Source organism: Komarekiella delphini-convector SJRDD-AB1 (assembly GCF_014831675.1).
GTDB lineage: Bacteria > Cyanobacteriota > Cyanobacteriia > Cyanobacteriales > Nostocaceae > Komarekiella.
On sequence record NZ_VJXY01000012.1, the window covers coordinates 115344 to 171039 of the forward strand.

A 55696-nucleotide genomic window follows, 5' to 3' on the forward strand; every position below is an offset into this window, starting at 1 on the left:
CTTAGTGCTAAGGATTTTCATGGATTTATATGATCCAATACTCAGTCTGTAAACTGAAGATAGTAGGAATAGAAAGAGTCAAAATATAGACAAATCAAAAAATTTTAAACACTATAGTTAAAATTTTAATGGTTAGTATTTTTAAAAACAGCTAATAATTAAAGTACTTTTTTATACTTAAAGTTTTTTGGAAATTTAGACTTTTTGCAAGAAAATATATAAAGATAGATTAAAGTTTTAGTAAAGAATATTCAAAACTATTAACCAAAAGGTGAGTTTTTTGTCATAAGAAGTATATGTTGACTGTAAGCTATGTACTTTTTTCTGAATGCATGTTAGGATTAATCCTAAAATTAACTTTTGTAAAAAAATAAAAATAAAAATACCAAATTAGCTACATTTCGGATGATAATTTTTTTGTAATACAATTTACATTGTGATTACAAAGTAAAAGTAATTGTAATAAAATCAAAAATTTTAGCCCCATTATAAATGGAGTAAAAAGGCATATTGAAAAGCATGTATAAGTTTAGAAAATAAAATTCAATTAATAGTGCGTTCTGAGTAGAGCGAAAAACCTTATCTCTATTTATCTAAATTGATTGAGATGCTTTGGAGTGCTTTTACTCCTTTCGGCATGAAAATTTTTGACTTTTTAGACATCCTTTAATTCAGATCAATTTTGCTTTGCAACAATATGTCATGCCATCTAACCAAGAAGAACAAAACTCCTTTGATTTACAACAGTACTTACTAATTTTAAAAAAGCGTTGGTTAGTAATAGCAGCTGTAACAGGTTGTGTATTCGGACTATCAGCTTTGGCTGCATTCAGACAAAAACCCATTTATGAAGCGGAAGGCAAACTAGTTTTCAATAAGACTGATCGCGTCTCATCGCTGACAAGTCCGATAGAACAACTTGGAGAGTTAAACAGTTTAACTGAACTGGGCAATCCACTAGATACAGAGGCAGAGATAATTCGCTCTAACCCCGTAGTTGCAAAAACCATTGCCAACCTCAACCTGAGAGATCAACAAGGTAAACCCCTAGAAATAGATCAGTTTCTCAAAAAACTTAAAGTTAAGAGTATCCGGGGTACGGATATTTTGGCCATTTCCTACAACAGTAGTAATCCACAAGAAGCCGCAGCCGTTGTAAATTCGTTGATGAGATACTACCTAGAGAATAATATTCACATCAATCAAGTAGAAGCGACGGCAGCAAAGAACTTTTTGAGCAAGCAATTGCCAGAAGTTGAAGTCAGGGTAGTAAGAGCAGAGACAGCTTTACGTCGGTTTAAAGAAGAAAACAGAGTAGTTGCTTTGGAGCAAGAAGCGGCCACAGGCGTGGAAAAACTCGGTGATTTATCAGAGCAAATTACCCAAGCTCAGGCAAATTTAGTAGATGTTGAGACTCGCTTAAAACTTCTGCAACGTCAGCTGAAATTGAATTCGCAGCAGGCTATAGATATAGGCAACTTAAGTCAATCAAGAGGTGTGCAGCAGGTGCTAACAGAATACCAGCAGGTACAGAATGAGTTAGCTGTGGCACAGACTCGTTATACCAACCAACATCCGACGATCGCTAATTTGACAACCAAACGAGCAGCCCTCAGAAAGCAGCTAGGCATACGAGTTTCTCAAAATCTGGATGAAAAGCTATCTGTATCAGAACAGAGTTTACAGATAGGAGGACTCAAACAGAACCTCGTTGCACAGTTAGTGCAATCGAATGTCGAAAGATCAGCTTTAGCTAATCGAGTTATGCTCTTAAAGAATGCCTACGCATCCTCCCAAAAACGGTTGAGTGTCTTACCCCAACTGCAACAAAAGCAGCAACAGCTAGAGCGACAGGTGCAAGTAGCGCAATCAACTTATGAAGAACTACTGAAGCGATTGCAAGAAGTAGAGGTAGTAAATCAGGATGTTGGTAATGCCAGAGTAGTTTCTGCTGCTTCACTTCCCAATAAGGATATTTCTCCCCGCATTTACCTGAAGTTAGCAGTCGGTGGATTGTTAGGAATAATGTTGGGAGTGGGAACGGCTCTTTTGTTGGAAGCTTTGGATAAATCTCTAAATACTGTCAAGCAAGCTAAGCACTTACTAGGCTATCGTTTGCTAGGTACAATTCCTCACTTAAGTCAAACTAGTAGTCTACCAATTCCAAATTGCTGGGTAAGGGTTGGGGAAAGGTTAAAGGGGAAAGGGCAACACCTTTTTCCTTTACCCCTTTACCCCGCCAAGTTCCCTTGGCAAACTACTAAGGGGGGTAGTGGGGAAGGCTTAGCGCCATTACCTGTAAGAGATAATCCTAAATCGGCAATAAGTTCAGCCTTTGAAATGCTTCAGATGAACTTGAATTTCACCCTCTTTGATAAACCGCTGCAAGTGGTTGCTGTGGTTAGTTCAACTCCAGGCGAGGGTAGGTCATTTGTTGCAGCTAATTTAGCGATCGCCAAAGCACACATGGGGCGTCGAGTCCTGTTGATGGATGCAGATATGCGTCACTCTTGTCAACAGGAGATTTGGAATTTACCCAACTCCAGCGGACTAAGTGACGTTTTAGTAGGTAAAGGAGATTTTTCCCATACTGTTCAACAAGTACTAGTTAATTTGGATGTTCTAACTGTGGGAACAATTCCATCTCACCCAGCTGCATTGCTTGACTCGCAACGCATGGCTTTATTAATCCAAGAGGCTGCTAAAAAATACGATTTTGTAATTATCGACACTCCAGCTTTAAGTTTATTTGCTGATGCTTTAATGTTAAGTCAGCTGGCAGATGGGATATTACTGGTTGTGCGTCCTGGTCTATTTAACTCTGCTACAGCTACCGCCACCAAGACATTACTAGAGCAATCTACTCAACATGTATTGGGAATGGTAATTAATGGAGTTACGTTTAGTACTCAATATCCTGATTACTATGCAGATAAACACTATGGAGTAAAAGAAACAGCTAAAGAGGCTGAACTCTGCAACATGCGTTTTTCCAAATCCTCTTCAGACAGCACTGTGAGCACTGAATTATGACACTCAAGTCTGTACAAAATTCTCAACCGCTTAGTCTACGCCGCAATTTCTATTGGACATTTGCGGGAAATATGATTTACGCAGGTTGTCAATGGGGAATGTTGGTGGTGCTTGCCAAATTAGGAACTCCAGAGATGGTAGGACGGTTTACGTTGGGGTTAGCAGTTACCGCACCGATTATCCTATTTTCAAATCTCAATTTACGGGCAGTTCAAGCAACGGATGCTAAACAGCAATATCGTTTTGGAGACTACTTATTATTGAGATTGATAACAATTGTACTAGCTGTTGTAGTTATTGTCGGGCTAACTTTTGTGGGGGGTTATCGTGGGGAAACAGCCTTAGTAATTTTGGTGATCGGACTAGCAAAGGGTATTGAATCTATTAGTGATGTTTTTTATGGTTTATTACAGCAGCGCGAGCGCATGGATAGAATTGCCAAGTCCATGATTTTTAAAGGTTTGTTGTCATTGATTGCTTTGGGAGGTGCAGTTTTTATCACAAAAAGTGTTGCATGGGGAACAGTCGGTTTAGCATTTGTATGGTTATTTATTTTGATTGTTTATGATATTCCCATTAGTGTTAAATTGATTGGTGTTAATAGTTTACAAGCTTGTTTGACTCTAGTTAGAGAATTTTTCAAAATGCCAATTGGGCGATCGCCTCGGCAAATTGATACTAAAACCCTCAAAGAATTGCTATGGCTGACGCTACCTCTGGGTTTTGTCATGATGCTAATTTCGCTCCAAACTAATATTCCTCGTTATTTTATCGAGCGCTTCTTAGGAGAACGGGAGTTAGGAATTTTTGCAGCGATAGCTTATTTACAATTAGTAGGAATAACTGTCGTATTGGCACTAGGACAATCAGCAACTCCCCGATTAGCAAAGTATTATGCATCAGGCGATCGCTCTTTATTTAAAAATCTGCTACTCAAACTCATTGGTGTAGGAGTGATACTTGGCGCTGTAGGTGTACTGTTAGCTTTGGTTGTCGGTCAAGAGATTCTTACTATTCTATATAAACCTGAATATGCTCGGTACTCCAGCCTGTTTGTTGGGGTGATGATTGCAGCTGGAATTGGATATATAGGAAGCTACTTAAACTTTGGAATTACTGCAACTAGGGCATTTGAGCGTTTTACCATCCCTTATCTGCTACTAACACTACTCACAGTTGCAACATCATGGTTACTTATCCCAAATTTTGGTTTAGTTGGTGCTGTATGGACTTTGTGCATTATTAGCATCGCAGGCTGTTTAACATCAACTTTTATCTTAATAAAAATACGATAATTTCGGTTAAACTATACATAAAAAATTTTCAATCATCACATATTTGCTGTTGAACTTAATAAGTAAAGTCAGGAAAAACAATGCCTAAATGTTCAGAATGTCGAATGTTAACTATCAATAAGTGTTCAGCTTATGCCAAAGCTCAGGAAATTTTGGGAAGAGAGCTTCCCCCACCCCCCGTGGGAGCGTGCGAAGTTCCTATTGTAGAAAATTACCTACAATTAATTAAAGAAGGAATGACAGTTTTAGAAATTGGCTGTGGAACTTGGGATTTAATCAAAAATCACTGTGAACGTATCGGAGCGCGTTATGAGGGAATCGATACAGAGACAGAATATTTTGGCAAAAAGACAATAGCTACTCGTTTAGAAAATTTAGCAGATTTGTCCTTTCCAGATGAATCGTTTGATGTCGTAATTGGCAATCAAACAATGGAACACTGGGCAGAAAATGGCTGTTCACTTGAATGGGGGCTTTATCAGTGTTTTCGAGTTTGTAAGCCAGGTGGACGAGTTTTAATGAATGTTCCAATTCATTTTCATGGAACACGTACATTTATGCTTGGGGAAATTGATATTATCAAACAATTATTTGCCTCATTTTCAGGGAAAGTATTGTTTGAAAAATGGGGACATCCGTCCGAGCCTTTGCCTGAGTTATTTTCCTATCCTGGTTACTGGATATTACACAATTGCCCAGCTTATGTATTAGATATTCAAGCTTTTAAAGATAGACCTTTGCCAGAAGATTTTAACAATAGTCGTGCAACTTCTGGACGACTTGCTCAAATACAAAACTATCCTCTTTCGTACAACATATACCGGATTTTGCGAAAGACTGGCTTATTCTCAAACGTTTAAATTTTTTAATGCATAAATAATTAGGTGAAACTCAAATGACTGTTAAGCGCATCCTCCATGTTGTTGGTTGCATGGATCGAGGAGGAATTGAAACGTGGTTAATGCATGTTTTGCGAAACTGCGATCGCCAACGTTTTCAAATGGATTTTTTAGTTGAAACTACAAAAAAAAGTGCATACGACGATGAGATCCTAGCTTATGGGAGTAAAATTATTCCCTGCCTACATCCATCTAAACCATTGCAGTACACTTATAACTTTAAGCGACTGTATCGTGAACATGGGCCTTACGATATTATTCACAGTCATATTCACAACTATAGTGGTTATGTCCTGCGATTAGCCAAACAAGTTGGTATTCCGATCCGCATTGCCCATAGTCACAACGACACTTCAGCAATTGACGCAAAAGCCAGATTATCTCGGCGTTTATATTTAGGTTTGACAAACCATTGGATAAAACAATATGCAACTGCGGGATTAGCTTGTTCGAGTGCTGCTGCTGCTGCACTTTATGGCTCAAAATGGAAAGAAGATTGTCGCTGGCAGCTGCTTTATTACGGGATTGATCTTTCTGTTTTTGACTTTGAAAATGAGCCAAATGTCAGGCGATCGCAGTTTAACATCCCAACAGATGCTTTAGTAATTGGTCATGTTGGTAGATTCGATCCACAAAAAAATCACGATTTTCTGATCGACATTGCAGCTGAAGTTATTAAACGCGAACCCAAAGCATATTTTTTGCTAATTGGAGATGGGCCCCTGCGTTCTAATGTGGAGAAAAAAGTACAGCAATTAGGATTAAGTCAGCAAATTATTTTTGCAGGGTTGCGTTCAGATGTGCCGCAGCTAATGAAAACTGTAATTGATGTATTTCTTCTACCATCACTTCATGAAGGCTTACCTTTAGTATTACTTGAAGCACAGTCAGCAGGACTTCCCTGTATTTTTTCTGATACAGTTACCGAGGAAGCAAACATAGTCAAGACTTTAATGCAGAGAGTTTCTTTATCTCAATCTGCTGATAAATGGGCTGAGATAATCCTTACCGCTAACCATACAAAGCCAAAAATTACTCCAAAAGAATCTTTAGCTTTAGTCAAACAAAGTACTTTTAATATTTACATAAGTGTTCAAGAATTACAACATTTATATACTCTCAGCTCTCCTAGTCAGAAAGTAGCAAAAGTATAAGTTAAGTAGTAAAAATTAGCATCATCAATTTATTTTGCAGAACTTGAATACATCTTCAAATATTAGCCAAAAGAAAATTAAACAACCGAACAACGTTACAGTCATATCAACTTTGTCGGTGAAAAATACCCGATGGCAATTTATTGCCCTGTGCTCATATTTGCTATCTCAAATTTTTACAATTCCGATTTTAGCTATTGGTTCTTGGGCAACTTGGCTTACTCTTCCAGATTTAGCAACAGTTTTGCTTGTTTTGACATTTATACTAAATTATCAGCACAAAAAATTAGCAGCAGTATCTAGTGCAAATAAAAAAATATTTGTCGTACTAATACTTGTATTGTTATGCTGCATAATGTCATATTTAATTTATTTTAGCAATTTGATAGATCTAAATGCTAACGGTGTCAGACTTGGCATTTATCAAATTTATCGCTTAATTGAATTCTTATGCGTATTTGCGGTAACAGCACAGATTCCTTTAACTCCCAAAAGAATCGATGTTTTAAAGCAAATTACTAACTTTGTCTTAATATTTGTTTGCTTATCAATTATATTGACCTTTTTTGCGATCGTTCCTCTAGGTGCGCTGACAGCACATTTACCCCAAGGTAAGGATATTGCTGGTGCTTGGAGCGAGTATGCACGGCTAGGAAAAATTGGCGGAAGAGGCTGGGGAACTATTAGTTACAATCACGGTTGTGTAGCAGCGCATGTAACTATGATTACGGCTTTAAGAATACATTTAGGACTTGGTAAACAAGTAACAATTGACTTATTACTATTATTTTTATCACTAATTGCTTGTTTTATTACTGAATCACGTACAGGATTTTTAGGAATACTGCTTTTTGTAATAGTATACATGTTAACAAAGCCAAGGAATATAGTAAGAGCTATTACTTTAGCCGCTTTATTATTCGCTATTATTGCTTTGACAAGTTTAAGTAATTTAGATTCAGTGAATTTAGTTTCAGTTCAAGGATCAGTATTAGAACGACAAACAACTTTATTGGATGCAGGTAACGCCGAAAACTTGAGCGGTAGAGATAATATTTGGGAAGAAAAAATCAAATTTTTAAATCAAGAACCTTGGCGATGGATAGTTGGTACAGGTTTCGGTTCAGCCTGGGATCATGGTGTAGATAGTGGCAGTGCTCATCTACTTTTTCTCCATATAATTTTAGAAAATGGCATTGTAGGATTGTTAATTTTTGCTGTTTTGTCTTACAAAATGCTCTATTTATTGTATCAAAATGAATTATATATAAAACCTATATTTTGGGTAACAATAACCTTTTTAATTACCTCATTTACTCAAGAAATATTTTATCCAATCCCGGCAATGGGAAGCTTTATTGGTTTTTATTTATGCTCTGTTGCCATAGCACTTCGCAAAGATATCAAAGTAATTAAGTAAATTAAGACATATATAAAATTATTTGGAAAACTTAAAGTATGAAAATCATCAATAATAAAAAGACCAATTTATTTTTAATATTTATCAGTACTTTACTGGTTGCGATCGCCTGCTTCTATTTTGTTCAAAGCAAGAATGACATACAAGATATTGGTTACACATCCAATAGTAATAATATTTTATCAAACAGCAAACCATTTTTCCCATTTGGTTTATATTATGTTGATTACAATGTTCCCAAAAATATTAAAGCTAAATTAAAAATAAAAGCTTTAAATGATATGGCTCATGCTGGATTCAATATAATTCACACATCTAATAGTGAAAAACTAGATGATGATAGAATCATGTTAGACCAAGCTAAAAAACTAGGAGTTCATGTCATCATAGAGGGGCCTGCTGAAATTGAGGTAATGAACGCATTCAAAACTAAATCTGCACTGCTTGGTTGGAATATTGCTGATGATGCTAATTCCAGATATAAACGTGATACAGTATTAAATAGACATAATCAAGTCAAAAAAATTAATCCTAATTACTTGACATACATTAGTATGTTTTCTTTAAAGCCAGAAGTAATTATGCGTTTCTTACATACTTCTGACTTAATAGGTTTTCAAAGTTATCCTATTTCTGATAGACCTTTGGATTCAACTTTTGATGATATGAAATTTCTTGTTAATATTTCAAAAAAATATAATGCTGCTCCAGCTATAGCTAATTTACAAACTTTTAAATGGAATGAGCCTGATAGTATTGGCAATCCACAGCGAAAACCAAGATTTAGCGAAATTCGTAATATGACCTATCAAGCACTGCTGGGTGGCGTTAAAGGAATTATTTACTTCAGCTACCTTTATGAAAATTGGTATTTGCCAGAACACCAAGAATTATGGAAAGGTTTGAAATCTTTGGTTCCTGAAATCAATGTTATTAGCCCAATATTACTGAATGGAAGTTTAAATAATATTGATGCAGGATTAAAAAATATATTAGCTGGAATTTGGATAAATCAAAACCAAACTTTAGCCGTTATTATTAACACTTCTTATACTAATACAACAGAGATTGCAATTAAAGTTCCTGCAAATCTCAAGCAAGCAAAATCTATATTTGCAAATCGTGCTTCAGGTTTGGCTATTAGAGGTAATAAGCTTTCTGGCTTAATTAAACCTCTAGATGTTCATGTCTACAGTTTAAGCTAGGAGGTTATTAATGAACGTTGTTGTATCAATTGACCATCGTTATTTTGGTACACCTGATGGTGCTGTTTGGACTTCAACAAATTGTGGATATCCATTCTGGTTGCGTTACTTAGAAGTATTCGATAGTGTACGTATTGTGGCACGAGTACGTTTAGTTACCTCAGTACCAGACCATTGGCAACGTGTTGACGGTGAAAACGTTTCGGTTGCAGCTGTTCCTTTCTACGTTGGCCCAGTACAGTATTTGCTAAAAGCTGCACAAGTCCAACAGGCTGTTAAGAATGCTGTTAATTTAACTGATGCTGTTATTTTAAGAGTTCCCTCAAACGTAGCTAACTGTATTTATGATTGGGTGCGTCATACTAATCAGCCTTATGCTTTAGAAGTAGTAGGTGATCCTTATAATTTCTTTGCACCTGGTTCAGTTAAACATCCTTTACGTCCCTTTTTTCGTAGTTGGTTTACACATAAGTTAAAAAATAAGTGTATCGAAGCTGCTGCCGTTTCTTATGTTACGAAACAAGCTCTGCAACAACGGTATCCTTCCAGTCAACAAGCTTACTCAACTTATTATTCAGATGTTGAATTATCTGATGAAGCTTTTGTCACTACTCCTCGTTCAATTACTCCCAAATCAGACAAACTAACCTTAATTACTGTTGGAACTCTTGAGAACTTTTGCAAAGCTATTGATGTATTAATAGATGCTGTTTCTATGTGTATTCAAGAGGGGTTAAACCTGGAGTTAGTTATTGTTGGAGATGGTGAGTATAGACCAGATTTAGAAGCTCAAGCTAGAAAACTAGGAATTCAAGAGCGTGTGTTTTTCCGAGGTCAATTACCATCTGGTAAAGCTGTATTAGAACAGTTAGATATGGCGGATATGTTTGTACTGCCTTCCCGTCAAGAGAGTTTACCCAGAGCTTTAATTGAAGCTATGGCACGAGGATTGCCTTGTATTGGTTCTAACATAGGAGGCATTCCTGAATTACTATTAGCTGAAGACTTAGTGATTCCAGGCGATACAGTTGGATTAGCAACCAAAATTCAGGAAGTTTTTGCCGAACCTGAGAGGATTCTACGAATGTCAACTCGGAATCTGAAAGTAGCAAAAGAGTATAATGAAAAACTACTTAAACAACGTAGACTAGAATTTTATAAATATATAAAAGAAGTAACGGAAATTAGCTTCAAAAATCAAAATTAAAAGTTTTTTAGACAAAAGTCTCCAGTTAAGACTAGCTCAATAAAGTTTGCGTTTCATGAAAATATTTTACATAATTACCCGTGCTGTGAGTGGCGGTGCTCAAACTAACGTCTTAGAACTTATTCGCGGTTTTCGAGATAAATTTGAGATTATACTATGCACAGGAGAAGAAGGATTTCTGACTGAATCAGCATTAAAATTGGGAGCTAAAGTACATGTATTACCTAACTTAATGCGTTCTGTCAATTTATTCCAAGATATTCAAGCAGTAGGAAGTATTTTAAGTCTAATTCGTCAATATAAACCAGATTTGCTTCATGCCCATTCATCAAAGGCTGGGATATTAGGACGACTTGCAGCCAAGTTGGCTGGTGTACCTGCTGTTTTTACGGATCATGGTTGGGCTTTTGCTGCCAAACTTCCTTGGTACTGGAAGCTTTTAGCGATTCCCAGCGAGCAACTTGCGGCTCATTGGTGTTCAAAGATTATCACAGTATCTAAATATGATTTGTCCTTAGCTATTCAGTATCGTATTGCTTCCCAAAATAAACTAGTTAAAATCTACCTTGGTCTTCCTGATACTATTTATCGTGCCGCTCCTGGCAAAACAGATGTGGTGAAAATTGTCATGGTAGCTCGCTTTTCGCCGCAAAAAGACCAAAGCCTGCTTTTAAATGCGCTAGCTGGTATTGATAAACCTTTCGAATTACTTTTTGTCGGTGATGGTTCTACGCGGAAGCAAGTAGAGTCTTTAGTCCAAAACTTAGGCTTGAAAAAACAAGTTAAGTTTTTGGGTTCTCGTTCCGATGTAGAACAAATTCTTCAAGACACACACATTTTTGTTTTATCAACAAACTGGGAATCATTTGGATTGGTTTCAGTTGAAGCAATGCGTGCTGGATTACCAGTTGTAGTTACTGACGTTGGAGGGGTTAGCGAAGTCGTTGTAGAGGGAGAAACTGGTTTTCTAGTTCCCAAAGCAGATGTAGTAGCTATGCAAGAAAGGTTGACTCAACTAATAGCTGATGCTGATTTAAGAATTCGCATGGGAGAGGCTGGACGCAGACGCTATGAAACACACTTTACTGTTGAACGAATGCTAAATGAAACTTTGGAAGTGTACATGGAATGTAGGGTAAAGCCTAAATAGTAGTTCATCAACCCATAAGTGACAGGTGTAGGTTGGGAAAAAGGCACGTAATAAGTCTAATGAGTACATGGGTAGGGACACGGCAATGCTGTGTCCCTAAAAGTAATTGCAACTTACACCTATTGAAACGATTCTTAGCTCAACCTATTTTTTCTTATTCTTATGACTCTGCCGTCCTGCGTTGGCATGTTGCTCTGGTGTACCGCCACGGGTACTTTTTTCTTCACTATCGGCATCATCATTATCCTCACTTCGATGACCAGTGTGGGAACTTTTGCCACCCTCGCGGCCGATTTCAGCCATATGCTCTCTATCCTGACTTACGGCTTCACCACCCTTTTGCCCAGCTTCACGAGCTTCCTCAGATGTAAACTCGTGGGCAGTGCCTTTTTCATGAGCAGCCTGTCCGCCTTTGCTAGCAATTTCGCGCTGCTTGTCTTCATCCATAGAAGCAAAGCCACGTTTGCTTGTATCGGCCATGATATTACTCCTTGTAATTAACTTAAGCTTTTACTTTTTTAAGCAGTAAAAACTTTTGTTGGTTTTCCATTTCATCAATTCATGAATTTCTTCAAGTTAGCTACCCAATTAACTGTATTCATGGCCCTTTAGAGAGAATAATTCTATGCTGTTACTCTACTTAAGAGATACAACTCAAGTTGAATGGGTAGAGAGACGTTTATAGACTTCCAAAATATCTTTGATATTAAGGCGTTGGGTTTTCTATGGCTTTACTTTTGACACCTAATAAAGTTATGGTAATAGAACTTACGCACTGAAGACTGAAACCTAGATCCCCCCTAGCCCACGCCAGTCGCTCATGGGGAGCCACCCCCTTGCGGAGGTTCCCGACGCTCGTTCGCGCAGCGTGTCGCAGACAAGACTCGCTCTAAGCGAAGCCATGCCGAAGGCTTTACGCTGCGCTATCCGTTGTGGGGAGTGGCGCGGAAACCCCCTTGGCGCAGCCTCAAAGTAGAGAAGACCGCGCTGGCTCCCCTTCAAAAGGGGGGAATTTATAAAGCCCCCTTTTTAAGGAAGTTGGGGGATCTGAGTGCGTAAGTTCTGGGTAAAACCTAACTAGTAACTGATATTAGAAAGAGCGCTATTCTTCTCCTGCTTATTTCCCGAAAAGGCCAAGAATAGCGCAACATGTTGAAAATTTTAGGCAGAATTAGTTACTAGTATTAATGAGATTCAGCGGCCACGTGAATCAAGCTCTGATGAAGATTGCAGATCGTTAATAGTAATGCTGCAATCTTTAGTAACATGAGTTACTTTCTTGGTATCGCTAATCTTTCGAGTAGAAAGTCCCGAACTGAGCATAAATTCTGATAATGATAATATATGCAACATTCAATAATTCGTAAAATCAACACTTATTACCTCAGTTGAGTGCGCTAGAAAACGTGATGCTGCCGATGGTTTATGCAGATATCCATACTACTGAACAACGCGATCGCACCATATCAGTTTTAAAGCGAGTCGGATTAAAAAACAGGTTACTTACTACTAGCCGATGAACCCACGCACCTATTAACAGGCGCGAATCTTGTTTTTCATAGGGATGCGATCGCATTAATTTGTCAAAAGTAACTCCCATATCTGCAATCAGCAAAGCCTAAATCTGCTTATGGAAACCAGCTTCTTCCATCGTTGTAAAAATGAAGCCGTCCAAAGCCAAGAAATTGACCGTGAGATTTTTCACCTACCGGGAACGCCGTGACGCCCAATAAATAAACACCAGAAAAGCTGGGATTCTTCAACGGGCGCAGGGCAATTGTAATTGTATTTCCTGGAGTCACAGGCGGATTAAAGTTTACAGAAATAGTACGTGTTTCACGTTCTCTTGTCACCGAGCCTAGTGTTAGTTGCGTTCCTTTGCGATCGCCTGTTTCCACAAATGCGCGGGTATCATCGAGATCATAACGGATATTTTCTACTCCCTCTCGTTGGGTAATTGTTACCCTCTGGAGGGGTTCGCCAGCATTCTCCGGCACGTTGATTGTAAAATAGTAAGTCCCTCCCCAGACATTTACACCTTTATATGTAGTCACTACATTAACAAGGTTCGGCGGTTGAACAAAGTAGACTGTGCCATCTCTAAGCTGCACTGCTTGAGTAACCTGAGTTACAACTGCCCCAATACTTAGCGCTAACGAGAGTGTTGTCCCAAATGTTGTAACACGCATGGTCGGAATTTAAATAAACGAAAGGGGGAAGGGGGAAATCTTTTATAAAATATAAAAAAATCTACTCATTCTAATTCTAGTTCTTTAGGAATCAATGACTTTGGAATTAGAGAAGCTTGTTGTTCTCGATTTGAAGGTTTTGTATACCACCAAGCCCAAGCAATTAAAACTGCTTGCAAGGGAAGTCTGATTACATGAACCCAAGGTGAATTTGGTATATGATCAACCTTAATAAGATTAACTGCCATGTTGATATTAGCAGGGTAAACAGCAACAAAAAGAGCAATCAGTCCCCAAGCAGCCGCTTGACTTACAGGCGGTACTAATAATCCAATACCACCTAAGATTTCGTAAAAGCCACTGAGATATACTAATTCTAAAGGATAGGGAAGTTGCGGAGGCACGATTCTGACATACTGGTCTGGTACGATAAAGTGTGTCACTCCAACTACAATAATCGATACCGCAAGGATAACACGTAACAGTTCCTTATATTTACCCATGAGTTTCGCCTGATTCTATACTTGTCTAGTTTGATTGACTAATGTCAGTCTGACTTCGACTACTAAAAAAATTATCAAAGTCAAAAATTCAATTTTTCAAACTTTTATTCTCTGTGATTCTGTCTTAGAAAGTGCATGAACTGAGATCTTGCGCTTTTTCCCGCAACCGCATCAGAATTCATTTTGAGGCTAATAGGTAAAGTCTTCTAAAAAAGACTGAGTAACGGTTTTAGTCAACACAAGCGTTGACTTTAGCTATTAACCAAGAAATTTATTTCTTGGTAGGAGATGGGGCAGATATAAAATTTAACAGTTAACAGTAAACATAATTAGGTTTAGGGTAAACCGCTAAGGGGGCAATCACTTCCAACAAAAAACTAATAACCCAAAGCCGATTAGCCGCAGGCGCTATCTGGCGGATTTAAATCCCCCAACTGTTTACTGTTTACTGCTTACTGTTTACTGATTTAAGGTGATTTTAATTCATACTTTCACTCAACAACGCTTTTACTTTAGTGGGTCGTGTCCCCAATTTTTTAAGGAGTAGCGCCAGCGTGTATGTTCAATATCGCCTGATGGCTGCTGTGCTGTGTGGCGATGAACATAACTAATAACTTTCTTCATGTGCGATAGGTCATTTTCGGTATAGTCATCCTTTTGCAACAACTGAATAATATACCGCCCGGACTTGTGACCGATAGACTCGTCGTCTCCATCTTTTTGTCCCACTGTTTTAGAATCATCTGTATTTAACCAGGAGTCTAATTCTTGATGAGTCATATTGACGACTTTGTAAAATTCGGTAATCACTGATTTAACATCGTTGCTCATAACTGAGTGTTATTCCTCTATTTTCCTAAGAGCATCAGGTTTGTGAGCGGCTTGATTTCCTGTGTTATCACTTTCGACTAAATATTCTGGGTTATCTTCCGACGCTGCAACGTGGTGTCCTTTAACATCTGTGGGGGACGTAAGCTTTTTTACGATTTTGCCGATTGTCTTGCCTTGTGCTGTGTTCCATTCAACCTTGTCGCCTTTTTTGAATTGCTCTGTCACGATTATTTCCTAATTTGATGTTGTATATCTTTTCAAGTCACCAAAACAGTTCTGTTAGGGTAGCCAGTGATGAGTACCGAGTCCTGAGTAAGAAGCACTTAACTTACTTAGTACTCAGCATTAATGAAATTATGGTTGCAGTTTTAAAAATAGCCATCGTTCTGGTGATAGAGAAAACACTGTTTATTGGCTGATAAATTCTAGCCTTGAGGAAGTCTGCTAGCGGTCGCTATCAAAGTACAGTGATTTGCATATAAGTACAGGATAAGTTTTTTTGCTAAAAGACTTGACTTAGAGCACACTCTAAGTTTTATGGTGGTTTGCATATGGAAACAGAACTTACCATTCAACAAGTTGCGACGCTAACTGGGCTAAGTGTACATACTCTGCGCTATTACGAGCGCAATGGACTACTTGCTCCAGTTAACCGAGCAGCGAACGGGCATCGTCGTTATTCAGCAATGGATATTGCCCGAATTAAGTTTTTGACGCGACTACGGACGACTGGAATGCCAATTCGTCAAATGCAAAAATTTGCTGATTTATATCGCCAAAAGCCTGAAGCGATCGCAGAACGTCGATTAATTCTCGAAGCTCATGAGCGTGAGGTTACACAACGTATCTGTGAACTAAATCATAACTTAGAGATGATTCAAAAGAAAATTCAGCACTACAAGGAGTTAGAAGCAAACCATCAACTAGATGATGCCTGCATTGGCGATTTATCTGAAGCGCAACTTTCCTTAGAAATGGCTACAACGCCCAATTCATTAGAACTTCGACAAGTACCGACAGACAATCATATTCACGTTCATTATACAAATCGCAATTTTGGAGAGAAAATCTATGAAAACTAGAAAACTTGGCAATCAAGGATTAACAGTTTCCGAACTGGGATTAGGATGTATGGGGATGTCTGAGTTCTATGGCGCAAGTGATGAAGTTGAGTCAATCGCTACTATTCACCGTGCTTTAGAACTGGGCGTTACTCTACTGGATACTGCTGATATGTATGGAATAGGTGCAAATGAGCAGTTAGTTGGTAAAGCAATTAAAAATAGACGCGATCGCGTTATTCTAGCAACTAAATTCGGCATTCAGCGTAGCGAAGATAACAGCTTTCGAGGTGTCAACGGTAGCCCAGAATATGTTCGCCAAGCGTGTGACGCCTCTTTGCAAAGGCTTGATGTTGACTACATTGACCTTTATTATCAACACCGTGTCGATCAGCAAGTCCCAATTGAGGAAACAGTAGGCGCAATGGCGGATCTAGTTAAGCAAGGTAAAGTCCGCTACCTGGGACTTTCGGAGGCTGCGCCTGCAACGATTCAACGTGCTCATGCTGTCTACCCAATTACAGCTTTACAATCTGAGTATTCGCTTTGGCAACGTGAGCCAGAAGACGAAATTTTGTCTACTATTCGTAGCTTAAGTATTGGTTTTGTGCCCTACAGTCCACTTGGTAGAGGGTTTCTTTCTGGACAAATTACCAGTCCAGATGACTTTGCATCTGACGACTTTCGCAGAAACTTGCCTAGATTCAAAGGCGAAAACTTCTACAAGAATCTTCAGCTAGTTGAGCGTGTGAAAGAAATTGCCAAGGAAAAGGGAGTAACGCCAGGACAACTAGCTCTCGCCTGGTTACTAGTTCAAGGAGATGATATCGTACCTATTCCCGGAACGAAACGCCGTGCTTACCTTGAGGAGAATGTTGCAGCAGTTGACATTACATTCACTCCAGCAGAACTTGCCCGGATTGATGAAGTATCACCCAAGAGTGTGGCAGCAGGCGATCGCTACGCTGATATGAGCACCGTCAACCGTTAAAATCTATCTGCTAAGGTGTTAATAGTCAAGAATTTTCATCAGTGGTTGTGCGTAGGCGTTGGCGTAGCCTCTCGTAGAGAAGCCCGTCGTAGACATCGCTGATGAATCAAAAACAGATGAAGATATTTCGACTCCCTTACTTAAAACGCTTAGCTGGAGCAATTTTCCTAAGTGTGTCAGTTTTGCTCTTACTGTGGTTGAGTTCACCACTGCTACCAACCCTAGCAAAACCGGAAACTCAAGTTTTTGAGCAAGTTTGGCAAACAGTAAATGACAACTTTTACGACCCCAAGTTGAATGGAGTAGACTGGAAAGCTATCCGCGAAAAGTATAAACCTCAAGCAGAACAAGCCAAGTCTAAAGAAGAGTTTGCAACTGTGATCAATCAGATGCTCTCGCAATTGCGGACTTCTCACACTCGCTTTTATACTCAGGATGAACCAGCCTACTATCAACTTTTAGGGATTTTTCTGCCCAACAATCCAGAGTTACAGAAGCAGTTAAAAAAGTTTTTTCCTCAAGGCAAGATTGAATATAGTGGCATTGGCATATTCACCAAAAACATCAATGGCAAGACCTTTATCAGTGCCATTTTAGATGGAAGTCCAGCAGCTACAGCTGGTTTAAAGGTGGGCGACCAACTTCTGAGTGTAGATGGTAAACCTTATCAGCCGATACAATCTTTTGTCGGTAAAGCGGATCAAAAAGTCAAGCTGTTGATTCAGCGCACGCCCAATGCTAGTAATCAGCAAGAAATTGCGATCGCTCCAAAGATACTCGACGCCACTACAATGTTTCTGGATGCTCAAGAAGCCAGTACCCAAATAATTGAACAAGAAGGCAAGAAAATAGGCTATGTTCATATCTGGTCTTATGCAGGCGAGCAATACCAGCAGCAACTTGAGACAAACTTAATCTATGGTCGTCTCAAAAACGCGGACGGGTTAGTTTTAGATTTGAGAGAGGGATGGGGTGGTGCGTCTCCTAGTTATCTCAATATCTATACTGCTGAAGGCCCAAGCTTGACTAGTATTCGACGCAATGGCAGGCAAAATACCTATAACTATCAATGGAAAAAGCCAGTGGTTATGGTAGTGAATGAGGGTAGCCGGAGTGGTAAGGAAATACTAGCGTTTGGCTTTCAGCAAAATAAAATTGGGCCAGTAATTGGCTCTAAAACTCCGGGAGCAGTCGTTGCTGGCAGTCCTTTTCTAATGCGAGATGGCAGCGTGCTTTACCTAGCAGTTGCAGACGTGTTTCTTAACGGCAACCAAAGACTTGAGGGTAAGGGCATCACACCGGATATTAGCGTTCCATTCTCCTTAGAATATGCAGGTGGGGTAGACCCTCAAAAACAGCAGGCTGTAGAGACTGTGTTAAAGGCACTCTAGCTGTAGAGTTACGTAAATTTTACTGGATTATTTTACCAGGCGATCGCTAGCTTCTGATTGCAACAAAGAACCGCGACAACGTTTACGCCACGAAAAATCAAAGCTAATTACCAATCTTGACTAGAGCTTTAACTTGATTCGGCTCTTTGTAACATTATTTCATAAAAGCTTAATTAAAATTCAAGTAATTTAAGTGTGATAGCTAACACTACCTGATTTTTGCTTAAACTAATGAGCTTTTGGTTTTATCTATTTGTTGGAAGTGCAGTTGTTTCTTCCGTTCTATCTTTCAGGTGTAGTAGTCGGCAGGACAAACTGCGACGACGCAACTTAAATCGTTCAGCAAGTTGTGGATTGACTGGTTATGAAGTTGCAACGCTGATCTTAAGAGAGAATAATCTGGGTGCGATATCTGTACAAAATGATCAAACCTCCCAAAAAGCTGCTTTCAGACCAAAAGAGGGAAAGCGAGGAACCATACGTCTTCCCCCAGATATTTTTGCAGATTCCTCTCTACGTGCTATAGCAATCAGCGCTCATGAGTGCGGTCATGCCTTGCAGTATTATTTTGGCCGCTCTTACTTTTCTATTTCTAAGCTGACATTTTTTTTATTTTGGAGTTTCATCGGCAGCGGATTTTTTCTTTTGAATTTCAGCTTTATTTTTTTAAGTTTCATGGGAAGTGAATTTTTTCTTATTCCCTTTTTGATTGTCCTTTTGGCAGCTATTCCTGGAATATGTTATGTAATGGGTACTCTCCAGTCCGAATCTGATGCCACTCATCGCGGTATTACGATGTTAGAGCTAAAAAAGCTAATAGACTATCACGAAACTAGTTTTGTAAAACAGTGGCTAGAAGCTTCTTTTCTCAACTACGTGTCTAATTCCTGGTTATTTGCTACTGTTTGGAGCTTTGCAATGGCTGGTATTATTATGTGTCATAGTCGGTCATCTTGAATTGGATAGGATTTACGCCACAACTCTCTGAAATTCTTATTCCTAAGCGAATCGGCAAACAAGATTGCATTTTGAAAAGGAGATAGGAGTTAGGAGATAGGAGATGGGAGTTAGGAGATAGGAGTCATAGATCACATTAATTATTCTCTCCCCTTGCTTCCCCTGCTTCCCCTGCTCCTCCACTTCCCCGCTCTCTACCTTCCTGAACTACGTACCAGTTGCCCTTCCTTGTAAGCTTGCCGCAAGGCAATTGCCTCTGCCACAATGTGCTGAGCGCTAAATCCTTCTTCATCCATCATTTTTTGCAAGGTAATGCCAGTAGATTCTGAAGCTTCGTGAATCGGCGGAATTTGACAATACCTTCCACCATTCTTGAGCCGCCGCCAGATACTAGGTTTTTCAGGTCTTGGTTCTTTAGAAGTACGTTGTTTTTTAGTGAGAGAACGTACAGCTTCTTGAGTAATTGCACTTAAATCAAGTAGTCTATCTATTACTTGTTGATACTTCTTACTATTCTCTGCCAACTGATATATAGTTCTAGGCTCGATTTGTGCTAAATCTTGGGGCAAGAATTTACCAAATACTGCTGCAATTTTGAGATAGCGTTTTTCTTCACCTTTCCAACCCTGATCAAGCAGTAACTTTTTGTACTCTTTTGAAGAGAGCTGTTGTTGCTGTTCTGCTAACCAAAAGGCATGATGCAATATTGTTTTAGTAACTTCAGCAAGGGTTTGAAAAGAAAAATTTTCGGTACTAAAGCTTTTGCTCGTATTAGCTTTTTCTTCAACGAATTGCTCAAAATTGGGTCTGTTAACTTGGGCTGCAACTACACCCTGTGCGTGTGTCATCATAGTATTAGATCTCATCTAGGGTATTTCTAAAAGGCGATGTTTAACGACAAGCTGCTCCCGAAGTTTTGATAATCACAAGCAAACTCGCAGATAACTCCGGGTATCTACGTACTTCGTTGGCAGAAGTTTGAAAATTGGATTTTGTTCGGATCTCTTGCCCGATAAAAGGCGATCGCTAAAATTAAATCATTTCACTAGAACAATTGTACTACTATAAATAGCAGAAAAAACCCTAAACATACCCAAATTTTTGGGAAAATGATGAAAGCTTTATACAAAAGAGCTTTTACTCATTAGTTCTTAAGAGGCTGCGAGTAAAGTTTTAATATATCGCCGCACCAGATATCGCTGCTGATCTGGGTGAAACTGTTCAGGATTAATAACAAACCCTGTCCCAATACCATCGACAAGTGCTATCAGGGCATTTGCTTCAAGCGTTAAGTCAATATCTTCTCGAATTAGCTTTGCTGTTTGCAAATCAGTCAACTCTTGGCAAATGGACTGATGCAGTGATTCATAGCGTTTTCGATGTTCCTGAATTAGCTTTTCACGCCCAATTGCATACCCTAAAAAAGCAATCCAAATCTGCCAACCTTGTCCGCCACTGAGTTCAAAAGGCAGCACTGCGAAAATCATTTGCTCAAACCGCTCAATTCCGTGCAATCCTTCTGTACAAGTTTTGATGTCCCTAAATAGGTTTTCAAACACTCGCTCTAGCACAAAAAGCGTTAGTTCGTCTTTATCTCGAAAATAGTGGGTAAGAACACCTGTAGTACAGCCAAGTTCTTGAGCGATCGCCCGCATACTAGCGCGATCAAGTCCTTCGCGAATAATCACGCGCCATGTTGCTTCAGTCACTTCGAGACGGCGATCACTGTAACCCATTGTTTTGCTAGCGTTCCAATTAAATCTGTTGACATCCTATCACAACAGTTGTTATCTTAATTTGCATAACAACTGTTGTCATCTAAACACACTGTCACGAGCATGAGAGGAAAAGTAAATTGAAATGCTTGAACTCTACTACTTTCCGGGTTCACTCTGCTCTCAAAAGGTAAAGCTAGTTTTGGCAGAGAAAAATCTTAAATGGAGCGATCGCCTGATTAACCTTCTGACCTTTGAAAACTTGCAGCCTAACTACATTTATCTCAACCCTAAAGGTGTTGTTCCAACTCTAGTTCATAATGGCAAAGTCATTTGTGACTCAGCCACGATTATTCGTTATTTAGATGAACAATTTCCGAATCCGAGCTTAATTCCGAATGAATTAGTTTTGCAAAAAAGAATGGATGCATGGGTTGATCTCCAGAATCGTTTTCCTATGCGAGAATTGATGTACGGCAATTACAAAGGAATTGATGGCATCGTGTTGCGACGCTCAGTTCAAATTAAAGAAAAGCTTATTCCTCAACTCATGCAAGCAAATCCTAAATTGAAAGAAAGATATGCTGCTAAGTTGGAGGATGTGAAACATTGGAACCAAACAATTCGTGATTTCAAGAAAATTGCTGATATCAATGCACAAATTGGGCCGTTGTTAGAGCAACTAGAACATCAATTGAGTCAAACTAAATGGTTGTGCGGTGAAACCTATTCCCTAGCTGATGTCGTATGGACAGCTGTTCTCAATCGCTTAAATGAATTGAATTTTAGCTATTTATGGAAAGACAACAAAAAATCTGAAGTTGCAAGATATTTTCAATGTCTAAAAGAACGCCCTAGCTTTCAGGCAGCAATTCAGCAGGACAAGATGCCATTGTTCACGATTACAGTTGGGTTAAGACGAATTTTTCTAGGTTTTTAGACAGATCCCTGACTTTTCTGAAAAGTCGGGGATTTGTCTACCATTTAAACTGAAAGAGTTCCGATTTAGCTCAATTTCAGCACAGACAATCTATGGCATTTGTGATCCCAACCAAGTATGACTTCTTACCTCGCTTTTACCGACTAGCAAGCGTCAGTGTGCTTTCTAACATGATGATTCCTTTAGCGGGTCTGGTTGACATTGCCTTCTTGGGACATTTAGCAGACATCCGTCACTTGGCTGGAGTCATCTTAGCAACCATTCTTTTCGATTATCTTTATCGTGTGTTGAAATTTCTGCGCTCAAGTACTAATGCGATCGCTGCACAAGCTGCGGGACTTGATGATCCCAAAGGCGTTTTACTAGCAGGACTGCGAAGTAGTTTGATTGCTTTAGGAATCGGTTTACTGATCCTGCTGCTACAATACCCCCTGCAAAAAGTTGGATTTACAATTTTGAGCGGTTCCCCAGAGATTGAAGCCTCTGGGGTTAATTATTTCAGTGCCCGGATTTGGGGCGCTCCTGCAGTTTTGCTTAACTTTGTTCTGATTGGTTGGTTTCTGGGGAGGGAAATGAACGGCGTGGTGCTGTTGATGTCTATTGTTGGCAATGCTTCTAATGTGGCACTGGATTATCTGATGATTGTCAGGTTAGGTTGGGAAAGTCTGGGAGCTGGACTAGCAACAGCGGTGAGTCAGTATTTAGCGCTAGTGATTGGTTTGGTTTGGGTCTGCTTCAGTATCCCGTGGCAAGTGTTACCAGCCGCGATGCAAGAGGTTTTTGATTGGACAGCCCTTAAAGATACTATTGCGCTCAAAAGTAACATTCTAATTAGATTTTTAGCCTTAATTTCCACCTACGCTATCTTCACAAATCTGAGTGCAGCAATGGGAACAACTGTCTTGGCAGAAAACGGTCTACTTCTCCAGATTGCTCTGCTAAGTCAATTCACGGTTCAAGGCGTAGGAATGACGACCCAAACGCTGACTGGAAACTTCAAGGGCAAAGGAGCTACAGAACAGATGAATCCACTGCTCACTGTTTCTATACTGACTAGTTTATTAATTGCACTGGCGATCGCAACAATTTCTGTTCTGTTCCCAGACAAGTTGTTTAGGCTGTTAACTAATCACGCAGAGATTAATAATCATATTAATAACTACACAATTTGGTTATTACCTCTGTTAGGATTTACTGCCATTGCTTTCATGCTGGAAGGCTATTTCATTGGTTTAAAAGAGAGTGCAAAACTACGTGATGCCGTCCTACTCGCTTTTGGCTTGGGTTTTACCCCTCTAGCTTTCACAGCAAGATATCTCCACAATAACCATCTGCTGTGGATGGCTCTTGTATCGTACATGGCAACTATTATCATCGTACTTGGGTTACAGCTACCCCAGACGTTTAGCAGCCAAAACTTGCTCAACCAAGAAGTGTTTCCCACCTCTTGAGGTGACTTCAACTCACAGCGCTTGTTTTCCCTTTCCTGCTGATAATGACAACTTGTTCACCCGATTGGGTGAATGCGATGTCAGTAGATGGAATATACCCTGAAAGAAGAAGCTAGTTTAATCCGTTTAGTGGTTATTCCCACAGAATAAAAACTGCCAAACTGTCTATTGTGGCTTCAAACCAGACAAAAGTAGCCTGTGTATCAAAGGGTCAAAGAGTGGATGAAACCTTAAAATCACTGCATACATCAAATTGTCAGCAAGATTCTATTAACCTGCTTTCAAGAGTTGCTGTAAATTTACCAGGAATGATTTTCCAAGTCCTGCAACGGCGGGATGGTTCTCCTTTTGTCCTTTACGTGAGTTCTGGCTGTCAAGATTTGTTTGAATTAGAACCAGAAGTTATCCAAGTAGACTTTCAGGGATTACTCAAGCTAATTCATCCGCAGGATATAAAAATATTAACAGAATCTATAAGTGCTTCTGTTAATATTTTTTCACCTTGGCGTTGGGAAGGTCGTATTATTACGCCAAGTGGCATGAAGTGGATTCAATGTACTTGCCAACCTCAAAGACAAGCTAACGGCGATTGTCTTTGGGATGGCTTGGTCATGGATATTACAGACCAAAAACAAGCAGAAGAAAAATTGCGAGAGAGTGAAGCTCGCTATAAAGCAATTTTAGATGCTATCCCTGATTTAATATTTCGCATCAGCCGCGATGGCAAGTATCTAGACTTGAAAAGCGAGGGAGCAAATATAACTCTTTCTAAAGAAGAAATAGTTGGTAAAAATTTGTGGGAGTTATTACCAAGGGATGTGGCGGCGATTACCCAAGAAGCGATCGCTAAAACTTTGGATTCTGGAACCTTGCAAACTTATGAATATCAGCTACCTACGCCTTTAGGAGTGCGAGACTATGAAGCGCGATTGGTAGTAAGCGCTCCAGATGAAGTATTAGCAATTGTCCGAGATATTACACAACGCAAGCAGGTGGAAGCGCAATTACACCTCTCGGCACAGCGCGATCGCTTGTTAACAGAAAGTCTAGCGCGAATTCGGTCTTCGTTGAAATTAGACCAAATTCTCCAAACCACCGTGACTGAAGTCAGGCAATTTCTACAAGCAGATCGGGTGTTTATTGGTATAAATAATGCCAAGCTAAAAGGTAGAACTATTGCCGAGTCAGTAGATCCAAACTATCCATCAGTCTCAGGTTGGTCTACAAATGATGAAGCTTATCTGCAAGAATTGCAGAATTTATTAAAGACGAATCTTGTACGTGTTATTGAAGATATTAGGCAAACAACAATATCTCCAAAAGTAAAAGCACACTTTCAGAAATTTAAAACTAGGGCTAGCTTAACTGTACCAATTATGCTAGGTGACAAATTATTTGGGGCGTTGATTGCTAACCAATGCTCTGGGCCACGTAATTGGCAACCAATGGAAATTGATTTGCTACAGCAAATGTCAGAACAGGTAGCGATCGCGATTCAGCAAAGCCTGATCCACCAAGAACTAGCAGAACTCAATACTAATTTAGAACACCAGGTGCAAGAACGCACAGCACAGTTGCAGCAGAAAATGCAAGAAATCGAAGAATTGCATCGGGTAAAAGATGTTGTTTTACACACGGTTGCCCACGATTTACGAACTTCAGTCATGGGTAACTTAATGGTGTTACAGAATTTGCTCAAACGGGGACTGGGGAATGGGGACTGGGGACTGGGGAACTCGGGGCCCCCTCTGGGGATAAGGGGCAATGGGGACTGGGTACTGGGGAAAGAATCTGCTCAATCCTTAATCCCTGTATCTTCTTCTATCATCGAGCGGATGATTCAAGGCAATGACCGCCAACTAAAGATGATTGACTCATTATTGGAAATACATTCCTGTGAAAAAGAAGGCATTTCTATCAAGCGCGAACCTGTGCAATTTAGCACGCTCATGGAAGGAGTGATCGCTGATTTAGAACCAATATTGAGACAAAATCAAGCGACTCTGAAGAACTTGATTCCTAAAGATTTACCGTTAGTAATGGCGGATGCAAATCGGTTGCAAAAAGTTTTGGCAAGTTTGTTGACTCATAGCTTGCAACACAATCCACCAGGATTAAATTTTACGATGAAAGCTACTTTTGAAGCAGGAATTATTCGCACTCAGATTCAACATAACGGTATGGCGATGAGTAAACTAGAGTGCGATCGCCTTTTTGATTTGTATGTACGCGATCCTCAAGATTGTTGTTCTACAAGCATTGGCTTAAAAATGTATCTTTGTCGAAAAGTTATTAAGGCGCATGGTGGTGAAATCGGCGTCACTACTAACCACAAACGCGGGTTAGCTTTTTGGTTCACATTACCAGTCAACTAAAGAAAGCGTTACAACTCAACGATAAAACTATCTCGCTGGTGAAAGTCAGCCTCCGTTCCTCGATGAGTCAGCGCCCAGTAAGTCACCTCATTATTTCTGTGTTTGATGACACTGGTGATAGCTATTTCCCAGACTTGTGCCGAGACAATTTTACCCAAATCGACATCTAGAGCAACTGCTAAATCGTCGGCTTGATTCTGCACGCTAAACGGAAGCGTTACAAAAGCTGTTTCCTCTTGCATCCCTTGACGATACCCATCGAAACGATAGACATTCCAGTGTCCGGCGGGAGAGAGGTTGAATTCCCAATACTGTTGAGAATCTTTTATAGCTAGGAAAAATTCAAAGCATGTATCTTTCCACAGTTCGTGCTTTCGGACTGGTTTATCTGAAGCTGGGGCGATGATAACTTCCTGGAGTTCGTCGAAAAGTGTGTAGCGGATGGCTAGTTGATTAGCGCGTCGAGTAATACTGCCTGTAATTTTCAAATCAGACAGCGGTTTATTAGAGGGGAAAGGTTTCAGAGAGAATATTTGATCGTTCATTTCATATCCTGAATAATATTACGAATCTGTGTTTCTTGGGATTCGATACTTTCAGTGAGCTTAAACTGAACGAGTGCCCTTGCAAGGTTGTGTTCTGAGTGCTTGACTTTGAAGTAGACATTTCCTGCTAAATAGTCAGCAAAAAATCTCAGTCCTAACTCAAAGGCGATTAGACGAATTGCATCGTACATGTATGTATAGTCATTCTCCGTCAGAAACGCCTTGGCTACGGGAAGATAACCCTGGAGGATTCCCTGACATAATTCGGTGTCGAAATAAACACTTTCCCATTGCTCGGTTTCTTCTCCTGCGGGATTACAGCCCGATCGCAGACAATCACCAATGTCGTAATGTACCAGACCAGGCTTAACAGTGTCGAGATCTACAACGCTCACAGCTTGCTGAGTAGCAGTATCAAACATGACATTGTTAATTTTGGGATCGCCGTGCATCAGGCGTAGCGGCAGGTTGCCTGTGTCTTTGGCATTTTCTAGGATATGTGCAAAGGTCTGGCGATCGCGAACAAACTGCAAACAATAATTTACTTCCGAAGATAGATGCGGGCTGGTTTTAGCCAAAACTTCCTCGTAGTGCTGGAGGTAAAGCGGCGTAATATGAAAACCTTCGAGAGTGTCAGCGAGTTTTTCTGGTGGTAGGTCGCTAATCAAATTGTGAAACATCCCCAGAGCATAGCCGATTTCTGTAGCGTGTGAGCGATCGCGCATAGTGTCGAAAGACTGCGAGCCTTTAATAAAGCTAATTGCTCGCCAGAACGACCCGTCAGCATCCCTCCAATGGTCTTGAGCATCCTTAGTCAACAAGACGCGAGGTACTTCCCAGCGCCGATTGAGAGAAGAATTTTGTAACCTCTGATAGACATGCTCAGTAAAAATACGCATGTTTTGCATTACAAGCTGAGGTTGACGAAATACTTTTGTATTAATGCGTTGTAAGATAAAATGCTGTTCTTCAACAAAATCTAGGGTAACTAGAAATGTGTCATTTATATTACCATTTCCAAATGCTTGAACGCCTGTAACCTTCCCCAGTTGTGCAAATTGGTCAGCAGCAATAGTAACCAGATTCTCTGTGCCTTGTATTTTAATATTTTCTGTCATATTCGTGTACCTACACTACTCCCCACGTGATTGCACAAAGGCAATAGGGGATATCGTAGCGTAAGTATTGCGATCTTCGATTGGGTGCAATGAGGTTTTAGATAGATTGGCTTATGACCGAGTATTAACTATTACTTGCTTGTCTATCTTCTTCCGGCAGTGCAGCTAGCTTTTGGGCAGCATCATGAGAATTATATGGAGACCAGACATGGTAGGTTGCTCCAGATTGTAGTAGAGATGCTTCTTCATCTGCCAGTTCTTGAATTAAAAACTGCATTATCTGTAATTTTTCAGCACGCGACAGATTTCGCAAGGTTGGTAACAATTCCGCTACGCTCATATTCAGCATAGAAAGAATAAAAACTATTTTAGCTTGACACAGAAATTATGAGCGATCGCACCAACCATATCACTCAACTCGCACCCTCTGGAAAAATCCGACTCAAGTCCAACAAAGCATCTTCAAATCCAGGAATAGTCACTGTTTGATTAGGTAAAGAAATCTGTTTGTTGAGATAGTCAAATTTACTTAGAGCATTTTGATACGGTTGACTGTAACGCTCTAGTTGGTGAGCATTTAAATTTACAATCCAATAATCAGAAATTCCGGCTTCTGCGTATAGTTCTAGCTTTTTTGTTTGGTCGTATATCAATGTAAAATCTGAAATTTCCACAACGAGCAAAATATCTTCGGGGTAGGGATGATGAGCGAGATAATCCTCATCTCTTCCTCGCGCGATGACGACATCTGGCTCAGGCTCACTATGATTAAGAAGGGTGATAGGATCTTGCCCACGGATGACTGCGCGATCGCCCAAAAGCCGATCCAATTGGCGATAAAGTCGGGTTGTACAGAATGTATGAGGTGTTACCTTTACTGCCTTTTGAATCAGTTTTCCCCTAATTAATTCAATGCGATCGCCCTCTTTCAAAAATCCAAGTTCAATCAGACGATGATAATCATCTATTGTGAATCGCTTTGGTGTCACAACATTCATAGGACATCTATTCAAATACGTCTGTTTTCACTTTAGCTCCCCAGCAAAGATTAAACCGATTGCGGCAACGCCTCAAACTGCTGCCAACAGAGGTACAATGCACGCGGTACGTGAAAGCAGCCTTTCCATTTACCACCTTTGAGGTTTAACAACACTTCTCCACGGCGATTCAGGTAGCCAAACCACTCACCATACTCTGAATCGGCAAAGTGTGACCAGGCGTAATCATGCATTTTTTTATACCATTCCCAACACACTTCACGCCCTGTCAGCCGATAACCCATTGCCAGAGCAACCAAAGACTCTAAGTGTACCCACCACAGCTTTTGATCCCATTCCAATTGCTGTGGAGGATGACCATCTGCATCCATAAAGTAATATAATCCGCCGTACTCACTGTCCCAGGCAAAATTTAGAATATTTAGCACCACATCAACAGCTTGGTTGATAGTTTTTGTATCGTTTTTCCGGTGAGCGATATCCATGATAAACCACATCGCCTCAATGCCGTGACCAGGGTTAATTAACCGTCCCTCAAAACAATCAATGTGGGAACCATCAGGAGCAACGTTTTCGTACATCAACCCCCGTTCTTGGTCTAGAAAATCGGTCATCACTTCCTGAACAGTTGCCGCCAAAACGCTTTCAAGAGTTTCACTAGGTAGCAACCATTCCATTTCTAGAGTCAGGTTGGCTAAAATCATCGGCACTGCCAGCGCTTTCATCGGGCGTGTGCCAGGATAAGTTTTAGTATATTTGCCCTTTGGGTTATCTTGGCGGCGCAAAACGTTTTCGTAAGCTTGCATCGCTACATTCTTTGCCCAATCTTCACCAGAAGCAAGAGCGTATTGACTAAATGCCATTGCTGCAAAGCAATCAGAAAAGATATTGTAAGGCTGAACCAGTGGCTTACCTTCACGGGTTAGGGCAAAGTACCAATTGCCTTCAGTATCTCTACCGTGTTGAGCAAGAAAATCAGCACCGTTGCTAGCAATTTTGAGCCAAGTTTCACGTTTTTCTAGCTGGTTGCAAAGCATAGAAAAAGTCCACACTTGGCGGTTTTGTAACCAGATAAACTTATCTGTATCATAAACCTTGCCTTTGCGATCGAGGCAGGTAAAATAGCCGCCTTGCTGCCAGTCGAGCGAGTGTTTTTCCCAAAATGGAAGTACATCCTTTAGGAGCGCGTTTTTATAAAGTTCAGTAAGCGCTTTAAAATCGTGCTCCATAAATATTCCTCCGCTATCAATGATTAGTCAATCTCCTTAAATTTATAGCTTCTTAATAACTTCGTAATAATTTTTTTGGAATCTGATTACTGATTACTGTTGACTGTTGACTGATTACTGTTGACTGTTGACTGATTACTGTTGACTGTTACTAGCAGAGGGTTGCCTCTTTTTGCAATACAACCTGATGTTCTTTGCGCCAAGCGTGTGGAGGTAAACCGTGATGTTGGCGAAACTGGCGGGAGAAATGACACACATTTTGATAGCCTAATGCTTTAGCAATTTGCTCGATTGTCTGGTTGTTGTTTTGGAGTAAGTAACGAGCACCTGCCATGCGACGTTTGACAATCCAGCTGTTTACAGTTTCTCCTGTCTGCCTTGCTACTCGGTTAGTTAAGTAAGCAGATGAGTAACCAACTGCCTCAGCCACATCACACAAAGTGATTCCTTGGTGATAGTTCGCTTCGATGAAATCGAAAACTTCTTTTAATTGAGGATCGCAAGGGAAAATTGAGTCGGGAGGAGCAACATCTGAAGTCTGAGGTGCAGCTGTTGGCTTTGGAGTATTTAGAAATTGAGTAGTCCACCAGTATTGGAGAGTAGCTTGCTTTCGCAGCCGTGTGGCGATCGCTCTGAGCAATTCGTCTAGTGTAGATGGTTTGGTAAGATAGTCATCTGCTCCTAACTCCATAGCTTTGCGAACATCTGCTCTAGTGTCACTGCCAGTAAGAAAAATGAAGGGGATGATTGCTGTCAGAGGATCTTCACGCAGCGTAGTTAGAACGCTGTAACCATCCATATCGGGCATCATAATATCGCAAATCACTAAGTCGGGTAAATGCTCTCGTGCTTGCTGGATGCCAATAAGGCCGTTTTGAGCGCTGATTGTATTAAAACCTTCAGCCTTAAGACCCTTTAAGAAAAGATTGCGGGTAACGGTATCATCTTCAATTACAAGAATTTTTTTGGACGATTCGTACATAATTTTTTCTCACTAGAACTTTTGGCTGGAAATACTTACCAAACTCTGTGCTGGGTATTAATTAGGGAACAGATAAATTTCTACTTTTTAAGAGTTATGAATACGAAGATAAACACAGTTAATAGCTAACAAGTCAACCTACATAACTCGGAATTGATATTTTATTTTAATAGTGGCAGCATAACAGTGAAAGTAGTGCCTACACCAACTTCACTTTCCATAGCAATTTGACCGCCATGTAAATCTATAAGGGTTTTGACAATCGATAGCCCCAGTCCAGTCCCAGGTATATGATCAATATTGCTACCCCGATAAAATGGCTCAAATAGTTGTTGTTGATCTGCTAATGAAATACCGATCCCCCTATCTTTTACCTGAAAAATTACTTTCCCATTTTCACTACAAAGTTCTAAATCAATTACACTATGAGATTGCGAATATTTGATTGCATTGTCAAGCAAGTTCTTAAGAACAGACTCTAGTAGTTTCTTATCTACATAGGCTGTTAAACAGTCTACTTGACTAATAAAATTGATTGGGTTTTGACTACTGTTCATCTGCATTTGTGCTACTAAATCATTGCAGAACTGAACTATCTCGACTGGTTTTGGCTGGAAGTTTATTTTTGCTGCTTCTGCTTTCGCGAAAAATAAAATGTCATCCAACATTTGGCTTAACTGTTCAACAGCTGTTTGAATGTGATCAAATAATGGTTGTATCTCCTCCTGTGTCCATTCATCCATATGTCGCTTTAGTAAGCTATTAGAAAATGAAACAGTATTCAGTGGGGTGCGAAATTGATGGCAGACCATAGAAAGAAAGCGTGCTCTTAGTTCGCTAAGTTGTTTTGCTTGTTCTAAAGCCTGGTTAAGTTCTGATTCTGCATATTTGTAATCGGTAATATCAATACCTGCAATTAGTTCGACTGGGTTTCCCCCAAAATCCAGCACTCCATCCAACATCGCAACTGTGCAAGCTAGCCAGCGCTCCGTGCCGTTTTTTGTCAGAATATTCATTTCTTGATATTCAAAGTTAGTCGCTTCACCCTGATTTCGTACATGTCTACGTTTTTTACTTTTGATCAATCGGCGAAGATCAAAACCATTTAGTAGTTCTTTTCTTGTATAGCCAGTTAATAGCTCCACAGCAGGATTTACGTAGCAAAGCCGCATACCTTGAATCAGAAAAGTGCTAGCGTCTGTCGTCTCTGCCAAAGTTTGAAATCTAGCTGCGTTCAGCCGCAATGCTTCTTCTGTCTTTTTGGATTCAGTAATGTCCCAAATGCTCCAGACTCTACCAATAATTTTTTCATCAAGTAACTGAGGCTTAGAGTAGTGTGCAAAAACTCTGCCATCTTTCAACTCCAGAATGTCGTAGCTCTCGAAGTCAGATTGACTGGAAACTTCCCAAATCATTCGACTAAAGGTTTCTGGGTCTTTAAGTTGGCTCTCAAAAAAGGCTTTACATCGAGGACATTTTTTGGATAACATCAGGGACTCTGGAATCTGCCACATATCCACAAATCTCTGATTAAAGCTTAGAATATCTCCTTCAAAGTTAACCGCAACAATAGCGTTGGCAGTAGATTCAAGGGTAGAACGAATTATAGATAAAGATGTTTCAAGTTCTCCTTCTTTAGCCTTGAGTTTAGAAACTTCCTGTTGTAAATGGCTTTTAGCATCCCTTAATTCATCGACCCACCTTTGCATACTCATTTCTACAACTTCATCACTTTTGTCACGAGCAAAGACACAGCTCAACTCTTTGCCTTGGTATTCTACACGGGTCATGGATATTTCCACCAAGAATATCCCACCTCCTTTTTTGCGATAGCGAGACTTAAAAGTAAGGTAATTTTGTGATTTGCTCTCTGACCAGTTATGCAAAGAAAAATCTACATCTATATCATGCAGCGTCATGGTAAGTAATTCCTCACGGGAATACTCAGTTATCCGGCAAGCCGCATCGTTAACGTAGACAAACTGCGCGTTTTCTCCCACACAAAAAGCAGCATCTACAGCTTGATTTATTAATAAATGAGCAAATTTCAACTCTACTTCTGGCTGTAGTGCCGATTGAGAGTTGGATCGAGCTAACGTATAGTCGTTAAAATTCATATCCCATTCCTACTCAGTCCTTATAATAAAGTCCACACCATAGCTACGAATGAACTTATAATCACAACTTATCTAAAACCCTTAATGTACATCAAAATGCTAAAAATCGAAATTTACTAGCATATCCCAGGATTTTTATATAAATTGTGTTAATAAATCTTATTATACATAAAAGAATGCATAATTTGACCCAAATTTCCTTAAATAACTAAAACAATTGGAATGTGTTGTTGATTTAAATAATTTATTACGAATAAAGGAAAATCGAGGGGTAAAGTAACAAGATTAGTCTAAAATCTGGCTTGGATTTAGACTGAAAAACGTTTAATTTATAGGTAAGTGAGATATTCAAAATTGAACTGTATCTACATCAATTACCTTTGGTATGTAGTTACTTAATGGTTTACTTAAGATGTATTTGCCCAATAATTACTTATGTTTTAAATAGGCAAATTCTTTCACAAGTTTAATGTTCATTAAATAACTCTTGCACGGATTTAACTATAAAATAATATACTCAGTCATCTGCCATAAGAAATAGTTTGCTTAAGTAATATACAGTGGGTACAAGTACTTAAACGTCGCTCTAAAGAAATAGAAAATATTAAGAAAGGATGTATTTACTAGCACAAAAAATCTAAATCAAGAAGTATTTGATGACAATAACAAAGACTGCCAATAGATTCTAGTCCTGGTCATATTTTAATTTAGGCAATTTTTGTTGGTAAGTTAGAACTACAAACTTATCAGTTTGACTTTTTGGAATAACAAAAATTAGCTACTATTATCTATAAATAGGCCAAAACACATTTGATTTCTATCTAAACAGCACTGCTCAAGCACGGTGCTATAGAAACCATGCTTTATTCTTGACATTTATAAATTAATATTTAATGTAAGTATAGTGACACAGCTTACTAGCGATCGCAAGGTATCCTGAAAGTAGTTAAGTAAAAATTGTGGTTATCGCAACAACAACAAAATTGACATCCCCATCAAAAGATTTTTCATTGCAAATATGGTTGCATGTCTGACCAATGATCATTAGGTATCAATTTTCCCAAGTGGCTGAGTAAAAATCTGGGCTAATGCAACAACAGCAACAAAATTTACATCTATATCAAAGGATTGTTCATTGTAAATGAGCCTTCACTTCATTAGCGATCGCGAGAGAACTATCTCTTAAACAGGCTCAGTGAGCAATGTAGCCGTCACAACAATAGCAACAAAATTGGCATCCATATCAAAGGATTTTTCATTGTTAACAAGTCTTAATCTCTTATATGCTTGCTCTTAGAAGCACAGCCTTGATTGTCTTGCTTTTTTCAGTAAAGTTTTTCAAAAATATTCTCCAAAGCATTAACCATCAAGCAATTAACTGCCTCTACTATCAGCCGAGCTTGATCATAATTGTAAAAAACAACAGAGTTGTTTGTATTAATCATTATCAAGTACTTAAGTGTAACTAAAGAGACTAAAGCTAAGTTTACGGAAATTACGTAAAAAAATGAGCAAAAATTATACTGGTTCAAAATCTTCTCTAATCACCACAGAGCCATACAAAGAATTGCCACCCAACAGCTATGTAGAATCTGCATCAAACGGTTCCCATCAGCAAGATGAATTAGAGAGCAATAAAGGAATTCAGCCCTTTTTACCGAACGGAACAGCCCCTACGCTCTCAGTTGCCGATGCGATCGCTCAGATGTTGGCAAATTTGGGAGTAGGTTACGCTTTTGGCGTTGCTGGGGGTGCGATGGCGAGCCTTTGGGGTGCGCTGTCAAATAGCAGCATAGAAGTGTTGAACTTCCGTCATGAAGCAGGAGCAGCCTTTGCAGCCACCGAGGCGTACTTTGCTAGCGATCGCCCCACTGTAGTATTTACCACAGCTGGGCCCGGGATCACCAACGCGCTGACTGGATTATTTGCGGCTCGTGGTGAAGGTGCAAAAGTGATTTTGCTTTCGGCTTGCACCTCATCACCACAACGTGGACGCTGGGCAATTCAGGAAACCAGCACCTACACATTGCCCAGTGGGGGAATTTTTACCCCAGGAGCACTGTTTAACTATGCAATCACCATTGAATCGGCTGCTCAACTACCCCAGATTTTTCGCAAACTTGCTCTGGCTTTAGCGCAGCCAGGTGGATTTGTGGCTCATTTAAGCATTCCCACCAGTGTGCAGACAAGTTTAGTTGAGGATATATCCTTACCTCAACTAGATATTTCGCCTTTTGCGATAACTGCTCCCAAACAAGCGATCGCTAAATCCGCAGAATTATTATCTGCCGGCCCCTTCGCTATTTGGGTCGGCTTTGGTGCGCGTGATGCAGCAGACGAAATCCGCCAACTCGCCGAGAAAACAGGCGCAGCAGTCATGTGCTCACCTCGTGGTAAAGGCATATTTCCTGAAGATCATCCCCAGTTTGTCGGTGTCACAGGTTTAGGCGGTCATGCCTCCGTCTTGACTTATATGGAACAGCAACCTCCACTACGCACACTCGTATTAGGAACCCGCCTTGGTGAACCGACTTCCTTCTGGAGTTCAGCAATGGTTCCGACTGGAGGCTTTGTACATGTAGACATTGACCCAGAAGTTCCAGGAGTCGCTTATCCTCACGTTGAAACCTTCGGGGTTCGGTCTGATATCAAGACCTACTTACAAGAACTGTTGCAACTGTTGCCAGATGCTCTTGCTCGTTCCACACCTTTGTTGCTACCTTGTCCAGAGCGTGAAGCAATAAAACAGGATATAGACTATCCGGTGCGACCAGAAGCATTGATGTCAGCAATTCAAAAGATCATTGTTGAGGGTAGCGACGCCGTAGTAATGGCAGAGTGCGGTAACTCGTTTACTTGGTCAACTCATCTACTGCAATTTGCCCAAGCCAATCGTTACCGAGTTAGTACAGGCGTCGGAGCAATGGGTCACGCTGTCACAGGAGTTTTAGGTGCAGCCCAAGCACGGAGTGGTAAAGCTGTAGCTATTGTGGGTGATGGGGCAATGTTGATGAATAACGAAATCAGCACAGCCGTAAAATACAAAATTCCTGCTATCTGGATTGTACTCAACGATGCCCGTTACAACATGTGTCATCAAGGGATGAAAGTGTTGGGATTAAAGGGTGCAGATGCAACCATGCCACCAACAAATTTTGCCATGATTGCTCGTGGTATGGGAGCAGAAGCAATGGTCGTCGTTAGAGAGTCAGATATCGAAGAAGCACTGGAAAAAGCGATCGCCTCAAACGTTCCCTTCTTAATCGATGTAGTAATTGACCCCGATCGCCCAGCACCCTCTGGTGGACGTAATAAGAGTTTGGCAGCACAAGGAGTCAAATCAAGTCAGGCTAAAAATTCCGCTAAACCAGTTTCATTTCCAGCAGTTTGACTTGAAAAAATTGCAACTTACTAGCATTTTTCTCTACTCCTCTCTGCGCCTCTGCGCCTCTGCGTGAGAAAAAATCAAGAATGAAGTATGAAATTAGAAGCAGCAAACTTCTCATCCCAGCCAACTACATTACAAAAGATGAGATCCTACTTTAATTTGTGAGTCTTATTTTTTCATACTTCATCCTTAAATAATCATTACTTACTCTAACCAACCAAAAATTAATCAATATTGAGAAACCAAAATGCTGCTATTTGAAACCGTTAGAGAAATGGGTCATGAACAAGTTCTCTTCTGTCATGGTAAAAATCCCGACATCAAAGCAATCATTGCCATACATAATACGAACTTAGGCCCAGCAATGGGAGCAACAAGACTCTTTCCTTATATCAACGAAGAAGCTGCATTAAAAGACGCTCTCCGTCTCAGTCGTGGCATGACTTACAAAGCCGCTTGTGCTAATATTCCGGCTGGTGGAGGTAAAGCAGTCATCATTGCTAATCCTGAAAATAAAACAGATGAAATGTTAAGAGCTTACGGACGTTTTGTTGATAGCCTCAACGGACGTTTTATCACAGGACAAGATGTTAATATTACTCCCCAAGACGTGCGGACAATCAGCAAAGAAACTAAGCATGTAGTTGGAGTCTCAGAAAAGTCTGGTGGCCCTGCTCCCATCACATCTTTAGGAGTTTTTCTAGGAATTAAAGCTGCTGTAGAGTTTCGTTGGCAGAGCAAAAGACTTGATGGCATGAAAGTTGCGGTTCAAGGTTTAGGAAATGTCGGTAAAAATCTCTGCCGACACTTGCATGAACATGACATTAAACTTTTTGTTAGCGATGTAGACCCAGCAAAAACAGAAGAAGTCAGACAACTTTTTGGCGCAACCGTTGTCGAACCAGACGAAATTTACTCTCTTGACGTAGATATCTTTGCTCCTTGTGCTTTAGGAGGAATTATTAATAGTCATACAATTCCTCTGTTGCAAGCTCCGATTATTGCTGGCGCTGCTAATAATCAGTTAGGCAATGAACAAATACATAGTCAAATGCTGGCAGAAAAAGACATTCTTTATAGCCCTGATTATGTAATCAATGCTGGTGGGCTAATCAATGTTTATAACGAAATGATTGGCTACGACGAAGAAAAAGCCTTTAAGCAAGTGCATAACATTTATGACACGCTACTAGCCATTTTTGATATTGCTAAACAGCAAGGAATGCATACCAACGATGCTGCTAAACGATTAGCAGAAGACCGGATCATGAACGGTAAACGCAGCCAGTCTAAAGCGATCGCAGCTTAATTGTTAATTTTCAGTAGTTAGCTATTAGCTACTAATTTAAGGAGTGACCAGTGGAAAAAAATACGTTTGCAACATCAGCTTATATTGCTACTTCTCCAGAGAGCGCCTTTGACTACCTTTGCAGTTTAAAAAACTTGGACGAATGGACTCTTTATAGCCGGATGAAAGAGCAGATTGACGAAGATACCTGGCTTGGATCTGCATCTGGCTATCACAAAAATCTCTACTATCACGTTAAAAAACTAGAGAATCCGCTTTTCTACGGCATTGAATGGCACTGCGGGTTAGAGTATGAGAAATATTTTCAGGTTTATCCTGTTTTGCTGTTTCCTCCTGACTACATCGAGCCAGGAACAGACGAAAAAGGCGTGTACTTTCACTGGTTGAGCTTTGTCGATCCAAAACGGCAAACTCAGATGATTATGCAGGGAATTCATACAGTACACACTTCTGAGTGTCGTTCTCTCAAAGGTAATTTGGAACGTAAGGCTGGTCATACCGCAGCAGCAAAAGGGCGCTACTTTATTGATACTGATACCATCTATGTTGATGCCCCAATTGAAATTGGAATTGAATACTTAAAAGACTTACGAAATATAGATGAGTGGGCACATTTACTACAACCAAATGGCGATATTACTTCTGAATCAGGTGAATTTAAGGATGAATACGACCAGAAGGTAAAAGTTTCTGTGCGGTTACATTCTCTGAGTAAATATTATTTGCTTGAGCAAGAACACTTTTATCCAGACTACGAATATTATCAGCGCTCTGTAGCGTTACTTATTCCAACCGCCTATGCTTTCGCTGACCCAGAGGCTTCTGGTTTTATCCTGCACCGGATCACATTCTGGAAAACAGGTGAAGCTTTTACTCACGGCAAACTCCAGATTGAGGACTTTGGCGCTGAGAGCATGAATATTAAACGTCTTGTTGAAGGCAAAGCTGGCAATCTTCAGTCGTTTGATCGGGGGATGAGCTACATACCAAAAACGGGCTATTAGATCCCCGACTTCTTAAAAAAGTCGGGGATCTAATAGCTGCCAGGAGACAAAATATGAAATTTAAGCTACTTACTGTTACTTTCCTCGCTTTTTGTGTTGCCGCTGTTTCTGAAACGAAAGCTGCACAAGCCGCATCCTTTTCTGTAATTGCTGATGGTCTAGAGAATGCCGGAGGGTTAAGCTTTAGTTCTGATGGTAGTCTCTATGTTACAGAGGCAGGAATAGGAGGAAATGGGGCTTGCGTTCCGCCACCAAGTGGTCAAGGCGATTCTTTATGCTATGGCACAAGTGGTGCAGTTACGAAAGTTGAGAATGGTAAAACCAAGCGTGTACTTACAGGACTCCCTTCTTTAGCGTTACCAGATGGTACTGGAGCAGCTGGGCCTCGTGATATCCAATTTGATGCCACAGGCAAACCTTATGTTTTAGTTGGGTATGGTGCTAATCCGACCTTTCGCGATCGCAATCTCGGTAAAACTGACCTCGGAAAAATCATCACTCCTGACTTCAAAACCAATTCTTGGACAAGTGTTGCCGATCTAGCTAACTATGAACTCGCTAACAACCCTGATGGGAGTGATTTAAGTAGTAATCCTTTGGGTTTTGTAATCGATGGCAACAAACTTGTTGCGGCTGATGCAGGTGCAAACGACTTACTCAGCGTGAAAACTGATGGCAGTAATTTGCAGGCTTTAGCGGCGTTTCCCCCAGAGATATTAACTAATCCAGTGTTCCCACCTGCCGATACCCCATCCAATGAACCGGCACAAGTGCCATCTGGTAGTGAAACGCCGCCATCGCTTCCTATTCAATCAGTACCCTCAAGTGTAGCCAAAGGCCCCGATGGCGCTTATTATATCAGCCAATTTACTGGTTTTCCCTTTCCAGAAGGTGGCGCAAAAATCTATCGTGTTGATGCTGATGGCACGACAGTTTATGCAGATGGTTTGACTCAACTAACAGACTTGACATTTGATACTGCGGGCAATTTGTATGCTTTGCAGTACGCCAATGAGTCAGCTTGGAAGGGTAATTTAGATGGTTCGGTGATCAAAATAGCTGCTGATGGAACTCGTACAACCATCCTCAGTGGCAATGGATTAGAGTCACCTAGCGCCTTGACAATTGGCCCTGATGGTGAAATTTACGTCACAAATCGAGGCGATCGTCCTGACAGTGGGCAAGTTCTCAAAATTGAAAATATAGAGTCTGTCCCTGAACCTAGTTCGACTTTAGGCATATTAACAGGCGCTTTGGGTCTTGGTTGGTTGCATAAGAAAAGAGCTACTAAAGCTTTAACGCTCAAGTAAAAGACCTGCATCTGCTACGAACTAGAATTCACTGTCTTTAAAACTATAAAAGTTTCCACAAATCACTAATTTCTTAATCTCAAAAGGTATGAAACTCAAGTCATTTGCTCTTACATCCGTTACATTCTGTTTTACTGCAATTTGTGGAACATCAGCCGCACAAGCTGCAAGCCTAACGACTGTTCTCGATGGGGTCAGCAATATCCGGGGTATTAGCTTTGGCCCTGATGGAAGTCTCTATGCAACAGAGCCAGGTATTGGAGGAAACGGGAATTGCCAGCCATCTCCGAGTGCAATATTTCAACCTCTGTGTGCAGGCAATACTGGTTCACTCGTTAAACTCTCACCAAATGGTACAAAAACGCGTCTACTTAATAACTTTGTGTCTCTAGCAGAACAACCCAGCGGCAACCAAGGGGCCGGTATTCAAGACTTGCAATTCGACTCTAAAGGGAATGCTTATCTGCTAACTGGGTTTGCTGGTTATCCAGGAAACCGCGATAAAGAAACACTTGCTCTTGGCTCTAAATACCCTATCCCAGAAACACAACTTAAGGTCTTCCCACCATCCACACCCGATAAAGTTTTGAATGCCCCGGAGTTAGGAAAACTGTACAAAGTTGACTTGAACACTGGATCTCTCAACAGTATTTTCGACTTTGGCAAGTATGAAATTATCAATAATCCAGATGGCCAGGATGTAGTTAGTAATCCCTTCGATATGGCTATTAATGGCGATACTGCTTATGTAGTTGATGGGGGTGGAAACGCTGCTTACAAAATTAAACTTGATGGCAGTGATGCCCAAGCGATCGCAATTCCTAAGAACGTCCTTAGTGCCTCACTGTTGCCATCTGCACCACCAGGGCAAGAGTTACCTCCAGAGCTAGTAGAGGCACTTCCAGGGCTAGTAGAACAGCTTCCTGGAGGAAAAATAGCGGTTCAATCAGTACCTACAGGTGGCGCAATTGGTCCCGATGGAGCTTTATACGTTGGTGAATATACGGGTTTTCCTTATCCAGAAGATCAATCACGGATTTTCCGCATCGGCGACGATGGAAAGCCAGAGGTTTTTCTAGATGGGTTTACACACATTACTGACCTCACCTTTGATGATGAAGGTAATTTGTTAGTCCTACAATTCAGCGATAACTCTCAGTTAGAAGGTGATTTACGGTTCCTTCCTGGTTCTCTCATCAAAGTTGCTCCTGATGGCACTCGCACAACAGTTGTTGCAGCTGGTGAAGGGCTAGAGTCGGCTGCTGGAATTGATATTGGGCCTGACGGCAAAATTTATATCAGCAAACGCGGTGTTGGCCCAGAACTAGGGTCAGTTGTTCGGGTGGATAGCAGCGAACCTGTTCCTGAACCTGCTTCTATCTTGGGCGTCGTAACAGCTGCCGGTTTAGGCGCGGCTGCCAAGATGAAGCGCAAGCGCAAAGAATCAGCTAAGGCAGAGATAGCCTAACACCACTTTAAATTTTGGCTTTTAGTAAGGGTTTAAACCCTTACTAAAAATCCATTTAACCTAAACAAGCAGGACATAAAAAGTATGGGATTAGTTGCAAAAAAATTGTAGGTTGGGTTGACGTAAGGAAACCCAACATTGATAAGGGTATTGGGTTGAGCAAGGCGAAACCCCACCTAAATCTGACTTTGCCAGGTAAAAGTTAAAAAATAAACTGCTGTCTCACATAGAAAGTTGCATTTCAAAAATGAAGCAGCAGCCTGAATTCTCAAATTCCCAAACTGGGTCTGGGGACAAAATTAGTCTAGGAAGAGTATAGCTCATACAACTAGGACTTCAAACTCATGGAATTAGTCAAAAATTTGTCAATCGGCGTTCTTGGTGCCGGATTTATGGTGTTAGGAACAGCTGCCCAAGCTTTGTCTGTAACCTTAACCTACGAGCGCTCTATCGGTAGCCCTGGTTTTGGGCCTGGTCAACTCTTTGTTCCTCAAGGCATAGAAGTGGATGACGCTGGGAATACTTTAATCAGTAACGGTCGCGGTCTGAATCCAGACGGCAGTTTTAACCCAAACATTGGTAACAAGGTCGAGGTATTTAACCCCAAGGGAAAATATATCGGAGCAATTGGTAAGGGTGGCAAAGGGCCTGGCGAATTTGACGAGCCAGCAGCTCTAGGAATCTCTCCGCAAACTAAGAATTTGTATGTAGGAGATGTTTTTAATAATCGCGTTAATGTCTTCGATCCCAAAGGTAAATTTGTTAAATCATTTGGCTCATTTGGTGGTCTTAAAGAGGGTAGAGCCTTCTTTGGGCCATCTGGTGTGACATTTGATAAAACAGGCAATGTGTATGTGGGTGATTTTAGCGGCGACAAAATCAATAAATACACTCCAGACGGTGAGCTGATTAGTTCAATTGGTACTACTGGTACTGAACCTGGACAGTTCCAAGGGCCAGCAGGTATCAGAATCTCTCCAGTTAGTGGAAACTTCTTTGTGAGTGACCAGTTTAACAACCGCGTTCAGGTACTCAGTCCAGAAGGTAAATCTATCTTAACATTTGGTAAACAAGGTAATGGAAATGGAGAATTTAATCAGCCAATTGGTTTAGAAGTAGATGAGTTTGAGAATATTTATGTGGCTGATTCTATTAATAGCCGCGTTCAAGTATTCGATAAAAACGGTAAATTCTTGACTGCATTTGGTAAACCTTCTGGAGCAACACCTCCTCAATTAGGTGAGCCACCCTTTGGCGACCCCCTCGACTTGACACCAGGTACATTTAACTGGACTGGTGGCACCACCTACAAAGATGGCAAGTTGTATGTAGGCGATTTCTTCCAAGGTCGCGTTCAAGTATTAAGCGTAGAGGGCGCAGCCCCAGTGCCAGAACCAGCTTCAACTTTAGGTTTTGTATTATTTGGAGTTGGGACTACTGCTGTGAAAATGCGAAAAAATAGACAGAAAAAGACAGCTATTAGTTTAGAGAAAGAACTAGCAAAAACTGCTGTATAACTACTTTACTAGTCTCTTTTTGAGAGTAGAGCAAACCTCAAACTTTATTTAAACCAATGTAAGGAGTTCGTATTAAGACAACATTAGTCTTTGATGCGATCGCCTTACACATTCCTTATCTAGCATTATGTTTTGACACTATTGAGGACAGGGAAAATGCCTTTGAAATCCTCTTATTCAGATAAGCTTAAACAAACTTACCAAAACTTGATTGCCTTACTGAGCGATCGCCTATCATTATTAGCAACATCAGAACTTCCTTGTTTTGAAGAACAACTTGCTGATGTGGCTCAAGAACTTGCTCAAGCTGGCATTCCTGAGTCTGTTTGGGTAAGTCTAGTGAATGGTTGTTATGCCACACTTACCCCTGCAACATCAATAAATCATATCAAATCCCGACAAGTTACCATCATCGGCGGACATGGCCGGATGGGAAGATTATTTAGAGAGCAACTTTCGGCGGTAGGTCATAACGTCAGTGTTCTTGAACAAGAGGATTGGGATTATGCAGATCAATTATTAAATCAAGCAGAACTAGTATTAGTTAGCGTTCCAATTGAACAAACAGTTGATGTTATCAAACGTGCAGCTAAATATCTATCCCCAACTACAGCTTTATGCGACATCACAAGTATCAAGACTCAGCCAACTCAAGCAATGCTCGAACACCATTCGGGGTCTGTAATGGGATTACATCCTATGTTTGGACCAAATATAAAATCGTTTTTAGGACAGAAAGTAGTAGTATGTCCAGGTCGAAACGATGATTCATTTCAATGGCTCTTAGACTTCATTAAAAGTCAAGGTGGAGAGTTAATTGTTTGCACACCTGAAGAACATGACCAAATGATGGTAATTATTCAAGCAACGCAACACTTCTGTAGATTTAGTCTTGGCGTATTCTTAACACAAGCAAAAATTGATATAGACCGCAGTTTAACAATGTCTACACCCAGTTATCGGCAAGAAATTGACATTCTTAAACGTTTGTTTTCTCAAAACCCTCACTTATGTGTTGACATCATGCTAGCTACAGAAGAAAGATGTCAAGCAATTAGCTCTTTAGCTAATACTTACAGCCGCCTAGCAAGACTAGTAGCAAGTAAAGATAGAGCCGCCCTAATTCAAGAGTTTGAAGGGACTCAAAGCTCTTTCCCTCAGTTTCAAACTATGCCTGAAGATACTACTTATAACGCTCTGCTCCCTATATGATAAATGGCAGGGTAGTTACCATGAAAATACATTCCCTGCTAAAAGCTGTTAACAAGAAACGCCTCTACGAAAGTAATTTAATTATTGCAATAAAACCTCAGCATTTGAGTAGTAAAAACTATGCTGATTGACATATTTCATGATACTGTTTGCCCTTGGTGCAGAATCGGTAAAAAGCATCTTTTTGATGCACTGGCACAATGGCAAGAAAAAGCGGTGACTATCCGCTGGCATCCTTTTCTTCTTGATAATACCGTTCCGCCTTCTGGGTACGAATTTCGGAGCTTTATGCAAGAAAGAAAAGGTATTGGAGCGGCAGAACTACAGTATCTATTTGATTCCACGCGACGCGCAGGTGAGGCAGCAGGAGTCAAGCTAAATTTTGACAAAATTCGTTTGGCTGTCAATACTAAGCTCTCCCACAGACTAATTAATCTAGCACCAGCAAATAGAAAAAATGATGTTGTAGAAGCAATTTATAAAGCTTATTTTGAAGATGGTTTAAACATTGGAGATATTAACATTCTTACTGCTATAGGTACAGCTTATCAAATGGAACCTACCGAATTACGGTTGCAATTGAGTGACAATACTCTGGTTGATATTGTGGCTGAATCACAGTTTGCTCGGTCGATAGGTATTACCAGCGTGCCATTCTTTATCATCAATAATCAAGTCCAGGTAAATGGTTCTGGTTCTGTGGAGGTATTCCTTCAAGCTTTGAATCGTGCCGCACTTACAGAAAAATCAGCAAAAATATGGTGATAGATATCAAAAAAAGTAAATTTAATCTGCAACCAATACATCAAAGTGTTTCGGTTAGCTTCAACTACGAAATTTGCTTTACTAATAATCTTTTTGAGTTAAAAAATCCCACGTTAGCGCAAGTAATTACAGCAGATGGAGAGACGAAACCAAAGAAAATAGTAGCAGTTGTAGATGCAGGACTATTACAGTTCTGTCCTGATTTGTTATTGCAATTAGCAGCATATACCAAGTTTTATGCAGAAATACTCACACTTGCTATTGAGCCGGTCATAGTTCCAGGTGGGGAAGCTGCTAAAAACGATCGCACTTTAGTTGAGCAGATTCATCAGCAGATTGATGCAGCTGGGTTGTGTCGCCACTCTTACCTGTTAGCTATAGGGGGTGGGGCTGTGTTGGATTTAGTAGGATATGCAGCTGCAACTGCTCACCGGGGTATTCGTCTGATTCGGATTCCGACGACAGTGTTAGCCCAAAATGATTCAGGTATAGGAGTAAAAAATGGTATTAACGCCTTTGGTAAAAAGAACTTTCTAGGTACATTCGCTCCACCTTATGCGGTTATAAATGATTCTGCTTTCTTAACAACTCTAGACGATCGCGACTGGCGTTCTGGAATCGCCGAAGCCATCAAAGTGGCATTAATTAAAGATGCCAACTTCTTTGCTTTTATCCACTCTCATACCGCAGCCCTTGTCCATCGAGATATGGACACCATGCAACAGCTAATCTATCGTTGCGCTCAATTACACCTAGACCATATTGCCAACAGCGGCGATCCTTTTGAAATGGGTTCATCGCGTCCCTTGGATTTTGGTCACTGGGCGGCGCATAAACTAGAGCATTTGACAAATTACAGCTTACGTCATGGAGAAGCAGTTGCGATCGGTATCGCTTTAGATAGTACTTATTCTTATCTCCTAAAACGGCTTAGTTGGTCAGAGTGGCAACGGATATTAAATACATTATCTGCACTGGGTTTCAAATTGTACGTACCAGAACTAGCCGAACAGTCTTCACAACTAGAACATCCTCGTTGTTTATTCCGAGGTTTGACCGAGTTCCGCGAACACTTGGGTGGAGAATTGACCCTGACGCTGCTGCAACGCATCGGAGAGGGAATTGAAGTTCACGAGGTTGATGTGTCTTTGTACAAACAAGCAATATCGCTACTGCGCGAATTTGTAAAAAATAGGCAGACGGTATTAACACGCTTACAAACAAATTATTCTCCACTTCGATACAAACCAACATTTAGATTTTCCGCAGATGCATAGTAGATACTAATTCGTAATTCGTAATGGGCTACGCCCCGCTACGCTAACGTAATTCGTAATTAAGATGCGTCAGATTTAATCTGGGTCTTCGGTTTCTTCGCGCCCTTGGCGGTTCGTTCTCATGCAAAAAACTGTTGTTCTTAACGTAGTAGGATTGACATCTAGCCTTGTAGGTGAGCATACGCCCTTTCTTTATAGTTGGGCAGAACAAGGGCAAATTGTGCCGATCGCACCCGTGTTACCTGCTGTTACTTGTACAGTGCAAGTAACTTATCTTACAGGAAAGTTGCCTGATGAGCATGGAATTGTTGCTAATGGTTGGTACTTTCGGGATGAGTGTGAAATTAAGTTTTGGCGACAGTCTAACAAACTTGTTCAGGCTCCCAAAATATGGGAAATGGCGAAAGCGCTAGATCCAAACTTTACCTGCGCTAACTTATTTTGGTGGTACAACATGTACTCGTCGGTAAACTATGCAGTTACCCCGCGACCAATGTATCTTAGCGATGGTAGGAAAATCCCAGATATTTATACACAACCCAAAAAATTGCGATCGCAACTTCAAGATAAACTAGGTCAATTTCCTCTGTTCAATTTTTGGGGTCCTAACACATCGATTCGCTCTACTCAATGGATTGCAGAATCAGCAAAATTGCTTGAAGAACGTTCTAACCCAACTTTGACACTCGTCTATCTACCGCATCTAGATTACTGTTTACAAAAATACGGCTCAGATGTTAATAAAATAGCGAAGGATTTGCAGGAAATTGATGCAGTTTGTCGCGATTTGATTCAATATTATGAAAAACGAGGCGCTCAAGTCATCGTCTTATCAGAATACGGAATTACATCAGTATCCAAACCCGTCCACATAAATCGGATACTGCGCCAAAAAGGTTTGCTAACGGTGCGCGTTGAACTAGGACGAGAACTGCTTGATCCAGCTGCGAGCAAAGCATTTGCTGTTGCCGATCATCAAATTGCTCATGTTTATGTTAATGATCCACACTATATTACCAAGGTGCGATCGCTTCTAGAAGAGGTTGAGGGTGTTGCTTATGTTTTAGACGATGCTGAAAAGTCAGCCCATCATTTGGATCATTCTAGATCAGGAGAGTTAGTAGCGATCGCGCAGTCAGATGCTTGGTTTACTTATTATTACTGGCTTAATGATGAACGCGCTCCCGATTTTGCCAGAACTGTAGATATCCATCGCAAACCTGGTTACGATCCTGTAGAACTTTTCCTTGACCCTCAAATCAAATTTCCCCAAGCCAAAATTGGTCTCACACTTTTAAAGAAACAGCTTGGGTTTCGCTATTTGATGGATGTTATTTCTTTGGATGCTTCTTTGGTGCGTGGATCTCACGGTTGTATTCCGCCTTCTCCTACCGAAGGGCCGTTATTGATTACCAAACAACCTCACTTGCTTGACTCGTCGTCTATAAAAGCAGTTGATGTTTGTCAATTAATCCTCAGACACTTAATAGAAAATGGTAATAAATAATAACAGTATTTTTTCGCTGTATTATTTTGCTAATAAATGTTTATGACTAAATTATGCCTGATTCTATAACCACAGGAAGAAGCAGAAAATTCCAAAAAACGTTCTACGGGATTATCCCAGGAAAGATGTATAAAAAGCCAATAAATTGATACCTTGATCTAAAAATTGTTCATGTAATAATTGATTCACATCTAGTAAACTTCAGATAAGAACTTAGTAAAGACTTTTAATTACATCAAACCTAGTATTTATAAGGTTTGAGACAGACTTAATTATATTGACATCAAATTGACTAAATTTGTCCTCTGCTCAAAATTTACTACTAACAATGATTAATAACTCTTGAGTTTAATGACTAATAGCTATTCTAGAGATACCCATGATTATTAATTCTCATTCCTATACAACTCTTGCTGGTGTGCGTATCTCACGCTCCAGCAGAGAAGTTAAGATAGACACTGCCATCGAAGAGATTCTGTTCTACCTAAATTCTCAACGTGGTGGCTTGCTAAAGAGTAGCTACGAATATCCAGGAAGATATAAGAGGTGGGCGATCGGATTTGTCAATCCACCACTAGAGTTGACAACACAAGAAAACGCTTTTATTTTAACAGCCTTAAATGAGCGCGGTAGAGTACTTTTGCCATTGCTTTTAGAGCGTCTATCCTGCTCAAAACAACTTCAGGATGTCACCCAAGAAAATGATGATATCGCCGGATTTGTTAAACCCGCACAACAGTTTTTTGCCGAAGAAGAACGTAGCCAACAACCTTCAGTATTTACAGTTGTCCGCGAAATTCTATATACTTTCTCTAGTCAAGAAGATGAGCATCTAGGGTTGTATGGTGCTTTTGGTTATGACTTAGTTTTTCAGTTTGAGCCAATTCCTCAGCATTTAGAACGCCCTCAAGATCAGCGAGATTTGGTGCTTTATCTCCCTGACGAACTCATAGTTGTTGACTACTATTTGCAACGCGCATTTCGTCTGCAATATGAATTTGAAACAGCGCATGGTAGCACTAATAATCTGCCTCGAACAGGTGAATCTGTTGATTATCGAGGAAAGCGTCTTGTACCAAAGCAAACCGCAGACCATGAAATAGGCGAATATGCCGAACAAGTTGAATTTGCACTTGATTATTTCCGACGAGGCGATTTATTTGAAGTAGTTCCTAGTCAAAACTTTTTTGAACCCTGCGAAGAACAACCTAGCAAACTATTTGAAATCTTAAAGCAAATCAATCCTAGTCCTTATGGTTTTATCTTTAATCTAGGCGGAGAATATTTGATTGGAGCATCTCCAGAAATGTTCGTGCGGGTTGAGGGTAGACGGGTAGAAACTTGTCCAATTAGTGGTACTATTACGCGGGGACAAGATGCTCTTGATGATGCTGCTCAAATTCGTCAGTTACTCAACTCACATAAAGACGAAGCTGAGTTGACAATGTGTACCGACGTAGATCGTAACGACAAATCTCGAATTTGTGAACCGGGTTCAGTACGAGTTATTGGTCGTCGTCAAATTGAATTATATAGTCACTTGATCCATACAGTAGATCATGTTGAAGGTACATTGCGATCGCAATTTGATGCTTTAGATGCATTTTTAAGTCATACTTGGGCAGTTACAGTCACCGGCGCACCAAAAAGAGCAGCAATAGATTTTATTGAACAGTATGAACGTAGTGCTCGACGTTGGTATGGTGGAGCAGTTGGCTATTTAAACTTTAATGGCAATCTAAACACCGGATTAATCCTACGAACAATTCGCTTAAAAGATTCAATTGCTCAAGTGCGAGTCGGTGCTACTGTTCTTTATGACTCAATCCCACAAGCAGAAGAACAAGAAACAATCACTAAAGCTGCTGCACTATTTGAAACGATTCGTCGTGCAAAGCAAACAAGTGAAAGAACTAACGAGCTTAGTTCAATAAAAACAATCAAATCTATCCCAAATATTAAACCTGGCAAACGCGTCTTACTAATAGACTACGAAGATTCATTCGTGCATACATTAGCTAATTACATTCGCCAAACTGGTATCAACGTTACAACACTACGTCATGGCTTCTCAGAATCGCTATTCGACACCGAACGTCCTGACTTAGTTGTCTTGTCTCCTGGCCCTGGTAGACCAAGTGATTTTCGGGTTGCAGAGACTATTGCCGCCCTGATTCATCGCAAAATTCCCATTTTTGGCGTTTGTCTAGGATTGCAAAGCATTGTAGAGGCTTTTGGTGGAGAATTAGGAGTTCTCGACTATCCCCAACATGGTAAATCTTCGCGGATTTTTGTCACCGATTCAGATTCCGTTCTATTTAAAGACTTACCAGAATCCTTTACAGTTGGTAGATATCATTCATTGTTTGCCCTACCACAACACTTGCCGGCAGAACTCAAGGTGACGGCAATATCCGAGGACGATGTAATTATGGGCATTGAGCATCAAACACTTCCTATAGCTGGTGTTCAATTTCATCCAGAATCAATCATGACTCTAGCAGGAGAAGTCGGACTAGCAATTATTAAAAATGTTGTGCGTGTATATGCTGAGAATCAGGAGATAGGAGATAGGAGACAGGAGATAGGAGATAGGAGATAGGAGGCAGAAGTTAAGGGTTATTAATCATTCTTCCTTCCCCTGCACTCTGTGCTCCCCTGCACCTCTGCCCTCCGCTCCTCCCTCCCTTTAATAAATTATGAATAAACAAATTGCCTCACCGCGCCACATTCTTGAAGAAATTGTGTGGCATAAAAAGCAAGAAGTTGCCCAAATGCAGCAAGAACTGCCTTTAACTTCTTTACAACAACAGTTAACTGCTGCTCCGAATGTGCGGAATTTCTTGACGGCTTTGCAGCAGAATTCTAGTCAACCCAGCTTAATTGCCGAAGTTAAAAAAGCATCACCGAGTCGTGGTGTGATCCGCGAGGATTTTGAGCCAGTAGCGATCGCTCAAGCTTATGAACGAGGTGGTGCAGCTTGTTTATCAATTCTTACTGACCAAAAGTTCTTTCAAGGCAGTTTTGATAATCTGCGGGCTGTGCGATCGCAGGTAGCATTACCCCTACTGTGTAAGGAATTCATCATTGACCCTTACCAAATTTATCTAGCACGGACGGCGGGTGCGGATGCTGTATTATTGATTGCTGCTATCCTTTGTGATCAAGAACTCCAGAATTTTTTGCACTTGATTCACGACTTGGGAATGACTGCGCTGGTGGAAGTCCATACCTTGACTGAACTAGATCGAGTGTTACAGCTTGATGGCTTACGTTTAGTAGGAATCAACAATCGTAATCTTGAAGATTTTACAGTTGATTTAGCAACCACACAGCAACTTTTAGCACGGCAACAACAATTGCAAATGGATATCACCGTTGTCAGTGAGTCTGGACTATATACACCAGCTGATTTATCTATTGTGGCTGAGGCTGGTGCTCGTGCGGTTTTGGTAGGAGAGTCTTTGATTAAACAAAGTGATATAGAGCAAGCTGTACGTAATCTTTTGGGGAGTCACATTGCGGGGAGTTTAAAGGCTGGCTGATGAACCTCAAAGACGTTACATGTAGAGACCGTAGATGTAACGTCTCTACAGGGTTTCTGCTGTAATTGCTAATTTTTGATTATTCCAAAGTTGTTAATAAACCATTAACTATTTTTCAGGATGACTTCTATCTCCGATTACTTTCAAACTTTACGCACTCGCCAACAGTGTGCTTTGATTCCTTTTATCACAGCTGGCGATCCTAACTTAGAAACTACTGCCAAGGCTTTACGCATCTTAGATCGCAATGGTGCTGACTTTATCGAGTTGGGTATTCCCTACTCCGATCCTTTGGCAGATGGGCCTGTGATTCAAGCCGCAGCAACTCGCGCCTTACACAAAGGCACAAAATTAGAGCAAGTGCTAGAGATGTTGCAAACTGTGAGTCCCAGCCTGAAAGCGCCGATAATTTTATTTACCTACTACAATCCAATTTTGCACCGGGGTATTAAGCCGTTTTTAGCGTCTATTGCTACAGCTGGGGCGCGAGGGTTGGTAGTACCAGATTTACCCTTAGAAGAGGCAGAAGAATTAATACATACCGCTGCCAGTTTCGGAATTGAAGTAATTTTGCTCGTAGCTCCTACCAGTTCTCAGGATAGAATTGAAGCGATCGCTCGTCAATCTCAGGGATTTATTTACCTGGTAAGCGTAACAGGTGTTACAGGTATGCGTTCTCAACTCCAAGAACGCGTAAAGCATTTAGTAAAGGATTTGCGGAGTGTCACCGATAAACCCATTGGTGTTGGCTTTGGTATCTCAGATCCAGAACAAGCACATCAAGTAATGGAATGGGGTGCAGATGCGGTAATTGTTGGTAGTGCCTTTGTCAAACGCTTAGCTGAAGGTAGCCCAATTCAAGGACTGCAAGCTGTAGAGCAACTTTGTAAAGAACTTAAAGTAGCAATTACTCCTGCATCTTTGCAACAGGTTGGTTCTGTTAAGTAACCCTTTCAAAGTGGGTAAAAATTCTTGAAAATAAATACCTCCTTAACCTTCTATCTCTGTGCCCTCTGCGCCTCTGCGGTTCGATGTTAGCGCAGCCTCTTATAGAGAAGAGTAACGAACCGCCAAGACGCCAAGAGCGCCAAGAAAAGATACTTGAACATAAAAGGATTTTAAACTGTGGTAAGTATACAAGACATCAATACTGCAACTGTGCATCCCGACTCTTTGGGCAGATTTGGTAGATTCGGTGGAAAGTACGTCCCAGAAACCTTGATGCCTGCATTAAGTGAGTTGGAAACTGCATTTGAGCAATATCGCAATGAGGCGAGTTTCCAAGCTGAATTACAAAATTTACTCCGGGATTATGTAGGCCGTCCCAGCCCTTTATATTTTGCTGAACGCCTGACAACGCATTATGCTAGACCAGATGGCACGGGAGCGCAGATTTATTTAAAGCGTGAAGATTTAAATCATACAGGTGCTCACAAGATTAATAATGCTTTGGCTCAGGTGTTGCTAGCCAAGCGTATGGGTAAGCAGCGGATTATTGCAGAGACGGGTGCTGGCCAACACGGGGTTGCGACTGCAACTGTGTGTGCGCGATTTGGTTTAGACTGTGTGATTTACATGGGCGTCCACGATATGGAACGGCAAGCCCTGAATGTGTTTCGGATGAAGCTGATGGGGGCGGAAGTTCGTCCAGTTGAGGCGGGGACGGGAACTCTCAAGGATGCAACCTCTGAGGCAATTCGGGACTGGGTGACAAATGTAGAAACAACTCATTATATCCTGGGTTCTGTTGCTGGGCCTCATCCATACCCGATGATTGTGCGTGATTTCCATGCGGTAATCGGTAAAGAAACTCGCTCTCAATGCCAAGAGAAATGGGGAGGATTACCAGATATTCTTCTGGCGTGTGTTGGCGGCGGTTCCAATGCGATCGGATTGTTCCATGAGTTTGTGCATGAAACATCTGTGCGTCTAGTTGGAGTCGAGGCTGCGGGTGAAGGTGTGAATACAGAAAAGCACGCTGCAACATTGACAAAAGGACGAATAGGTGTATTGCATGGTGCAATGAGCTATTTACTCCAAGATGACGATGGTCAAGTAATTGAAGCTCATTCGATTAGTGCGGGGCTGGACTATCCTGGCGTTGGGCCTGAGCATAGTTATTTAAAGGATCTTGGTCGTGCTGAGTATTACAGCGTGACTGATAAACAGGCGCTAGAAGCATTTCAAAGACTTTCGCGGCTAGAAGGGATTATCCCAGCTTTAGAAACCGCTCATGCGATCGCCTATCTAGAAACCCTCTGCCCTCAACTCGATGGTAGTCCTCGCATTGTGATCAATTGCTCTGGTAGAGGTGACAAGGATGTGCAAACTGTGGCGAAAGTCATTAGTCATTAGTCCTTTGTCATTAGTCATTTGTCCTTTGTCATTGATTAATATGACAGTTGTAACTCAAACTCCACCTGATAGAATCCCTCTCATTTCTGACTCTTACGATTGGCCGGTTATATTACAACAATTGCTTGATCGGCGATCGCTCTCTACCTCTCAAGCTGGGGATTTGATGCAAGGTTGGCTCCAAGATGCAATTCCTCCGGTATTATCGGGGGCAATCTTAACAGCTATTCAAGCCAAAGGCGTATCAGCAGAAGAATTAGTTGGCATGGCTAGCGTCTTGCAAGCTCAATCTTCCTCACTCAGCAACGCTAGTTGCCACAACGGGGGAAACCCCCGCAACGCACTGGCTCCTCAGCACTCTCAACTCAGCACTCTAATTGATACCTGCGGAACTGGCGGAGATGGTGCTTCAACCTTTAATATTTCCACTGCTGTTGCTTTTGTTGCCGCAGCAGCAGGGGTAAAGGTTGCTAAACACGGTAATCGTTCCGCATCTAGTAAGGCTGGTTCTGCGGATGTGTTGGAAGCTTTGGGTATAAATCTCAACGCTAGTCCTGAGAAAGTGCAAGTTGCTGTAGAGGAAGTCGGAATCACCTTTTTGTTTGCTCCAGGCTGGCATCCGGCGCTGAAAGCAGTTGCGGCTTTGCGGAAAACTTTAAAAGTGCGTACTATTTTTAACCTGCTTGGCCCGCTAGTTAATCCGATGCGACCAACAGGACAAATTATCGGTGTGAACGACCCACTTTTGCTAGAGACGATCGCTCAAGCTTTATCACAATTAGGATGCCGCCAAGCGATCGCACTTCACGGAAGGGAAAGGTTAGATGAGGCTGGTTTAGCAGATATCACTGATTTGGCTGTGCTTCAGCAAGAAAAAGTACGTTGCATCACACTCAATCCTCAAGAACTAGGCTTGGATTCTGCACCAACTACAGCGTTACGAGGTGGAGATGTCCAAGAAAATGCCGAAATTTTGAAGGCAGTTCTCCAAGGTAAAGGCACTCAAGCACAGCAGGATGTAGTCGCTTTAAACACAGCCTTAGCACTCCAAGTTAGTGAAAACACTAATAGGGAAACGGATATTTTGGCAGGTTGTGTTAAAGATATTGCCCTTGCTCAAGAAATTCTGCAAAGTGGCGCAGCTTGGGCAAAGCTAGAACAGCTCGCCAAATTTTTACTAGGTTCGTAGTAAGCACTTTAGTGCTTAAAAAATCAAGGACTAAAGTCCTTACTACAAACACGTATGACTATCAAAATTACTGTGATAGACCACCAGCGCTAATAGCTAACTAATTAAACAATACAGGAAAAGAAAATGATTGTAGTACTTAAGAGCGGTACGCCTGCTGATGAAGTTACTCGGCTGAGCAAAGAACTGAGTGACGCTTGGGGAGTAAAAGTAGAAAAAAGCGTTGGCAAACATAAAGTTGTTCTCGGAATGATTGGCGAAACTGCAACCCTTGATCGGTTGCAAATTCAGAAGTTTAGTCCTTGGATTGAGGAAGTATTGCGCGTGGAAAAACCTTTCAAGCGGGTTAGTCGAGAATTCCGACATGGAGAAGCCAGCGAAGTTGTTGTACCCACACCTAATGGTCGCGTCTATTTCGGAGAACATCATCCTTTGGTGGTAGTGGCTGGGCCTTGCTCTGTCGAGAACGAAGAGATGATTGTGGAGACAGCAAAGCGGGTTAAAGCAGCAGGAGCAAAGTTTCTGCGTGGGGGAGCTTACAAACCTCGGACTTCACCTTATGCGTTTCAAGGACATGGTGAGAGTGCTTTGGATTTATTGGCAGCAGCGCGTGAAGTTACAGGTTTGGGTATCATCACAGAAGTTATGGATACTGCCGATTTAACAGCAGTAGCCAGAGTAGCTGATGTGATCCAAGTGGGAGCGCGAAATATGCATAACTTCTCGTTGCTGAAGAAGGTAGGCGCTCAAGATAAACCTGTACTACTCAAGCGCGGTATGTCTGCCACAATTGACGAGTGGCTGATGGCAGCAGAATATATCTTGGCATCAGGAAATCCCAATGTGATTCTTTGTGAACGCGGAATTAGAACTTTTGACGGCAAATATGCCCGCAATACTTTAGATTTATCAGTACTTCCAGTATTGCGATCGCTCACTCACCTGCCAATTATGATTGATCCTAGTCATCAATACTCCGGACAAAATTAGGCGGTAATAACGCCGTAAGACCGTAGGTTTTGGTAGTTAGGATGGGATTTAATTATAGTCGGCGAGAGTCCTAACGTTGAAATAAAGGTGTCGAGCAAATGGTC

General features: G+C 40.9%; 44 protein-coding genes and 2 pseudogenes. 32 read left to right on the forward strand and 14 right to left on the reverse strand.

The genetic code is table 11. The annotated features are described in order from the left end of the window. Nucleotides 1-702: 702 nt before the first annotated feature. The 8 genes from FNW02_RS13265 to FNW02_RS13300 all read left to right on the forward strand — a co-directional run bounded on the left by FNW02_RS13265 (nt 703) and on the right by FNW02_RS13300 (nt 11363). Entirely contained in the window at nt 703-3033 is a 2331-nt protein-coding gene (locus tag FNW02_RS13265; RefSeq protein ID WP_191758001.1) for a GumC family protein, read from the forward strand. Next, nucleotides 3030-4328 carry a lipopolysaccharide biosynthesis protein gene (locus FNW02_RS13270; RefSeq protein WP_191758002.1) on the forward strand — a complete coding sequence of 433 codons (1299 nt, stop codon included), beginning with the start codon at nt 3030-3032 and terminating at the stop codon, nt 4326-4328. Before FNW02_RS13265 ends, FNW02_RS13270 begins: the two co-directional genes overlap by 4 nt. Nucleotides 4329-4408: 80 nt before the next feature. Continuing rightward, nucleotides 4409-5188 (forward strand): class I SAM-dependent methyltransferase, encoded by a 780-nt coding sequence (locus tag FNW02_RS13275; protein WP_191758003.1) that lies wholly within the window; start codon nt 4409-4411, stop codon nt 5186-5188. Nucleotides 5189-5223: 35 nt separating this feature from the next. Beyond that, complete coding sequence (locus tag FNW02_RS13280; protein WP_191758004.1) at nt 5224-6381, forward strand: glycosyltransferase family 1 protein; 1158 nt, start codon at nt 5224-5226, stop codon at nt 6379-6381. Nucleotides 6382-6424: 43 nt separating this feature from the next. Beyond that, nucleotides 6425-7801, forward strand: a complete 1377-nt coding sequence (locus FNW02_RS13285; RefSeq protein WP_191758005.1) for an O-antigen ligase family protein — start codon at nt 6425-6427, stop codon at nt 7799-7801. Nucleotides 7802-7839: 38 nt separating this feature from the next. Continuing rightward, the gene (locus tag FNW02_RS13290; RefSeq protein WP_191758006.1) at nt 7840-9006 is read left to right on the forward strand and encodes a hypothetical protein; all 1167 of its coding nucleotides are present in this window, start codon (nt 7840-7842) and stop codon (nt 9004-9006) included. Nucleotides 9007-9016: 10 nt separating this feature from the next. Further along, on the forward strand, nt 9017-10213 hold the full coding sequence (locus FNW02_RS13295; protein ID WP_191758007.1) for a glycosyltransferase family 4 protein: 1197 nt from the start codon (nt 9017-9019) through the stop codon (nt 10211-10213). Nucleotides 10214-10268: 55 nt separating this feature from the next. Beyond that, a complete protein-coding gene (locus FNW02_RS13300; RefSeq protein ID WP_191758008.1) occupies nt 10269-11363 on the forward strand; it encodes a glycosyltransferase family 4 protein in 1095 nt (364 codons plus the stop codon). Nucleotides 11364-11507: 144 nt separating this feature from the next. Here the strand turns inward: FNW02_RS13300 and FNW02_RS13305 are convergent, their stop codons facing one another. Continuing rightward, nucleotides 11508-11843, reverse strand: coding sequence for a KGG domain-containing protein (locus FNW02_RS13305; RefSeq protein WP_191758009.1), 336 nt, complete (start codon nt 11841-11843; stop codon nt 11508-11510). An 893-nt stretch (nt 11844-12736) separates the two neighbouring features. Between FNW02_RS13305 and FNW02_RS38605 the strand changes: the two are divergent. Next, nucleotides 12737-12865, forward strand: a pseudogene (locus FNW02_RS38605) (ABC transporter ATP-binding protein); the annotation flags it as partial. 126 nt (nt 12866-12991) lie between these two features. Here the strand turns inward: FNW02_RS38605 and FNW02_RS13320 are convergent. The 4 genes from FNW02_RS13320 to FNW02_RS13335 all read right to left on the reverse strand — a co-directional run bounded on the left by FNW02_RS13320 (nt 12992) and on the right by FNW02_RS13335 (nt 15111). Continuing rightward, nucleotides 12992-13552, reverse strand: coding sequence for a DUF2808 domain-containing protein (locus FNW02_RS13320; RefSeq protein ID WP_191758012.1), 561 nt, complete (start codon nt 13550-13552; stop codon nt 12992-12994). Nucleotides 13553-13617: 65 nt separating this feature from the next. Then, nucleotides 13618-14055 carry a DoxX family protein gene (locus FNW02_RS13325; protein WP_191758013.1) on the reverse strand — a complete coding sequence of 146 codons (438 nt, stop codon included), beginning with the start codon at nt 14053-14055 and terminating at the stop codon, nt 13618-13620. 507 nt (nt 14056-14562) lie between these two features. Then, nucleotides 14563-14886 carry a DUF3140 domain-containing protein gene (locus FNW02_RS13330; protein WP_191758014.1) on the reverse strand — a complete coding sequence of 108 codons (324 nt, stop codon included), beginning with the start codon at nt 14884-14886 and terminating at the stop codon, nt 14563-14565. Between the two features lie 9 nt (nt 14887-14895). Next, entirely contained in the window at nt 14896-15111 is a 216-nt protein-coding gene (locus tag FNW02_RS13335) for an HVA1 family protein (RefSeq protein ID WP_191758015.1), read from the reverse strand. Between the two features lie 326 nt (nt 15112-15437). On the opposite strand from FNW02_RS13335, the gene FNW02_RS13340 reads away from it, so the two are divergent. The 4 genes from FNW02_RS13340 to FNW02_RS13355 all read left to right on the forward strand — a co-directional run bounded on the left by FNW02_RS13340 (nt 15438) and on the right by FNW02_RS13355 (nt 19286). After that, nucleotides 15438-15968 carry a MerR family transcriptional regulator gene (locus tag FNW02_RS13340; RefSeq protein WP_191758016.1) on the forward strand — a complete coding sequence of 177 codons (531 nt, stop codon included), beginning with the start codon at nt 15438-15440 and terminating at the stop codon, nt 15966-15968. Next, nucleotides 15958-16938 (forward strand): aldo/keto reductase, encoded by a 981-nt coding sequence (locus tag FNW02_RS13345; protein ID WP_191758017.1) that lies wholly within the window; start codon nt 15958-15960, stop codon nt 16936-16938. Before FNW02_RS13340 ends, FNW02_RS13345 begins: the two co-directional genes overlap by 11 nt. Nucleotides 16939-17054: 116 nt before the next feature. Next, nucleotides 17055-18329: a S41 family peptidase gene (locus tag FNW02_RS13350; RefSeq protein WP_191758055.1), complete on the forward strand. Its 1275-nt coding sequence runs from the start codon at nt 17055-17057 to the stop codon at nt 18327-18329. A 231-nt stretch (nt 18330-18560) separates the two neighbouring features. After that, on the forward strand, nt 18561-19286 hold the full coding sequence (locus tag FNW02_RS13355; protein ID WP_191758018.1) for a zinc metallopeptidase: 726 nt from the start codon (nt 18561-18563) through the stop codon (nt 19284-19286). A gap of 194 nt (nt 19287-19480) precedes the next feature. Here the strand turns inward: FNW02_RS13355 and FNW02_RS13360 are convergent, their stop codons facing one another. Both FNW02_RS13360 and FNW02_RS13365 read right to left on the reverse strand, forming a co-directional pair. Beyond that, nucleotides 19481-20137, reverse strand: coding sequence for a hypothetical protein (locus FNW02_RS13360; RefSeq protein WP_191758056.1), 657 nt, complete (start codon nt 20135-20137; stop codon nt 19481-19483). A 300-nt stretch (nt 20138-20437) separates the two neighbouring features. Beyond that, nucleotides 20438-21022: a TetR/AcrR family transcriptional regulator gene (locus FNW02_RS13365; protein ID WP_191758019.1), complete on the reverse strand. Its 585-nt coding sequence runs from the start codon at nt 21020-21022 to the stop codon at nt 20438-20440. Nucleotides 21023-21146: 124 nt separating this feature from the next. Here FNW02_RS13365 and FNW02_RS13370 point away from each other — a divergent pair, with 124 nt between their 5' ends. The 3 genes from FNW02_RS13370 to FNW02_RS13380 all read left to right on the forward strand — a co-directional run bounded on the left by FNW02_RS13370 (nt 21147) and on the right by FNW02_RS13380 (nt 25767). Continuing rightward, nucleotides 21147-21941 carry a glutathione S-transferase family protein gene (locus FNW02_RS13370; RefSeq protein WP_191758020.1) on the forward strand — a complete coding sequence of 265 codons (795 nt, stop codon included), beginning with the start codon at nt 21147-21149 and terminating at the stop codon, nt 21939-21941. A 92-nt stretch (nt 21942-22033) separates the two neighbouring features. Beyond that, entirely contained in the window at nt 22034-23392 is a 1359-nt protein-coding gene (gene gntT, locus FNW02_RS13375; protein WP_191758021.1) for a guanitoxin biosynthesis MATE family efflux transporter GntT, read from the forward strand. 218 nt (nt 23393-23610) lie between these two features. Further along, nucleotides 23611-25767: a GAF domain-containing protein gene (locus FNW02_RS13380; RefSeq protein ID WP_191758022.1), complete on the forward strand. Its 2157-nt coding sequence runs from the start codon at nt 23611-23613 to the stop codon at nt 25765-25767. Nucleotides 25768-25775: 8 nt separating this feature from the next. On the opposite strand, the gene FNW02_RS13385 is transcribed toward FNW02_RS13380, so the two are convergent. The 7 genes from FNW02_RS13385 to FNW02_RS13415 all read right to left on the reverse strand — a co-directional run bounded on the left by FNW02_RS13385 (nt 25776) and on the right by FNW02_RS13415 (nt 32756). Then, the gene (locus tag FNW02_RS13385; protein ID WP_191758023.1) at nt 25776-26312 is read right to left on the reverse strand and encodes a DOMON-like domain-containing protein; all 537 of its coding nucleotides are present in this window, start codon (nt 26310-26312) and stop codon (nt 25776-25778) included. Further along, nucleotides 26309-27430: a phosphotransferase enzyme family protein gene (locus FNW02_RS13390; protein ID WP_191758024.1), complete on the reverse strand. Its 1122-nt coding sequence runs from the start codon at nt 27428-27430 to the stop codon at nt 26309-26311. The genes FNW02_RS13385 and FNW02_RS13390 overlap by 4 nt, the downstream gene beginning before the upstream one ends. A 124-nt stretch (nt 27431-27554) precedes the next feature. Beyond that, nucleotides 27555-27779: a hypothetical protein gene (locus tag FNW02_RS13395; protein ID WP_431356805.1), complete on the reverse strand. Its 225-nt coding sequence runs from the start codon at nt 27777-27779 to the stop codon at nt 27555-27557. A gap of 64 nt (nt 27780-27843) precedes the next feature. Next, the gene (locus FNW02_RS13400; RefSeq protein ID WP_191758025.1) at nt 27844-28428 is read right to left on the reverse strand and encodes a Uma2 family endonuclease; all 585 of its coding nucleotides are present in this window, start codon (nt 28426-28428) and stop codon (nt 27844-27846) included. Nucleotides 28429-28478: 50 nt separating this feature from the next. Continuing rightward, on the reverse strand, nt 28479-29657 hold the full coding sequence (locus FNW02_RS13405; protein ID WP_191758026.1) for a n-acyl-d-glucosamine 2-epimerase: 1179 nt from the start codon (nt 29655-29657) through the stop codon (nt 28479-28481). Between the two features lie 151 nt (nt 29658-29808). Continuing rightward, complete coding sequence (locus FNW02_RS13410) at nt 29809-30639, reverse strand: response regulator transcription factor (RefSeq protein ID WP_191758027.1); 831 nt, start codon at nt 30637-30639, stop codon at nt 29809-29811. Between the two features lie 161 nt (nt 30640-30800). Continuing rightward, nucleotides 30801-32756, reverse strand: coding sequence for a scytonemin biosynthesis sensor histidine kinase (locus tag FNW02_RS13415; protein WP_191758028.1), 1956 nt, complete (start codon nt 32754-32756; stop codon nt 30801-30803). Between the two features lie 1507 nt (nt 32757-34263). On the opposite strand from FNW02_RS13415, the gene scyA reads away from it, so the two are divergent. The 16 genes and pseudogenes from scyA to aroF form a co-directional block, all read left to right on the forward strand. After that, complete coding sequence (scyA, locus tag FNW02_RS13420; RefSeq protein WP_191758029.1) at nt 34264-36147, forward strand: scytonemin biosynthesis protein ScyA; 1884 nt, start codon at nt 34264-34266, stop codon at nt 36145-36147. Nucleotides 36148-36391: 244 nt separating this feature from the next. Then, nucleotides 36392-37453: a tryptophan dehydrogenase ScyB gene (scyB, locus tag FNW02_RS13425; protein WP_191758030.1), complete on the forward strand. Its 1062-nt coding sequence runs from the start codon at nt 36392-36394 to the stop codon at nt 37451-37453. Nucleotides 37454-37503: 50 nt separating this feature from the next. After that, nucleotides 37504-38457, forward strand: coding sequence for a scytonemin biosynthesis cyclase/decarboxylase ScyC (scyC, locus tag FNW02_RS13430; RefSeq protein ID WP_191758031.1), 954 nt, complete (start codon nt 37504-37506; stop codon nt 38455-38457). Nucleotides 38458-38510: 53 nt separating this feature from the next. After that, nucleotides 38511-39767, forward strand: coding sequence for a ScyD/ScyE family protein (locus FNW02_RS13435; RefSeq protein WP_191758032.1), 1257 nt, complete (start codon nt 38511-38513; stop codon nt 39765-39767). A gap of 88 nt (nt 39768-39855) precedes the next feature. After that, nucleotides 39856-41235, forward strand: coding sequence for a ScyD/ScyE family protein (locus FNW02_RS13440; protein ID WP_191758033.1), 1380 nt, complete (start codon nt 39856-39858; stop codon nt 41233-41235). A 344-nt stretch (nt 41236-41579) separates the two neighbouring features. Continuing rightward, the gene (scyF, locus tag FNW02_RS13445) at nt 41580-42752 is read left to right on the forward strand and encodes a scytonemin biosynthesis PEP-CTERM protein ScyF (protein ID WP_191758034.1); all 1173 of its coding nucleotides are present in this window, start codon (nt 41580-41582) and stop codon (nt 42750-42752) included. A 156-nt stretch (nt 42753-42908) separates the two neighbouring features. Beyond that, the gene (gene tyrA / locus FNW02_RS13450; RefSeq protein WP_191758035.1) at nt 42909-43964 is read left to right on the forward strand and encodes a bifunctional chorismate mutase/prephenate dehydrogenase; all 1056 of its coding nucleotides are present in this window, start codon (nt 42909-42911) and stop codon (nt 43962-43964) included. Between the two features lie 120 nt (nt 43965-44084). Beyond that, the gene (locus FNW02_RS13455; RefSeq protein WP_191758036.1) at nt 44085-44729 is read left to right on the forward strand and encodes a DsbA family oxidoreductase; all 645 of its coding nucleotides are present in this window, start codon (nt 44085-44087) and stop codon (nt 44727-44729) included. Then, nucleotides 44723-46006: a 3-dehydroquinate synthase gene (locus FNW02_RS13460; protein WP_191758037.1), complete on the forward strand. Its 1284-nt coding sequence runs from the start codon at nt 44723-44725 to the stop codon at nt 46004-46006. The genes FNW02_RS13455 and FNW02_RS13460 overlap by 7 nt, the downstream gene beginning before the upstream one ends. 121 nt (nt 46007-46127) lie before the next feature. Continuing rightward, the gene (locus FNW02_RS13465) at nt 46128-47513 is read left to right on the forward strand and encodes an alkaline phosphatase family protein (protein WP_191758038.1); all 1386 of its coding nucleotides are present in this window, start codon (nt 46128-46130) and stop codon (nt 47511-47513) included. 379 nt (nt 47514-47892) lie between these two features. Next, entirely contained in the window at nt 47893-50115 is a 2223-nt protein-coding gene (locus tag FNW02_RS13470; RefSeq protein ID WP_191758039.1) for an anthranilate synthase, read from the forward strand. A 97-nt stretch (nt 50116-50212) separates the two neighbouring features. Next, the gene (gene trpC / locus FNW02_RS13475) at nt 50213-51058 is read left to right on the forward strand and encodes an indole-3-glycerol phosphate synthase TrpC (RefSeq protein ID WP_191758040.1); all 846 of its coding nucleotides are present in this window, start codon (nt 50213-50215) and stop codon (nt 51056-51058) included. 120 nt (nt 51059-51178) lie between these two features. Further along, nucleotides 51179-52006, forward strand: a complete 828-nt coding sequence (gene trpA / locus FNW02_RS13480; protein WP_191758041.1) for a tryptophan synthase subunit alpha — start codon at nt 51179-51181, stop codon at nt 52004-52006. A 177-nt stretch (nt 52007-52183) separates the two neighbouring features. Next, nucleotides 52184-53413 carry a tryptophan synthase subunit beta gene (gene trpB / locus FNW02_RS13485; RefSeq protein WP_191758042.1) on the forward strand — a complete coding sequence of 410 codons (1230 nt, stop codon included), beginning with the start codon at nt 52184-52186 and terminating at the stop codon, nt 53411-53413. A gap of 40 nt (nt 53414-53453) precedes the next feature. Further along, nucleotides 53454-54602: an anthranilate phosphoribosyltransferase gene (gene trpD / locus FNW02_RS13490; RefSeq protein ID WP_191758043.1), complete on the forward strand. Its 1149-nt coding sequence runs from the start codon at nt 53454-53456 to the stop codon at nt 54600-54602. Between the two features lie 126 nt (nt 54603-54728). Next, nucleotides 54729-55571, forward strand: a pseudogene (gene aroF, locus FNW02_RS13495) (3-deoxy-7-phosphoheptulonate synthase); the annotation flags it as partial. Nucleotides 55572-55696: the final 125 nt, after the last annotated feature.

Excerpts from the sequence above, each read along its gene's own strand:
- FNW02_RS13265 (WP_191758001.1), top strand. The coding sequence starts at position 703 with ATGCCATCTAACCAAGAAGAACAAAACTCCTTTGATTTACAACAGTAC.
- FNW02_RS13270 (WP_191758002.1), top strand. The coding sequence starts at position 3,030 with ATGACACTCAAGTCTGTACAAAATTCTCAACCGCTTAGTCTACGCCGC.
- FNW02_RS13275 (WP_191758003.1), top strand. The coding sequence starts at position 4,409 with ATGCCTAAATGTTCAGAATGTCGAATGTTAACTATCAATAAGTGTTCA.
- FNW02_RS13280 (WP_191758004.1), top strand. The coding sequence starts at position 5,224 with ATGACTGTTAAGCGCATCCTCCATGTTGTTGGTTGCATGGATCGAGGA.
- FNW02_RS13290 (WP_191758006.1), top strand. The coding sequence starts at position 7,840 with ATGAAAATCATCAATAATAAAAAGACCAATTTATTTTTAATATTTATC.
- FNW02_RS13295 (WP_191758007.1), top strand. The coding sequence starts at position 9,017 with ATGAACGTTGTTGTATCAATTGACCATCGTTATTTTGGTACACCTGAT.
- FNW02_RS13300 (WP_191758008.1), top strand. The coding sequence starts at position 10,269 with ATGAAAATATTTTACATAATTACCCGTGCTGTGAGTGGCGGTGCTCAA.
- FNW02_RS13305 (WP_191758009.1), bottom strand. The coding sequence starts at position 11,843 with ATGGCCGATACAAGCAAACGTGGCTTTGCTTCTATGGATGAAGACAAG.
- FNW02_RS13320 (WP_191758012.1), bottom strand. The coding sequence starts at position 13,552 with ATGCGTGTTACAACATTTGGGACAACACTCTCGTTAGCGCTAAGTATT.
- FNW02_RS13325 (WP_191758013.1), bottom strand. The coding sequence starts at position 14,055 with ATGGGTAAATATAAGGAACTGTTACGTGTTATCCTTGCGGTATCGATT.
- FNW02_RS13330 (WP_191758014.1), bottom strand. The coding sequence starts at position 14,886 with ATGAGCAACGATGTTAAATCAGTGATTACCGAATTTTACAAAGTCGTC.
- FNW02_RS13340 (WP_191758016.1), top strand. The coding sequence starts at position 15,438 with ATGGAAACAGAACTTACCATTCAACAAGTTGCGACGCTAACTGGGCTA.
- FNW02_RS13345 (WP_191758017.1), top strand. The coding sequence starts at position 15,958 with ATGAAAACTAGAAAACTTGGCAATCAAGGATTAACAGTTTCCGAACTG.
- FNW02_RS13350 (WP_191758055.1), top strand. The coding sequence starts at position 17,055 with ATGAAGATATTTCGACTCCCTTACTTAAAACGCTTAGCTGGAGCAATT.
- FNW02_RS13355 (WP_191758018.1), top strand. The coding sequence starts at position 18,561 with ATGAGCTTTTGGTTTTATCTATTTGTTGGAAGTGCAGTTGTTTCTTCC.
- FNW02_RS13360 (WP_191758056.1), bottom strand. The coding sequence starts at position 20,137 with ATGATGACACACGCACAGGGTGTAGTTGCAGCCCAAGTTAACAGACCC.
- FNW02_RS13365 (WP_191758019.1), bottom strand. The coding sequence starts at position 21,022 with ATGGGTTACAGTGATCGCCGTCTCGAAGTGACTGAAGCAACATGGCGC.
- FNW02_RS13370 (WP_191758020.1), top strand. The coding sequence starts at position 21,147 with ATGCTTGAACTCTACTACTTTCCGGGTTCACTCTGCTCTCAAAAGGTA.
- gntT (WP_191758021.1), top strand. The coding sequence starts at position 22,034 with ATGGCATTTGTGATCCCAACCAAGTATGACTTCTTACCTCGCTTTTAC.
- FNW02_RS13385 (WP_191758023.1), bottom strand. The coding sequence starts at position 26,312 with ATGAACGATCAAATATTCTCTCTGAAACCTTTCCCCTCTAATAAACCG.
- FNW02_RS13390 (WP_191758024.1), bottom strand. The coding sequence starts at position 27,430 with ATGACAGAAAATATTAAAATACAAGGCACAGAGAATCTGGTTACTATT.
- FNW02_RS13395 (WP_431356805.1), bottom strand. The coding sequence starts at position 27,779 with ATGCTGAATATGAGCGTAGCGGAATTGTTACCAACCTTGCGAAATCTG.
- FNW02_RS13400 (WP_191758025.1), bottom strand. The coding sequence starts at position 28,428 with ATGAATGTTGTGACACCAAAGCGATTCACAATAGATGATTATCATCGT.
- FNW02_RS13405 (WP_191758026.1), bottom strand. The coding sequence starts at position 29,657 with ATGGAGCACGATTTTAAAGCGCTTACTGAACTTTATAAAAACGCGCTC.
- FNW02_RS13410 (WP_191758027.1), bottom strand. The coding sequence starts at position 30,639 with ATGTACGAATCGTCCAAAAAAATTCTTGTAATTGAAGATGATACCGTT.
- FNW02_RS13415 (WP_191758028.1), bottom strand. The coding sequence starts at position 32,756 with ATGAATTTTAACGACTATACGTTAGCTCGATCCAACTCTCAATCGGCA.
- scyA (WP_191758029.1), top strand. The coding sequence starts at position 34,264 with ATGAGCAAAAATTATACTGGTTCAAAATCTTCTCTAATCACCACAGAG.
- scyB (WP_191758030.1), top strand. The coding sequence starts at position 36,392 with ATGCTGCTATTTGAAACCGTTAGAGAAATGGGTCATGAACAAGTTCTC.
- FNW02_RS13435 (WP_191758032.1), top strand. The coding sequence starts at position 38,511 with ATGAAATTTAAGCTACTTACTGTTACTTTCCTCGCTTTTTGTGTTGCC.
- FNW02_RS13440 (WP_191758033.1), top strand. The coding sequence starts at position 39,856 with ATGAAACTCAAGTCATTTGCTCTTACATCCGTTACATTCTGTTTTACT.
- scyF (WP_191758034.1), top strand. The coding sequence starts at position 41,580 with ATGGAATTAGTCAAAAATTTGTCAATCGGCGTTCTTGGTGCCGGATTT.
- tyrA (WP_191758035.1), top strand. The coding sequence starts at position 42,909 with ATGCCTTTGAAATCCTCTTATTCAGATAAGCTTAAACAAACTTACCAA.
- FNW02_RS13455 (WP_191758036.1), top strand. The coding sequence starts at position 44,085 with ATGCTGATTGACATATTTCATGATACTGTTTGCCCTTGGTGCAGAATC.
- FNW02_RS13460 (WP_191758037.1), top strand. The coding sequence starts at position 44,723 with ATGGTGATAGATATCAAAAAAAGTAAATTTAATCTGCAACCAATACAT.
- FNW02_RS13465 (WP_191758038.1), top strand. The coding sequence starts at position 46,128 with ATGCAAAAAACTGTTGTTCTTAACGTAGTAGGATTGACATCTAGCCTT.
- FNW02_RS13470 (WP_191758039.1), top strand. The coding sequence starts at position 47,893 with ATGATTATTAATTCTCATTCCTATACAACTCTTGCTGGTGTGCGTATC.
- trpC (WP_191758040.1), top strand. The coding sequence starts at position 50,213 with ATGAATAAACAAATTGCCTCACCGCGCCACATTCTTGAAGAAATTGTG.
- trpA (WP_191758041.1), top strand. The coding sequence starts at position 51,179 with ATGACTTCTATCTCCGATTACTTTCAAACTTTACGCACTCGCCAACAG.
- trpD (WP_191758043.1), top strand. The coding sequence starts at position 53,454 with ATGACAGTTGTAACTCAAACTCCACCTGATAGAATCCCTCTCATTTCT.